Annotated in this window: 47 protein-coding genes, 1 tRNA gene and 1 pseudogene (2 of these 49 running past the window's edge); 13 read left to right on the top strand and 36 right to left on the bottom strand. The window is 72.4% G+C overall.

Features of this window, described 5'->3' with window-relative positions:
- Positions 1-199: the 3' portion of a tyrosine-type recombinase/integrase gene (locus HT134_RS33315; RefSeq protein WP_175604442.1), read on the top strand. Its footprint begins 1,181 nt before the window's first position; the window shows 199 of its 1,380 coding nt (coding positions 1,182-1,380); its start codon lies beyond the left edge, outside the window; its stop codon occupies positions 197-199.
- A 236-nt stretch (positions 200-435) separates the two neighbouring features.
- On the opposite strand, the gene HT134_RS33310 is transcribed toward HT134_RS33315, so the two are convergent.
- Positions 436-520 (bottom strand) — tRNA-Tyr (locus HT134_RS33310).
- A 271-nt stretch (positions 521-791) separates the two neighbouring features.
- Here HT134_RS33310 and HT134_RS33305 point away from each other — a divergent pair.
- Positions 792-1,283: a YajQ family cyclic di-GMP-binding protein gene (locus tag HT134_RS33305; protein ID WP_175604441.1), complete on the top strand. Its 492-nt coding sequence runs from the start codon at positions 792-794 to the stop codon at positions 1,281-1,283.
- Positions 1,284-1,457: 174 nt separating this feature from the next.
- Here HT134_RS33305 and HT134_RS33300 read toward each other — a convergent pair whose 3' ends face one another.
- Positions 1,458-1,931: a helix-turn-helix domain-containing protein gene (locus HT134_RS33300; RefSeq protein ID WP_175604440.1), complete on the bottom strand. Its 474-nt coding sequence runs from the start codon at positions 1,929-1,931 to the stop codon at positions 1,458-1,460.
- 105 nt (positions 1,932-2,036) lie between these two features.
- On the opposite strand from HT134_RS33300, the gene HT134_RS33295 reads away from it, so the two are divergent.
- The gene (locus HT134_RS33295) at positions 2,037-2,501 is read left to right on the top strand and encodes an NUDIX hydrolase (protein WP_175604545.1); all 465 of its coding nucleotides are present in this window, start codon (positions 2,037-2,039) and stop codon (positions 2,499-2,501) included.
- Here the strand turns inward: HT134_RS33295 and HT134_RS33290 are convergent.
- From HT134_RS33290 to HT134_RS46230, 15 genes and pseudogenes are all read right to left on the bottom strand, one after another.
- The gene (locus HT134_RS33290; protein ID WP_175604439.1) at positions 2,476-3,963 is read right to left on the bottom strand and encodes a bactofilin family protein; all 1,488 of its coding nucleotides are present in this window, start codon (positions 3,961-3,963) and stop codon (positions 2,476-2,478) included. The genes HT134_RS33295 and HT134_RS33290 overlap by 26 nt on opposite strands.
- A 37-nt stretch (positions 3,964-4,000) precedes the next feature.
- Positions 4,001-4,852 (bottom strand): zinc metalloprotease HtpX, encoded by an 852-nt coding sequence (gene htpX, locus HT134_RS33285; protein WP_175604438.1) that lies wholly within the window; start codon positions 4,850-4,852, stop codon positions 4,001-4,003.
- A 105-nt stretch (positions 4,853-4,957) separates the two neighbouring features.
- Positions 4,958-5,842, bottom strand: a complete 885-nt coding sequence (locus HT134_RS47250) for a two-component system sensor histidine kinase NtrB (RefSeq protein WP_217708651.1) — start codon at positions 5,840-5,842, stop codon at positions 4,958-4,960.
- Complete coding sequence (locus HT134_RS33275; protein WP_175604437.1) at positions 5,814-6,554, bottom strand: response regulator transcription factor; 741 nt, start codon at positions 6,552-6,554, stop codon at positions 5,814-5,816. Before HT134_RS33275 ends, HT134_RS47250 begins: the two co-directional genes overlap by 29 nt.
- Positions 6,555-6,652: 98 nt before the next feature.
- Positions 6,653-7,330, bottom strand: coding sequence for a 3-keto-alpha-glucoside-1,2-lyase-like domain-containing protein (locus tag HT134_RS33270; RefSeq protein WP_175604436.1), 678 nt, complete (start codon positions 7,328-7,330; stop codon positions 6,653-6,655).
- Positions 7,327-8,631 (bottom strand): glycosyltransferase family 2 protein, encoded by a 1,305-nt coding sequence (locus tag HT134_RS33265; protein WP_175604435.1) that lies wholly within the window; start codon positions 8,629-8,631, stop codon positions 7,327-7,329. Before HT134_RS33265 ends, HT134_RS33270 begins: the two co-directional genes overlap by 4 nt.
- A gap of 31 nt (positions 8,632-8,662) precedes the next feature.
- Complete coding sequence (locus tag HT134_RS33260; RefSeq protein ID WP_175604434.1) at positions 8,663-8,821, bottom strand: hypothetical protein; 159 nt, start codon at positions 8,819-8,821, stop codon at positions 8,663-8,665.
- Between the two features lie 60 nt (positions 8,822-8,881).
- On the bottom strand, positions 8,882-10,759 hold the full coding sequence (locus HT134_RS33255; protein ID WP_175604433.1) for a DUF2334 domain-containing protein: 1,878 nt from the start codon (positions 10,757-10,759) through the stop codon (positions 8,882-8,884).
- 32 nt (positions 10,760-10,791) lie between these two features.
- A complete protein-coding gene (wecB, locus tag HT134_RS33250; protein WP_217708650.1) occupies positions 10,792-12,030 on the bottom strand; it encodes a non-hydrolyzing UDP-N-acetylglucosamine 2-epimerase in 1,239 nt (412 codons plus the stop codon).
- 184 nt (positions 12,031-12,214) lie between these two features.
- The gene (locus HT134_RS33245) at positions 12,215-14,062 is read right to left on the bottom strand and encodes an NADH-quinone oxidoreductase subunit N (protein ID WP_175604432.1); all 1,848 of its coding nucleotides are present in this window, start codon (positions 14,060-14,062) and stop codon (positions 12,215-12,217) included.
- Positions 14,059-15,867 carry a complex I subunit 4 family protein gene (locus HT134_RS33240; RefSeq protein ID WP_312888642.1) on the bottom strand — a complete coding sequence of 603 codons (1,809 nt, stop codon included), beginning with the start codon at positions 15,865-15,867 and terminating at the stop codon, positions 14,059-14,061. Before HT134_RS33240 ends, HT134_RS33245 begins: the two co-directional genes overlap by 4 nt.
- Before the next feature lie 253 nt (positions 15,868-16,120).
- On the bottom strand, positions 16,121-17,884 hold the full coding sequence (locus HT134_RS33235) for an NADH-quinone oxidoreductase subunit 5 family protein (RefSeq protein WP_175604431.1): 1,764 nt from the start codon (positions 17,882-17,884) through the stop codon (positions 16,121-16,123).
- Between the two features lie 1,073 nt (positions 17,885-18,957).
- Positions 18,958-19,239: pseudogene (gene nuoK / locus HT134_RS33230) on the bottom strand (NADH-quinone oxidoreductase subunit NuoK); the annotation flags it as partial.
- Positions 19,239-19,934, bottom strand: a complete 696-nt coding sequence (locus HT134_RS33225; protein ID WP_312888641.1) for an NADH-quinone oxidoreductase subunit J family protein — start codon at positions 19,932-19,934, stop codon at positions 19,239-19,241. The pseudogene nuoK and the gene HT134_RS33225, both read right to left, overlap by 1 nt.
- Positions 19,934-21,568 carry a 4Fe-4S binding protein gene (locus HT134_RS46230; RefSeq protein WP_246366077.1) on the bottom strand — a complete coding sequence of 545 codons (1,635 nt, stop codon included), beginning with the start codon at positions 21,566-21,568 and terminating at the stop codon, positions 19,934-19,936. The genes HT134_RS33225 and HT134_RS46230 overlap by 1 nt, the downstream gene beginning before the upstream one ends.
- 313 nt (positions 21,569-21,881) lie before the next feature.
- On the opposite strand from HT134_RS46230, the gene HT134_RS33215 reads away from it, so the two are divergent.
- Entirely contained in the window at positions 21,882-23,351 is a 1,470-nt protein-coding gene (locus HT134_RS33215) for a serine/threonine-protein kinase (protein ID WP_175604430.1), read from the top strand.
- A gap of 699 nt (positions 23,352-24,050) precedes the next feature.
- On the opposite strand, the gene HT134_RS33210 is transcribed toward HT134_RS33215, so the two are convergent.
- The 5 genes from HT134_RS33210 to HT134_RS33190 all read right to left on the bottom strand — a co-directional run bounded on the left by HT134_RS33210 (position 24,051) and on the right by HT134_RS33190 (position 28,212).
- The gene (locus HT134_RS33210; protein ID WP_175604429.1) at positions 24,051-25,007 is read right to left on the bottom strand and encodes a GNAT family N-acetyltransferase; all 957 of its coding nucleotides are present in this window, start codon (positions 25,005-25,007) and stop codon (positions 24,051-24,053) included.
- 517 nt (positions 25,008-25,524) lie between these two features.
- On the bottom strand, positions 25,525-26,466 hold the full coding sequence (gene nuoH / locus HT134_RS33205; RefSeq protein ID WP_175604428.1) for an NADH-quinone oxidoreductase subunit NuoH: 942 nt from the start codon (positions 26,464-26,466) through the stop codon (positions 25,525-25,527).
- A gap of 160 nt (positions 26,467-26,626) precedes the next feature.
- A complete protein-coding gene (locus tag HT134_RS33200; protein ID WP_175604427.1) occupies positions 26,627-27,202 on the bottom strand; it encodes an NADH-quinone oxidoreductase subunit C in 576 nt (191 codons plus the stop codon).
- Entirely contained in the window at positions 27,199-27,783 is a 585-nt protein-coding gene (locus tag HT134_RS33195; RefSeq protein WP_446685767.1) for an NADH-quinone oxidoreductase subunit B, read from the bottom strand. Before HT134_RS33195 ends, HT134_RS33200 begins: the two co-directional genes overlap by 4 nt.
- 57 nt (positions 27,784-27,840) lie before the next feature.
- The gene (locus tag HT134_RS33190; protein ID WP_175604426.1) at positions 27,841-28,212 is read right to left on the bottom strand and encodes an NADH-quinone oxidoreductase subunit A; all 372 of its coding nucleotides are present in this window, start codon (positions 28,210-28,212) and stop codon (positions 27,841-27,843) included.
- 85 nt (positions 28,213-28,297) lie between these two features.
- Here HT134_RS33190 and HT134_RS33185 point away from each other — a divergent pair, with 85 nt between their 5' ends.
- From HT134_RS33185 to HT134_RS33170, 5 genes are all read left to right on the top strand, one after another.
- A complete protein-coding gene (locus HT134_RS33185) occupies positions 28,298-30,088 on the top strand; it encodes a polysaccharide deacetylase family protein (protein ID WP_175604425.1) in 1,791 nt (596 codons plus the stop codon).
- 38 nt (positions 30,089-30,126) lie between these two features.
- The gene (locus HT134_RS48195; RefSeq protein WP_355437855.1) at positions 30,127-30,201 is read left to right on the top strand and encodes a putative leader peptide; all 75 of its coding nucleotides are present in this window, start codon (positions 30,127-30,129) and stop codon (positions 30,199-30,201) included.
- Between the two features lie 144 nt (positions 30,202-30,345).
- A complete protein-coding gene (locus HT134_RS33180) occupies positions 30,346-32,190 on the top strand; it encodes a 2-oxoacid:acceptor oxidoreductase subunit alpha (protein ID WP_175604424.1) in 1,845 nt (614 codons plus the stop codon).
- Positions 32,183-33,229: a 2-oxoacid:ferredoxin oxidoreductase subunit beta gene (locus HT134_RS33175; RefSeq protein ID WP_175604423.1), complete on the top strand. Its 1,047-nt coding sequence runs from the start codon at positions 32,183-32,185 to the stop codon at positions 33,227-33,229. Before HT134_RS33180 ends, HT134_RS33175 begins: the two co-directional genes overlap by 8 nt.
- A 68-nt stretch (positions 33,230-33,297) precedes the next feature.
- Positions 33,298-34,194 (top strand): NAD-dependent epimerase/dehydratase family protein, encoded by an 897-nt coding sequence (locus HT134_RS33170; protein WP_175604422.1) that lies wholly within the window; start codon positions 33,298-33,300, stop codon positions 34,192-34,194.
- Here HT134_RS33170 and HT134_RS33165 read toward each other — a convergent pair.
- The 3 genes from HT134_RS33165 to HT134_RS33155 are packed head-to-tail and all read right to left on the bottom strand — an operon-like array spanning position 34,176 to position 38,332.
- On the bottom strand, positions 34,176-35,504 hold the full coding sequence (locus HT134_RS33165; RefSeq protein ID WP_175604421.1) for a hypothetical protein: 1,329 nt from the start codon (positions 35,502-35,504) through the stop codon (positions 34,176-34,178). The two genes, HT134_RS33170 and HT134_RS33165, sit on opposite strands and share 19 nt — an antisense overlap.
- On the bottom strand, positions 35,504-37,549 hold the full coding sequence (locus HT134_RS33160) for a glycosyltransferase (protein WP_175604420.1): 2,046 nt from the start codon (positions 37,547-37,549) through the stop codon (positions 35,504-35,506). The genes HT134_RS33165 and HT134_RS33160 overlap by 1 nt, the downstream gene beginning before the upstream one ends.
- A 30-nt stretch (positions 37,550-37,579) precedes the next feature.
- Positions 37,580-38,332: a WecB/TagA/CpsF family glycosyltransferase gene (locus tag HT134_RS33155; RefSeq protein WP_512698721.1), complete on the bottom strand. Its 753-nt coding sequence runs from the start codon at positions 38,330-38,332 to the stop codon at positions 37,580-37,582.
- 274 nt (positions 38,333-38,606) lie between these two features.
- On the opposite strand from HT134_RS33155, the gene HT134_RS33150 reads away from it, so the two are divergent.
- Positions 38,607-39,155 (top strand): dTDP-4-dehydrorhamnose 3,5-epimerase family protein, encoded by a 549-nt coding sequence (locus HT134_RS33150; RefSeq protein ID WP_175604418.1) that lies wholly within the window; start codon positions 38,607-38,609, stop codon positions 39,153-39,155.
- Here HT134_RS33150 and HT134_RS33145 read toward each other — a convergent pair.
- Positions 39,094-40,515, bottom strand: a complete 1,422-nt coding sequence (locus HT134_RS33145; protein ID WP_175604417.1) for an O-antigen ligase family protein — start codon at positions 40,513-40,515, stop codon at positions 39,094-39,096. The two genes, HT134_RS33150 and HT134_RS33145, sit on opposite strands and share 62 nt — an antisense overlap.
- On the bottom strand, positions 40,512-41,222 hold the full coding sequence (locus HT134_RS33140; protein ID WP_175604416.1) for a hypothetical protein: 711 nt from the start codon (positions 41,220-41,222) through the stop codon (positions 40,512-40,514). Before HT134_RS33140 ends, HT134_RS33145 begins: the two co-directional genes overlap by 4 nt.
- A 153-nt stretch (positions 41,223-41,375) precedes the next feature.
- Between HT134_RS33140 and HT134_RS33135 the strand changes: the two genes are divergently transcribed.
- Positions 41,376-42,179, top strand: a complete 804-nt coding sequence (locus tag HT134_RS33135; protein WP_175604415.1) for a 2OG-Fe(II) oxygenase — start codon at positions 41,376-41,378, stop codon at positions 42,177-42,179.
- Positions 42,180-42,207: 28 nt separating this feature from the next.
- Here the strand turns inward: HT134_RS33135 and HT134_RS33130 are convergent, their stop codons facing one another.
- Positions 42,208-42,960 (bottom strand): GumC domain-containing protein, encoded by a 753-nt coding sequence (locus HT134_RS33130; RefSeq protein ID WP_175604414.1) that lies wholly within the window; start codon positions 42,958-42,960, stop codon positions 42,208-42,210.
- Between the two features lie 172 nt (positions 42,961-43,132).
- Here HT134_RS33130 and HT134_RS33125 point away from each other — a divergent pair, with 172 nt between their 5' ends.
- Positions 43,133-44,290 (top strand): acyltransferase family protein, encoded by a 1,158-nt coding sequence (locus HT134_RS33125; protein ID WP_175604413.1) that lies wholly within the window; start codon positions 43,133-43,135, stop codon positions 44,288-44,290.
- On the opposite strand, the gene HT134_RS47860 is transcribed toward HT134_RS33125, so the two are convergent.
- The 6 genes from HT134_RS47860 to HT134_RS33095 form a co-directional block, all read right to left on the bottom strand.
- The gene (locus HT134_RS47860; protein WP_175604412.1) at positions 44,227-45,936 is read right to left on the bottom strand and encodes an amylo-alpha-1,6-glucosidase; all 1,710 of its coding nucleotides are present in this window, start codon (positions 45,934-45,936) and stop codon (positions 44,227-44,229) included. The genes HT134_RS33125 and HT134_RS47860 overlap by 64 nt on opposite strands.
- On the bottom strand, positions 45,933-47,864 hold the full coding sequence (locus HT134_RS33115) for a glycoside hydrolase family 127 protein (RefSeq protein WP_175604411.1): 1,932 nt from the start codon (positions 47,862-47,864) through the stop codon (positions 45,933-45,935). The genes HT134_RS47860 and HT134_RS33115 overlap by 4 nt, the downstream gene beginning before the upstream one ends.
- A gap of 7 nt (positions 47,865-47,871) precedes the next feature.
- Positions 47,872-48,678 (bottom strand): carbohydrate ABC transporter permease, encoded by an 807-nt coding sequence (locus HT134_RS33110; protein WP_312888638.1) that lies wholly within the window; start codon positions 48,676-48,678, stop codon positions 47,872-47,874.
- Positions 48,675-49,631 (bottom strand): carbohydrate ABC transporter permease, encoded by a 957-nt coding sequence (locus tag HT134_RS33105; protein ID WP_175604410.1) that lies wholly within the window; start codon positions 49,629-49,631, stop codon positions 48,675-48,677. Before HT134_RS33105 ends, HT134_RS33110 begins: the two co-directional genes overlap by 4 nt.
- 11 nt (positions 49,632-49,642) lie before the next feature.
- The gene (locus HT134_RS33100; protein ID WP_312888637.1) at positions 49,643-50,911 is read right to left on the bottom strand and encodes a sugar ABC transporter substrate-binding protein; all 1,269 of its coding nucleotides are present in this window, start codon (positions 50,909-50,911) and stop codon (positions 49,643-49,645) included.
- Positions 50,912-50,978: 67 nt separating this feature from the next.
- Positions 50,979-52,022: a LacI family DNA-binding transcriptional regulator gene (locus tag HT134_RS33095; protein WP_175604409.1), complete on the bottom strand. Its 1,044-nt coding sequence runs from the start codon at positions 52,020-52,022 to the stop codon at positions 50,979-50,981.
- A 456-nt stretch (positions 52,023-52,478) separates the two neighbouring features.
- Between HT134_RS33095 and HT134_RS33090 the strand changes: the two genes are divergently transcribed.
- Positions 52,479-56,105 (top strand): LamG-like jellyroll fold domain-containing protein, encoded by a 3,627-nt coding sequence (locus HT134_RS33090; protein ID WP_175604408.1) that lies wholly within the window; start codon positions 52,479-52,481, stop codon positions 56,103-56,105.
- Here HT134_RS33090 and HT134_RS33085 read toward each other — a convergent pair.
- Both HT134_RS33085 and HT134_RS33080 read right to left on the bottom strand, forming a co-directional pair.
- Complete coding sequence (locus tag HT134_RS33085) at positions 56,092-56,973, bottom strand: glycosyltransferase family 2 protein (protein WP_175604407.1); 882 nt, start codon at positions 56,971-56,973, stop codon at positions 56,092-56,094. The genes HT134_RS33090 and HT134_RS33085 overlap by 14 nt on opposite strands.
- Positions 56,974-57,671, bottom strand: partial view of an oligosaccharide flippase family protein gene (locus HT134_RS33080; RefSeq protein ID WP_175604406.1) — the 3' portion only. The gene runs 751 nt beyond the window's last position; the window shows 698 of its 1,449 coding nt (coding positions 752-1,449); its start codon lies off the right edge, out of view — the gene reads right to left on this strand; the stop codon is at positions 56,974-56,976.

Below are 57,671 nucleotides of genomic sequence, written 5' to 3'. Positions count from 1 at the left end.
CGCCTCACCGCTCGCCCGGCGACCGTATGACCTCCGGCACGCGGCCGTCTCCCTCTGGCTCAACGGCGGCGTTCCGGCTCCAGAAGTGGCGGCTCGTGCCGGCCACGGGGTGGATGTCCTGCTGCGCGTCTATGCCAAGTGCATCGACGGCCAGGAGGAGATCGTCAACCAGCGGATCGCGGACGTACTCACCGCATGAGATCACGAACGACGCTGCTCGAAGGGCTCCGGCTTCTCCCGGGGCCTTTCGGCGTTGCGGGGCTGCTTCATCCCGCACATACTCCGGATCACGGCCATCCACCTGGGGAAACACGCCCGGATCCATCCCGCGTATATCCCGTGACCACCGACAAACGGCCGCTCAGGGCTGCATCTGGCTGCACACCCCTGAAACGCAGAAGAGGCCCCGAAGGGCCTCTGACCTGCTGTTACTGCTGGTGGCAGGTGCAAGGTTCGAACTTGCGTAGGCTGAGCCGACGGTTTTACAGACCGCTCCCTTTGGCCACTCGGGCAACCTGCCGTGTCTTCCGCTCTCGCGGCGACAGACAGAAGAATAGCGGACTTCCGGGGTGCACGTGACACCGGTTTGTACCGCCCGGGGATCGCGGCCGTGCCGGCGTCGGATGGTGGCAGGGTGGAGGGGTACGGGCCTGGTGGACTGCACTAGGGGCCGATGCTGGCTAGGCTCGTGGGCTGGGTCCGTGTTCACGGGGGCGCGATGCGTGGTCGGCGAGCCCGGAGGCCGGGCCGGACACCGCAGACATGCGTTCGCAGCTGAGAGGATGTGCGTTTTGGCCGATTCGTCTTTCGACATCGTCAGCAAGATCGACCGCCAGGAGGTCGACAACGCGCTGAACCAGACCGTCAAGGAGATCGGGCACCGTTTCGACTTCAAGGGCACGGGGGCGAGCATCGCCTGGTCCGGGCAGGACAACATCGAGATCAAGGCGAACAGTGAAGAGCGGGCGAACGCCGCGCTCGACGTGTTCAAGGAGAAGGTGGTCAAGCGGAATCTGTCGCTGAAGATCCTGGACGCGGGCGAGCCCAAGCTGTCGGGCAAGGAGTACCGCATGCTGGTGAGCCTCAAGGAGGGCATCGACCAGGAGAACGCCAAGAAGATCTCCAAGCTGATCCGCGACGAGGGCCCCAAGGGCGTCAAGGCGCAGATCCAGGGCGAGGAGTTGCGGGTCAGCTCGAAGAAGAAGGACGACCTGCAGGACGTCATCTCCCTGCTCAAGGGCAAGGACCTCGACATCGCGCTGCAGTTCGTCAACTACCGGTAGAACTCACGGTAGTTCTACCGGTAGTTCTACCGGCGGTCCTGCTGGTGGTTCCGCCGGTAGGCGGAGGTCGAGCGCGGCGGGCCGGGGCGCACGCAGTTCTTGTGGTCGTTCCGCATCGCTGCCTGCGTCCCGGGCCGGCCGGTCCGGCAGGCTCACCGGCGGCCGAGGGTGTCCTCAGCCGAGTTGGGAGCGCAGGATCACCAGGTTCTCCCAGTCTCCTCGCGACAGCCCGTACACGCGGGCGAGAACGTCCAGCTCCTGCGTCGTGGGCAGGCTGAGGCCGCGTTCGAAGCCGGTGAGGTCCGGTGCGGCCACCCCCGCTCGCCGGCCGGCCTCCTCGACGGTGAAGCTCTTTCCCTCGCGGGCACGGCGCAGCGTGTCCGCCAGCGCGGCCCGGGGACCGGTCAGGGGCGGCGCGGTCCCGGGGCCGGCCGCCGCCGCCTGAGGCGGTTCGGGCGAAGGTGACGTGAGCGGGTCGTCCGGCGTGCCGAGCCCGCTCAGGAACGCCACGGCGACGACCACCACGATGATCGCGATCAGCCCGAGGCCGCCGCCCGTCGCGACCGCGCGGCGCACGTGCGGCCGGACCCACACCGATCTGCCGTCGCCGAGCCGCCGCCAGTGCCCCCTCACCTTCACCCTCACCATGGCTGGAACGTACGGACGGCCGGATCCCGGGTCCAGGTTCCGGCGGGAGAGGGTTCCGTACCAGGTGACTCGATCGGCGGGTCGGTAGGCTCGGGCGGCGTGACGATGATTCCCCTCCGGCGCTTCACCGCGCGGGTCCTCCCCGTCGACGATCAGGGCCGGGTTCTGCTGCTGTACGGGTTCGAGCCCGCGCGCCCCGACGAGCGCTTCTGGTTCACGATCGGCGGGGCGCTGGAGGAGGGCGAGACGCTGCAGGAGGCCGCCGCGCGCGAGCTGCGCGAGGAGGTCGGCATCAGCGCCGAGGTGAGCGAGTTCACCGGCCCGTACGGCACCAGCACCGTCGAGTTCTCCTTCGCCCAGTACGCCATCACCCAGGACCAGACGTTCTTCGCGGTACGGGTGGGCGCGGCCGAGGTCTCGTTCGACGACATGGAGGAGATCGAGAAGGCCACCACCGTGGAGCACCGGTGGTGGAGCGCCGAGGAGCTCGAGGCCACGGACGAGGTCGTCCACCCCCCTGAGCTGGCCGGTCTGTTGCGGCGGATCACTGGGGGCGGAGGACCCGCGTAGCGCCCGCGATCAGCGCCGTCGCCAGGATCCAGCCGGCGACGATCAGCCCGTACGCGAGCCCCTGCGTCCATCCGGCCGGGTCGAACATCTCCCGCTGCCCGAACGTGGGCAGCGGCAGCAGCAGGTCGAAGCTGTAGGCGAACGAGTCGAAGACCGGCGCCTCGTCCGGCTTGAGGGGGCGCGGCGGGTTGAGGCCGAAGGCGACGGTGCCGGCGAGCAGCAGCAGGGCGAACCAGACCCCCGCCAGCCAGGGACGGTACCCGTAGCCGACCGTGACGTCGAGCAGCCGCCCCCACGCCCGCTGGCCCGGCCCCTGGGTGCGGCGCCTGGCGCGGAGCTTGGCGAGCTGGGCGCGCCGGGCGAGCCCGTCGTTGCCGTCGCGCAGGTACCAGGCGGCGAGCTGCTCGTACGGCTGCGGCCGGAAGCCCTCCGGGTCGCGCGCGACCCACTCCACGCGCCGCTCCACGCCGCTGCCGCGCAGCCGGTCGTACGTCAGGCCGTTGAGCCGCAGCTTCTCGGGCCAGGTGGCGGGATCGTCCTGCAGGGTGCCGACGCGGGCGTAGGTGAGGTTGACGACGCCGTCGACGGGCGTGGACGGCTTGAGGTAGAGCTCGCGGATCTCCGCGTGGCTGGCGTGCAGCGCGTACGGGGTGTCGGGGCTGCTCAGCACGCCGTTGACGGAGAGCGTGCCGCTCACGCGCGCCCCGCGCAGCCGCACGCAGCCCGCCGCCGTGAAGCCGCGGGTGAGGTGGACGGCGCCCTCGACCACCATGTCGTCGGCCCTGATCGCGTGGCCGCCGGGGTTGCGGACGGTCGCGCCCTCGAAGTTGAGGTCGCCGTTCACGCGGCTGCCGGCCAGGCGGACGCCGCCGGTGATGTCGGCGTCCCGGAACGTCGCTCCGCTCTCCACGACCATCGAGCCGGCCGACAGGGCCCACACGTCGTCGGCGGTCAGGCGGACGCCGCCCAGCCACAGCCCGCTCTCGAACACGGCACGGGCCAGGCGGACGGTGCCGGTGATGTGCGAACCGGACAGGCTCAGGTGGCCCGCCACCCGCATGCCGCCGCCGCTGAAGCCGGGCAGCGCGCAGTCGATGAGGCGGACGGTGCGGGTCGTGGTGGCGGTGAGGAGGACGGGTTCGTCCAGATGGCAGCCGCCGAGCGCGAGTTCGTGCTCCACCCGGCCGCCGAGGATGGACAGGGAGCCGGTGATCCGCGCCCCGCGTAACCGCACGGCCGCCACCGAGCCGGGCGCGGCCTCGCGGGCGCCCAGCAGCAGGGACGCGATCACCTCGGCGCGGATCGTCCGGTCAGGGCCCCAGGTGTCGCCGTCCTTGGGGGCCTTCTGCCCCGCCGTGGTGCCGGGGCCGGTCGCCACCGGGGCGAGCTCCACGGTCTCCCCGGTGGGAAAGGCGTTCCACAGCTTGCGTTCGGCCTCGCTGAGCCGGGGGGATCGGGCCATGGGGACGATTATCACCTGCTGGTCCGTACGGGAGGCCTCAGCGGCGGTAGCCCGCCATGCGCTCCAGCCGGGCGACGCGCTCGGACGTGGGCGGATGCGTGGAGAACAGCCGGCCGAAGCCCGAGCCGCTGAACGGGTTGGCGATCATCATGTGGGACGCCGAGGTGAGGCGGCTGTTCTCGGGCAGCGGCAGGCGGCGCGCGCCCATCTCGATCTTGCGCAGGGCGGAGGCGAGCGCCAGCGGGTCGCCGGTGAGCCGGGCCCCGGACTCGTCCGCCTGGAACTCCCGCGTACGGGAGATCGCCGCCTGCACCATGCCCGCGGCCACCGGCCCCAGCACCATCATGAGCAGCGCGCCCACGAACCCCGGCCCCTCGTCGTCGTCCGAGCCGCCGAAGAAGACGGCCACGTAACTGAGCCAGGTGATCATCGTGGCCAGCGCCCCGGCCACCGACGAGAGCAGGATGTCGCGGTTGTACACGTGCGACAGCTCGTGCCCGATCACGCCGCGCAGCTCCCGTTCGTCCAGGAGCTGGGTCAGTCCGTACGTCACGCAGACGGCCGCCCTGCGCGGGCTCCGGCCGGTGGCGAAGGCGTTCGGCTGCACGGTGGGCGACACGTACAGGCGCGGCATCGGCTGGCGGGCCTGCGTGGACAGCTCGCGGACGACGCGGTACAGGCCGGGGTGCTCCACCTCGCTGACCGGCCGCGCCCGCATGGCGGACAGGGCGATGCGGTCGGAGAAGAACCAGGCGACGGCGTTGCTCACCACGGCCAGCACGAACGCGATCCGCAGGCCGGTACCGCCGCCCAGCCACGCACCCGCGGTGAGGATCAGCGCCGACATGCCGCCCAGCAGGACGGCGGTGCGCAGGCCGTTGTGGTGCAAGGTCCCTCCCTTCGTGGTGGGGGTTCACCTGCTCCAACGACTGTGGCGGGCTCCATCGTTCCCGGGCGCGCGCGGCCGGGCGCCGCCTCCCGCGGAGATCGCAGGTCAGCGCGCCGGGGGCAGGTGCATGTGGACGCTGGTGCCGCGGCCCGGCCGGGACGCCAGGCTGGTCCGGCCGCCGGCGTCCTCCACCGCGCCGCGCGCGCTGCACAGGCCGAGCCCGGTGCCCCGTTCCCTGGTGGTGAAGAACGGCTCGAAGGCGTGCTCCGCCACCTCGGCCGGCATGCCGTGGCCGGTGTCGTGGACGGTCAGCCGGACCCGCTCGTCGCCCTCCGCCGGGGCCGTCTCGATGGTCAGCCGTCCGCCGTCGGGCATCGCGGCCAGCGCGTTGACCATCACGTTGAGCAGCGCGTTCTCCAACGCGGCCCGGTCGATGCCGACGGCGGGCAGCCCCGGGGACAGCCGGGTGTCGAGCTCGACGCCGCCGCCGAGCGCGGGGCGCAGCATGGCGGCCGTCTCCTCGACGACCGCGTTCAGATCGGTCCGGTCGGTCCGGTCAGTACGGTCGGTCCGGTCGGTCCGGTCGGTGCCGTCGGTCGGGTCGGTCCGGTCGGTCGGGTCGGTCCGGTCGGTCCGCCCTGGGCCGTGCGCGCGGCCGGGGGCCAGGAGCCGCCGGGCCAGGGCTTCGCCGCGTTCGGCCGCCTGGCGGATCCGCTCGACGTCGGCGCGGCCGGGAGCGTCCTCGGGCAGCGCGTCGAGGGCCAGCTCGGCGTGGCCCAGGATCACCCCGAGGAGGTTGCCGAGGTCGTGGGCGAACCCGCCGACGTCCAGGCCGGCCTCGCGCAGCAGCCGCAGCGCGTCCCTTCGCGCCTCGCCGTCACCTCCCGCGCCCAGACGAAGCCGCGCCTCGCGGCCCTCACCCTCCCCGCACAGGCGAGACCGCGCCTCGCCGTCGTCGGCCCTACACAGCAGAACGTGAATCGGGACCATCGTGCATGTCCCCTCCGTCTCCGAACCTGTAGCCCACACCGTGCACCGTGCGCACCCAGCGACCGGACCGGGCGTCGTCGCCGAGCTTGCGCCGCAGGTTGGCGATGTGGACGTCTATCACGTGGGCGTTGCCCGGCCAGTCGGTGTGCCAGATCGCCCGGGTCAGCGTCTCGCGAGGCCATACCCGCCTCGGACTGGAGGCGAACAGCACCAGCAGGTCGAACTCGATGCGGGTCAGCGACACGGGCCGCCCCGCCAGGTGCACCTCGCGGCTCTCCTCGTCCACGACCAGGTCACCGAACTCGTGGACCCCCGCCCGTTTTCGGAAGGCGCTCTCCGAATCGCGGCGCGGCCGCCGGAACATCGCCGCGACGCGCGCCCGCAGCTCCCGCGGCGAGAACGGCTTGGTCAGGTAGTCGTCGGCGCCCACCTCCAGGCCGATGAGCCGGTCCTCCTCGTCCGCCCGGCCCGACACCATGATCACGTACGCGCTCGTCATGCCCCGCAGCCGCCGGCACACCTCGATGCCGTCCATGTCCGGCAGCATGAGGTCGAGCGTCACCAGGTCGGGCCGCCTCCGAGCGACCAGTTCCAGCCCCTCGGCTCCGGTGTTCGCCTCCGACACCTCGAATCCGGCCATCCGCAGGACCTCGCACAACAGCCACCGCACCTCCGCGGTGTCCTCGATGACCAGCGCCTCCGGCCGTTCCACGACGCATCACCTCTGTCAGCCACCGATCGCCAGCGAGCGCGGTGGCGGCGCGGTCGCACGACCGTGACCCTGGCGATCCCTCCCCCGTCAGGCGTCACTTACCGCCGCTGGGCGCCGTGAAACCGCTTCCCGGCAGATGCGACGCGCAGATCGGTGAAGCAGGTCGTCGCGTCCTCGTCGTAAAGCCCGATGTGGCCGCCCTGATAGGGCCGTTCGCGGTCGCGGAAGCGCACCAGCCGGCGGCCGTCGACCGCGGCCGTGATCGTGTCGCCCACCTGCTGGACCTCGATCGTGTGCCACACGCCGAGCGCGTACGACCGGGTGCCCGTGGCGAGGTACCGCTGGTTGCCCGGGTAGCCGGGGGTGACCTTGCCGAGCTCCCAGCCGTTCGGTTTGGGCACGAGGTAGTAGAAGTGGTCGTCGTCCGTGTAGTGCCACACGACCCAGGCGACCTCCCAGGCGTTGGGCGTGGGCCGCCGTAGCTGGTGCAGGGTCCTGGCCCGGACGCGGATCCGGACGTCCGCGTAGCGGCCGGTGGTCAGGGCCAGCGCGGCGTGCGTCTCGGCCGGGCTTCGCGCGGGCCGCGGCGAGAGCTGCCACACGCCTCGGCCGCCCGCCTGGTACGTGCACGCCCTGCCGTACCCGTCGTACGACAGCAGCAGCCCCGCCCGGACGGTCCCCTCCGGCCATGGGGCGCACGGGGCGGGCCCGGCGGGGACCGCCGGGTGGGCGAGCAGCGCGACGGCCGCCAGCGCGGGGACCGCGAGCGCTCTCACGCGTGCTCCCGCGACGGCTCCGGCTGCCGTGACGGCTCCGGTTCCCGTGACGGTGACGGTGACGGTGCCGCCCCCGGTGACGGCTCGGCCAGCCGTTCGGTCTTCATCCAGACCCGCCGGCCGCGCGCCGCCCGCCACAGCCCCCGCCAGGCCGCCACGAGCCAGATCAGGTTGTACACGATGAACAGGTGGCCGTGGACGAGCCCGCGCAGCCGCCCCATGTCGCCGGTGATGCGCGCGTACAGCGGCCCGAACAGGTAGGCCGCGCCGAACGTCAGCGCGTACCACGACGCGATCGGCACCGGCTGGACGAGCTGCTCGCGCGCCAGCGGCGAGAACGCCACGCCCACCAGGGACGCGACCAGCGAGAGCGTCATGAAGGCGCCCACGAAGATCAGCAACGGGCTGAGCAGCACGTTCAGCAGGTCGATCGCCTTACGGCCGGACGCCCGCTCGACCACCGAGGGCACGAGCCGCAGCGCCTGGAGATGTCCCTGGTACCAGCGTGAGCGCTGCCTCGCCAGGGCGCGCGTGCTGACGAGCCCCTGCTGGCTCACGGTCGCGTCCGGCACGCAGACGGTGCGCCAGCCGGCCAGCACCATCCGCACGCCCAGGTCCAGGTCCTCGGTCAGGCTGGGCGACCAGGGGTCGTCCCCCAGGTCCAGCAGGGCGCTCAGCCGCATGATCTGGCCGTTGCCGCCGAGCCCCGCCGAGCCGATGCCGGTGCGGGTGCGCTGGAACATCCAGGTGTAGACGACGAACTCCATGTCCTGCATCCGCGCCAGGAGGCTCTGCGCCCGGTTGCCGATCCGCACGCCCATCTGGACGGCGCCGACCCGCGGATCGGCGAAGTACGGCAGCGCCTTGTCCAGGCCGCCCGGGTCGAGCCGGCCGTCGGCGTCCATCAGGCAGACGAGGACGTGGTCGGCGTCGCCGTCGGGCAGGTCCTCCGCCAGGCGGCGCAGGGCGTGGTTGAGCGCGCGTCCCTTGCCCTGGCGGGCGTTCGGCGGCTCGCGCCGCAGCAGCCGGACCCGCGGGCCGGCGACCCGCCGGACCACCTCGGCCGTGCCGTCGTCGGAGCCGTCGTCCACGACCAGGACCGTTCCGCACGGCAGGCCGCGCAGCGTGCCGGCGATGACGCGCTCCTCGTTCAGGCAGGGCACCAGGAAGACGACGGAGAAGCCGTCGCCGTCGCCGGCGGGCCGCTCGACGGTGCCCGCCGTCTCCAGGTACATCCCGAGCGTGTACGTGAACACCAGCAGCACCGCCGACAGCGCGCACAGGATCAGCACGTTGATCATCGAAGCCTCCGCCGGGCGACCGTTACGGTGATCATCGGCGCCTCCGCTGGGCGGCCAGCGCGAGGGCGCCGAGGACGACGACGTACAGCGCGAACAGCAGCCCGGCGACCGCCAGGGCGAGCCGGGCCACCTGGAACGCCGTCGCCCCCACGTCCGCGGCCCGCGCGAGGAGCAAGGCGGCTTCTGTCATGCCGGTCACCTCTCTTCCCTCATGACTGACAGGTCCCTCATGACTGACAGGGCTTCTCCCTCACAGCCGGCAGGGCGCCACGAAGCGGTATCCCATCGACCGCATGCGGCCGACGATGCGCTCCAGCCGGTCGGTGCCGAGGAAGGGGTGGTAGAAGAAGCCCGCGACGTTGTCGCGCACCACAAGCTGCGCGCGGGCGTGCTCCAGGATGGTCGCGGGCGTGCCGTCGTCGTCCGCGGTCGGGCGCAGCTCCACCAGGCCCAGGCTCTCGGGGATGACGACGCTGCCGTAGACGTCGCGGGTCACGTACGGGGCGAACTGCTCGTCCATGTACGGCGACACCGGCGCGTGGCGCTGCCAGCCCGGGGTGAAGTAGGAGCCGCGGTCGTAGCGGGCGGCGAACCTGCGCGCGATGACGCGGTAGTCGGCCGGCGAGGCGGCGTAGTGAGGCACCTCGAAGACGCGCGGCTCCGGCAGGCCAGCCGCGCGCACCTCGGCCGTCGCCAGGTCGAGGCGGTGCTCCATCCAGGCGGACGAGTCGCCGTGGATCGTCCCGTCGTAGATGAGCCGCTGCTGGGCGTCGAAGTGCGTGCGGAAGAACTCGAAGTCCTGGCCGGTCTCCCCGTTGGTCGGGTTGGGCGGGCCGTCCGACTGGTGGGTGTAGCCGTGCAGGACCATCGTGCCGCCGTGATCCAGCAGGTAGACCAGGGACCGCACCAGCTCCGGGCGGTCGCGCAGGCGGATGGTGGCCCGCTTCGGGCCGTCCGGCAGCGGGCCGCGGTAGACCGGGATGACGCCGAAGCTGAACGGGACGCCCAGCCGGTACAGCGTCTCGCCCGCCGCGCGGACGGCCTCTGGATCGGCCTGCGGCCCGAGGTCCTCCAGGCGGACCAGCGCGCGGTGACGGACCGGCGTGCCCGGGGCGAGCAGGTCGAACAGCAGGTCGGACACGGCCAGGAAGCGGTCGTCGTCCTCGTCGACGTTCACCGCGGCCTCGGCGACGTAGGTGAGGTTGCCGGACCTGACGGCCCAGGGACGCGTCCGGCCGTCCGTGGTGACCGCCGTGGCCAGCACGCGCGCCCTGCGGGGGTCGAGTCCCGCGAACGTGCCGATCGGGCCCTGGTCGGGGTCGCGGCTCAGCAGCACTCCCTTGTACCGGACGCCGCTGACGCCCGCCAGGCCCTGCTCCGCGGCGCGTACCCGTCCGGACTGCGGGAGCGGCGGCCGGGCTTCGGGGCCCTGGCGCGGAACCCGGCGCGGCGCCAGGCCCGAGCCGCCCCACCGCCAGCCGTACCGCTGGGCGAAGCGATCCGAGGTGGTGAGCGTGCCGATGTTGCCGCCCAGCCAGAGGACGGGCCCCTGACCGGCGAGCACGTCGTGGCGCAGGGCCGACGGAAGCCGCTGGACGCTCGACATGCCCACGTACACCAGGGCGCGGTGCCTGCCCAGCATGCCGGCCCGGTAGGCGCTCGTCCGGATCACCCGTACCGGGCCGAAGTGGGAGACCAGGTTGGCGGCGCGAGTGGCGTACACCTGGAACGCGGCGGGGCCGTCGGCGTCGTCCACGGCGATCAGCGTCGCGGTCGCGTCTCTCCCGCCCTTGCCGGGTCGGTGTCCGGTGGTCTCCTCCGCGCGGGCGCGCGCGGCCGCTGCCGCCGGGCCCGTGTACTGCGCGCCGGGCGCGTCGGGGCCGCTCGTGCTGCACTTCGGCCACGTACGGGGTGCGGGCAGGGTCGCCGGCTCCTTGCCGGAGAAGATCCCCAGGCTGGCGCCGGACACGACGAGGCCGCTCAGGAGCAGCGCCGCCAGCCATCTGAGGCCGGTGTGCCGCCGCGGCCCGTCCGTACGCCCGCCGTGGCCGCCCATCGCCCGACCCTGCTCCACACGCTCGGGGCCGCTCTTCGAGCCACCACCGTTCGCACGCTCGGGGCCGCTCATCGAGCCACCACCCGTCGCACGCTCGGGACCGCTCATCGAGCCGCCACCCTTCGCGGGCGCCGGGCCGCCGCGGTCTCGGTCCGATCGTGCTGCTCGGGCAGCACGCCGAACGGGACGGGCCGCGGACCGAGGCCGAAGAGGTGGGCCAGCGCCGCCAGCACCCGCTCGGTGGCCCGCCCGTCGCCGTAGGGGTTGCGCGCCCGCGCCATGCGCCGGTACTCCTCGGGCGAGTGGAGCAGCATGCTGACACCGGCCACGATGCCGTCCTCCTCGGTCCCGACCAGCCGTGCGGCGCCGGTGCGGATCGCCTCGGGACGTTCCGTGGTGTCGCGCATCACGAGCACCGGCTTGTCGAGGCTCGGCGCCTCCTCCTGGATCCCGCCGCTGTCGGTGAGCACGAGGTACGAGCGGCGCAGCAGGCGGGCGAAGTCGCCGTAGTGCAGCGGCTCGGTGAGGGTGACGTTCGGATGCCGGCCGAGGCGCGGGAGCAGAGTGCGCCTCAGCTCCGGGTTCGGATGCAGGGGGAAGACGAGGCGCACGTCCCGCCTCCCGGCCGCCGCCAGCCGTGCCAGCGCCCGGGCGATGCCCTCCATCCGGTGTCCCCAGGACTCTCGGCGATGCGCGGTGACCACGATGACGCGCCGGCCGTCGTCATCGAGCCCGGCCAGCCTCGGTTCCCTGTATCCGTGCCCCGTGCGGGTGCTCCTCAGGAGCGCGTCGACCACCGTGTTCCCGGTGACGACGACCGACTCGGCGGGGACGCCCTCACGCAGGAGGTTGTCCGCGCTGTCGGACGTCGGCGCCAGGTGGAGGGTGGTGATCCGGCTCGTCAGGGTGCGATTCGCCTCCTCGGGGAACGGCGAGAACAGGTCGCCGCTGCGCAGCCCGGCCTCCAGGTGCACGACCGGCACCTGGTGGTAGAAGGCCGCGAGCGCTCCGGCCAGCGTGGTCGTGGTGTCCCCCTGCACGACGACCGCGTCGGGACGGCACGCGGCCACCAGACCGTCCAGCCCGGACACCGCCCGGCTCGTCAACTCGGCGAGGGTCTGTCCCTGCCGCATGATCCCGAGATCGACGTCCGGTTCGATGCCGAACGTCTCGTGGACCTGGTCGAGCATCTCGCGGTGCTGCCCTGTCACGACGACGACCGGCTCGAAGAGCTCTGTTTCGGCGAGTCCGATGACCAGGGGCGCCACCTTGATCGCCTCCGGCCGCGTGCCGTAGACGACCATGACGCGACGCACGCCCGGCGCCGCACGGCCGGTGCCCATGAGCCTTGTTGAGGAGCACATAGAACGACATCTCGCACCAGAACGTTCAGCAATCCTCAAGACGACCTCAGCGCTGCCTCAATTCACCAGGACAACACCCCAGGTCCGGGAGGCCGGCGGACCGGAGCGGACCCAAGGGAGGCGGCGAGACGTGGCCGGAGACGCGGAACCGTTCTGAAGCGGGCTACGAAGTCAGGTCGAACACCAGCTGGGGCGCCACCGAGAACACCACCGTGATCGCGACCGCCAACCCGACGGCCACCCAGGTGGCGGGGAACGCGCGCCGGCCGATCACCGACGGCGCCGGGGTCAGGACGCGGGCGGTCCAGGCCACGTAGTAGTAGAGGCCGATCACCGTGTTGACCGCCATGACCACCGCCAGCCAGCCCGCCCCGCCGTTGACGATCTCGCGGAAGACCACCACCTTGGCGAACAGCCCGGCCAGGCCGGGCGGCAGACCCGCCAGGCAGACGAGGCAGAACGCCAGCGACAGGCCCGCCACCGGGCTGCGGTAGGCGAGGCCGCGATAGTCGTCCAGTTCGTTGCGCGCGGACGTCCGGGACACGAGCATGACGACGGCGAACGCGCCGAGGTTCATGGCGGCGTAGATGACGAGGTAGGCCAGGGACGCCCCGACCGGCCCGCTCACCAGCACCTCACCCCCCGGCGCACCCACCGACGCCAGCACCTCGGCTCCCCGCCCACTCGCCGACGCGAACCCTCCGGCCCCCGGCACACCGGTCGCCGCCAACACCTCAGCCCCCGGCGTCGAACCGACCCCCTCGGCCCCTGGCACACCCGCCACCGCGGACACATGACCCGCCGCGCCCACCCAGGAACCCGAGTGGCCCCATGAACCTGACGAACCGGGCGAACCGGCCGCGGCGACTCTCTCGGCGGCCTGGGCGGCGACCGCGAGCGGGGTCAGGATGTACCCGGACTGGGCGACCGACGACCAGGCCAGCAGGCGTACGGCGGAGCGCTGGCGGAGGGCCAGCAGGTTGCCCACCGTCATGGTGAGCGCGGCGATGACGGCGACGACGGGCGTCCACGTCACGGACTGTCCGGAGAGCGCGGTGGTGAGCAGCAGGATCAGCCCCGCGAACCCCGCCGCCTTCGAGATCACGGACAGCAGCGCGGCGACCGGCACCGGAGCGCCCTGGTAGACGTCGGGCGCCCAGGCGTGGAAGGGCACCGCGGCGACCTTGAACGCGAACCCGGCCAGCACCAGCACGACGCCCACCGTGATGACGCCGGACGCCGGGGACGCCGCCAGCGCCTCCGCGGAGGACGCCCCCGCCGCACCCGGCGCGGGCACCGCACCGCTGAAGATCTCCGCCAGCCGCGAGAGGTGGACCGTGCCGCCGATGCCGTACAACAGCGACACACCGAACAGCATGATCGCCGTCGACACGACCGAGACGACGAACAGCTTGACCGCGGCCTCCGAGGCCCGCCCGTCGTACCGTTTCAGCGCCGTCAACGCGAAGACGGGGAGCGACACCAGCTCCAGCGCGACCACCAGCATGATCAGGTCGCGCGACGCGGGGAGCGTCACGGCGCCGGCGATGGCGCAGAGCAGGAGGAAGTACCACTCACCGGCTGGTATGCCTCCAGCCGCCAGCTCCGACATCGACATCAGCACGACGACCAACGCCGCGACCAGCACCAACCCGGCGAAGACCAGCGTGAACCGGTCGGCCACGAACGAGCACAGAGCCGCGGCCTGCTGCGACGCCTCACCGGACTGCCACGCGCCGACGGGGCCTGCCCCTCCGGCGGCCTGGGTCAGGTTGCCGGGTACGCAGAACGTGGCCGGGCCGCGGCCGTCCTGCCCCGCCTGCCCGAGCCGTACGGACTGGGCCACGACGAAGCCGAGGGCCACGACCACGCCCCCGATCGCCGTCAGGCCCAGCCCCGTCCTGACCCTCGGACCGGCGGGCAGGAAGGCGTCGAGGAGCAGCACGAGCCCGGCCACGAGCGCCAGCACGAGCGGTGGCGCGATGACGAAGTAGTCGATCTGCTGGGTCATGACAGGGCTCCCAGGAGCGTCTGCACGGCCGGCGTCGTGAGCGACAGCAGCAACCCGGGCCAGAGCCCGAAGAGCAGGATCAGGACGATCAGCGGCACCCAGGCGACCATCTCGTACGGCTGGATGTCGCGCGGCGGCCCACCGCCCGCACCGGGCTCATGACCACCGGGCTCATGACCACCGGACCCGGCAGTCCCCTCGGCCCGCGGGTCGTCGCCCATCGCGGCGATCTCCCCACCGGCTCTCTCCTCGGGCCCGCCCGCACCTCCCGCCGGCCCGCCCGCATCTCCCGCCGGCCCGCGCGTGCTCTCCCCCGGACCACCCACCGACCCGCCCGTGCTCTCCCCAGGACCACCCACCGACCCGCCTGTGCTCTCCCCAGGACCACCGGCGGCCCCCACCGTCGCTCCCGCGCCCACCAGGGCCGGACCTGGTCGGGAGGGCCGGCCGTGGGTGACACGCGAGAGCATGACGAGGAAGTACGCCGCCGTCAGCACCGCGCCCAGCCCGCCGATCACCATGTACGTCAGGAACAGCCCCCTCGGCAGCCCGTCCCCCGGCCGGAACGCCCCCAGCAGGGCCAGCATCTCGCCCCAGAACCCGGCCAGCCCCGGCAGGCCCAGCGACGCGATCGACGCGAACGTCAGCACCGCCCCCAGGTGCGGAAGCGTCGCCAGCATCCCGCCGCCCAGGGACGGCATGTCGGCTGTGCCGTACCGGTCCTTGATCGACCCCGCGAGGAAGAACAGCAGGCCGGTGATCAGCCCGTGGGCGACGTTGGCGAACAGGGCCCCGTTGACGCCCACCGTCGTCAGCGTCGCGAAGCCCAGCAGCACGAACCCCATGTGGCCCACCGACGAGTAGGCGATCATGCGCTTGAGGTCGCGCTGGGCGAGGCAGGCCAGGGCGCCGTACACGACGCCGACCACGGCCAGCGCCCCCAGCCAGGGAGCCGCGGCCACCGCGCCCTCCGGCAGGATCGGGATGGCGATCCGGGCGAAGCCGTACGTGCCCATCTTCAGCAGCACGCCGGCCAGCAGGACGGAGCCGGCCGTCGGCGCCTCGGTGTGGGCGTCGGGGAGCCAGGTGTGCAGCGGCCACATCGGCGTCTTGACCGCGAGGCCGAGCCCCACCGCCGCGAACGCGACGATCTGCGCGCCGCGCGACATGCCCGCGCCGTGCGCGCGGGCGAGGGCGACGATGTCCAGCGTGTCGGTCTGCGACCAGATGAACAGCAGACCGACCAGCATCACCACGGAGCCGAGCAGGGTGTAGAGGATGAACTTGGTCGCCGCCCCGCGACGGCCCTTGCCTCCCCACACCGCGATCAGGAAGTACATGGGGATGAGCACGATCTCGAAGAACACGAAGAACAGCAGCAGGTCGAGCGCCAGGAACGTGCCGACCATGCCGACTTCGAGCACCAGAAGCGTGAACACCAGCGCTCTCGGCCGCGTCCCCATGAGCCGTCCGGGCCCCCGCCCCCGGCCCCAGCCGAGGTACAGGAAGCAGAGGAACGTCAGCAGCGCCGTCAGCGCGACCAGCGGCAACGAGATCCCGTCGACGCCGAGATGGAAGCGCAGGCCGAGCCCGGGGATCCACGGCAGGTCGACGGTGTACTGCGGTGCCGCCGACCGCCCGTAGTCGAACACCGCCACCATCACCACGGCCAACGCCAGCGCGAGCCCCGAGACCGCCTGCCCGTAGAGCGGCAGGGCGGGGCGGAGCGCGGCGGGGGCGACGAGCAGGAGCAGCGCGCCGAGCAGCGGCACCGCGAGCAACGTGACCGGAAGCCAGCCCATCATGCGAACACCACCGCCGCAACGCCCGAGCCCGCCACACCAGGTCCGACCTGCAGCCCGCCCATCATGCGAACACCACCGCCGCCACAACGGAGTCCGCCACACCCGATGTGACCTGCAGCCCGGCCATCATGCGACCACCACCGCCGCAACGCCCGAGCCCGCGACACGGGCCGACCTGGAGCGCGCCCAACATGCGAACACCACCGCCGCAACACCGGAGCCAGCGACACCAGGTCCGACCTGAAGCCGCCGGTCATGTGAACACCACCGCCCCCACCGCGATCAGCAGCAGTCCGGCGAGCAGCCCGGTCACGTAGAGCTGGACGTTGCCGTTCTGGGCGAGGCGGAGCACCCCCGACAGTCCGCGCGCCGCCTGGCCGGAGCCGCGTACGGCGCCGTCGACGACCACGTCGTCGGTCCTGACGACCAGCCGGGCCATGGCCAGGACGGGCCGCGCGAACACGGCGGCGTACAGGGCGTCCACGTAGAACGCGCGCTCGCACGGCACACGCAGCGGCCCCAGCAGCCGGGCCGGGTCGGCGAGCGGCGCCGAGCGCCAGACCGCGTACACCACCCCGGCGCCGAGCACGGCCAGCACCACCCCGACCACCGCCACCCCGAGGTCGACGTGGACGCCGCCGGCGAACCCGAGCAGCAACGCCGGGACCGCCAGCAGCGCGACCGGCACGAGCATCGTCGGCGGTCCCTCCCGCACGTCGATGACGTGGGCCGTGCCCGGTTCGGGCTCGGGCAGGGCGACGACGGTCCTGCTCTCGCCGAAGAACGTGCGCAGCCACGCCCTGGTGGCGTACGCGCCGGTGACGGCGACGGTCGCGAGCGCGCAGCCGTACAGGAGCAGGGCGGCGGCGTCGGTGAGGCCGCCGCCGGCGAGCGCGCCCTCCATGGCCGCCAGCACGGCGTCCTTGCTGAAGAAGCCGCTGGCCGGCGGCAGGCCCATCAGCGCGGCGAATCCCACGGTCATCGCCGCGAACGTCACCGGCAGCGAGCGTCGCAGGCCGCCCATCCGGCTCATCAGGTTGGCGCCGACGTGGTGGATGACGACACCCGCGCACAGGAACAACAGCGCCTTGAACGCGCCGTGGGTGAGCAGATGGAAGATCGCGGCCTTCGCCGAGCCGGCCGCCAGACCGCCCGCCATGTAGGCGAGCTGGCTGATCGTGGAGTAGGCGAGCACGCGTTTGAGGTCGTCCTGGGCGAGTGCCGCCAGGGCGGCGCCGAGCATGCCGAGGGCCGCGATGACGGCCAGCACGTCGAGTGTGGGCCGGGCCGCGGCGAACGCCGGGAAGAGCCGGGCCACGATGAAGATGCCGGCGGCGACCATGGTGGCGGCGTGGATCAGCGCGCTGATCGGCGTGGGACCCGCCATGGCGTCGGGCAGCCAGGTGTGCAGCGGCACCTGGGCGCTCTTGCCCGCCACCCCGGCGAGCAGCAGCAGGGTGGCGGTCACGAGCGTGGCCACGGACATCTCGGGCACCTTGGACAGCACGTCGGAGATGCGGAAACTGCCCGCGGCGAGGCCGAGCGTGAACAGCCCGAACAGGAACCCGACGTCGCCGAGCCTGGTGACCAGGAACGCCTTGACCGCCGCCCGGGAGTTGGCGCGGTCCTCCCACCAGTGGCCGATGAGCAGGTACGAGCAGAGCCCCATGATCTCCCAGCCCACGTAGAGGACGAGGAGGTCGCCGGCGTAGACGACGAGCAGCATCGCGCTGGTGAACAGGCTGACGAACGCGCTGTAGGAGGGGTAGCGCGGGTCGTCGTGGAGGTAGCCCACGGAGTAGACCTGTACGGCCAGCGCGACCAGCGTGACGAGGACGCCCAGCACGGCGGAGAGGTCGTCGGCCTGGAGTGTCAGGGAGATGGGGATGCCGCCGGTGACGATCGTGCCGTAGGTGTGGCCCACGGGTCGCCCGGGAGCGGCGTCCGCAAGATAGGCGAAGCCGGGCGTCCAGGCCAGCGCGATGGCCAGGACGGCGGAGACGGCGGTCGGCAGCACGGCGAACCAGGCCGCCCGCCGATGCGCCCTCGGATCACCTTCCGTTCCGGCCGGGCCATCGCCTGGCGCGGGGCCTCCAGAGCCGACCGCACCACCCGACGCCCGCCCTCCAAAGCCAGCCGCGCCACCCGACGTCGGCCCCCCAGAATCGGCCGCACCACCCGACGCCCGCCCTCCAGAGCCGGCCGCACCACCCGACGTCGGCCCTCCAGACGGGGCGGCCGTGGTCGTACGGCTCTGACCGTACGTACCCGCCGGGCGGCGGGCGCGGGACAGGAGAAGGCCTGCCGCAGCGGCGACGAACGGCAGGAGCACGGCAAGAAGCGGGAAGGTCGTCACCGGTTGCCTCCTCGCTCGGCGTCGCGTTCGTGTTGGGCGGCTGGGTCGGCGTTTCGTGGCGGGGCGGACTCGTCGGTGGTCCGTGTGGCCCCGTCACCGCCTCCGGCCTCGGCATCCTGGTCGCCTGAGGGTGAAGTTCGGTCGCCTGAGGGTGAGGTTTGGTCGCCTGGCCGCGTGGTTTGGTCGGCTGACGGCGTGGCTTGGTCGCCATCGCTCAGCCGATTTGCCTGGTCACGCCCGTTGCCGATGGTGTCGCGTCGCGCGGCGGACTGCTGGGCGAGCTCCTCATCGATCGGCCCCGCGGCGTTGGCACCTTGTGGGGCCTCAGGGGAGGCGCTTTCGGGGCCTCTTGGAGGCGTGGTGCCTGACGCTGTCGATGGAGACTGGGAGTGGGACTCGGACCTGGACCCGGACCTGGACTCGGACCGGGGCTCGGACCGGGACCGCGCGCTCCCTGCGGCCAGGGGGGATGATGCGCTTTGCCCTGCCGATGCGGACTCGACGCTCTCTGCAGCCAGCGCGGAGGAGGCGCTGAGCTCTGCCGATGGGGATTGGGGGCTAGCTGCGGCCAGCGGGGCTGGGGCGCTTCGAGCTGGGGATGAGGCGCTTGGAGCTGCCGAAGAGGACTCGGCGCCCTCTACGGCTTCCCGGGATGGGGCGATCGATGGGGGCTGCGGGGAGTCGGCGGACGGGGGCGGGGCGTATGTCGGCGGCTCGGACAGCTCACGGAGGCGATCGATGTCGACGGTCCTGCGGTTGCGGTAGAGGGCCAGGATGATGGCCAGGCCAAGACCCACCTCCGCCGCCGCGATGACGATGACGAACAGCGTGAGCACCTGACCGCTGTGCAGCCGGTCGCGCAGCCACACATCGAACGCGACGAGGTTGAGGTTGACGGCGTTGAGCATCAGCTCGACGGACATCAGCACGAGGATCGTGTTGCGGCGGGCGAGCACGCCGTACACACCGATGGAGAACAGGAGCGCCGACACGACGGCCGGGTAGACGATGTGCATCAACGCCCCCCGGTGCGGTGCGTCGGCGGCTCAGGGCTGCTGGACGATCGGCCTGTCCCGTGGGACTCGTCTCCGGGCTCTTGAGGGTGGACAGGAGGAGAGCCGGGCGGCGGGATCGGCGGCGCGGAGATGTCCGAGGTGTTCGCCGAGGACGGGGAGTCGCCGCCCGGGATGTCCGTGCGGGACAGGACGATGGCGCCGATCAGGGCGGCCAGCAGCAGCACCGACAGCGCCTCGAATGGCAGCACCCACGTGCTGAACACACTGGCCCCGAGCTCCTTGGCCGCGCCCTGTCCCGGCCTGAGGGGTGCGTAGGCCGTGCGGAAACCGTCGACCACCACCGTCACCAGGACGGCGGCCGTGGCCGCGGCGACCAGCGCGGCGACGAGCCGGTTGCCGCTGTCGAGGTCGGCGGAGCGGCCAATCGGGGCCCGGGTGAGCATGATGCCGAACAGCATGAGCACCACCACGGCGCCCACGTAGATGAGGACCTGCACCCAGGCGACGAACTCCGCCGTCAGCACGAGGTAGCACCCGGCGAGCGCGCCGAAGCAGACCACGAGCCACAGGGCCGCGTGGACGAGCTGGCGGGTCGTGACGACGAGCAGCGCCGATCCGACCGCCACCGCACCCAGCAGCAAGAACACGATTTCTTGCCCGGTGGGCGACAGATAGGAGGGCACCGCCTCGGTCACTACTCCTCCTCAGGCTCCCTTGGGTCGTCAGGGTCGAGACGCCCGGGCGGGCGGATGGAGCGAGGATCGGCCATCCGGCGCCTGCGCGGCCTCGGGCCAGAAGTCTGCTCTTCTGGACCGGGGTTCGGCTGCGGCTCGCCCGAGGCTGTGGACAACTCTTCGCCGGATGAAGGGGCTGTGGATGACGGTTCCAGGGCCCCGCCTTCCCCTTGGGCGCCTTGGGCGGTTCCCGCGGATAGGCCCTCTTCGGGCCGTTCGGGCTGTTCAGGATTTCGGGAGGCAGGAGCGCCGCTGCCCGGCTCCGGCTGCTGCGGCTCGGGGGCGGTCGCGGCGGAAGTGTCGCCCTTGGACGGCCCTGAAGGGCGGTCTTCCGGGATGGGTGACGTGGCCGGCTTGTCGGCAGGCGAAGGCGGCGCGGGGAGGGCGCCGGGCGGGCGGATGCCACGGACGTTCGCCATGCGTGTTCTGCCCGTGGTCCGGGCCGGCCTCTCCGGGGCGCCCGACGCGCGGCCCGGCTTGTCGGCTCCTGCTCCTTGTCCTGGCTCCTCGATCTGAGAGGAGTGTCCCGGAGTCCCCGGGAGGGGGCCGGTCGTACGGGGTCCGGGCGCCGCGCCGGATGATGCGCCGGCTTCCTGGGTCGGTTCGGCCACGCGAGACTCCGCCGTCGGCGCACCCTTCGCGGCACCGGCAGAGCCCGACTCGGGCCTCGGCGCGTCTTGCGCGGTACCCGTGGAGCCCGACTCGGGCCTCGGCGCCTCCCGCGCGGTACCCATGGAGCGCGGCTCGGGCGCCGACGTGTCCTGCGCGGTACCGGTGGAGCGTGACTCGGGCGTGGGCGTGGCATCCGCGGGGTCCGTGGAGTGCGGCTCAGGCGTGGGCGAGGCCGGTGAAGGTCTGGGAGCCTGCGCTTCGGTAGTGCGGGCATCCTCCCTGGAGACACCCTCCCTGGAGGCATGCTCTCTGGGAACGTCCTCGCTGGCAGGAGTCGCGCGTGGTTCCACCGTACGGGGCGAGCCTTCCGGTGCGCCGGAGTCCTCGGCCGCAGCCGGGCGTCGGGCCGGCTCTCGTGCGGGGCCGCCCGGCGCGTCTCCTGTGCGGGATCCGGAAGACGTACCCGTCGCCCGGGATTCAGCGGACGTATCTGTCGCGCCGGGTTCGGAGGGCGTACTCGTGGCGGGGGCGGACGCCGTACCCCTTGAGCGCGCGGGGCTGGGCGCATCCCCCGTGCGAGGTGCGGCGGGAGTGCCCGCCGTCCGACCGCCGGCGGGTGTGCCTGTCGCCCGGGGACCTGCGGCGGGGCGGCGTGGGGCGGCGGCGAGTTCCTTGGGGGGCTCCGCGCCGGGGTCGTGGGCCGGAGGAGGGGGCACCGTGGGCACCCAGGCGGCGAGGCGGTCCTTCTCGTGCAGCAGGTTGCGGATGTCGCCCTCTGCGTATTCGAACTCGGGAGACCAGAACAGCGCGTCGAACGGGCACACCTCGATGCAGATCCCGCAGTACATGCACAGGGAGAAGTCGATGGCGAAGCGGTCGAGGACGTTGCGCTGACGGGGGCGGCCGCCCTCAGGCGCCGGAAGGGTCTCCTTGTGCGAGTCGATGTAGATGCACCAGTCGGGACATTCGCGGGCGCAGAGCATGCAGGAGGTGCAGTTCTCCTCGACCAGGGCGATGACGCCGCGGCTGCGCGGAGGGAGATCCGGCTTGACCTCGGGATATTGCTGGGTGACGGATTTGCGCAGCATGTGCCGGAGGGTGACGGAGAGTCCCTTCGCCAACCCAACACCCGGTATCCGCGCCATGGTCATCATCATTGCGCACTTGGCCGCGCACGTGAATGCGCCGGTCGCGTTGTCCCCAGTTTTTCCACAGCTATCCACAGGTTATCGGGAGGTTATCCACAAGATGGCTCCACAGCCGATATGAACCAGAGTGGGGCGATAGCCTTCCGGCATGTTGAACAGCCGGAGGCGCGATCCCAGTGGCCTGGCGTGGGCCGCCGCGGTGCTGTGGGCCGCCCTGCCGCTGTTGACGTGCGGGATGCTGACGCCGTTCACGATCGCGTTCGCGGCGTTCTGGCTGCGCAGCGTGTGGCAGGTCATCGCCGCCGCGTTCTACACCGTGTGCGTGGGCTCGTTCCTCATCGTCATCTTCGCGTACGACACGTTCGAGGACATCCCGGAGCCGATGTCCTCTCTCGTCTCGCTCGCCCTGGTCGTGACCTGGCTGGGCGGCGTCATCCACTCCGCCATCCTCGTGCCGCGCTTGGTCAGGGCCCGGCATCTGAGCCAGCCGGCGTCCATGGGCGAAGCGAGCCGCCAGAGCCCCCCTCCGTACATTCCTCCGCCCGACCTCCGCCGAAGTCCCGACCCGCGCTTTTCCCGGCCCGACGTCGACCCACGCTTTTCCCGGCCCGACGTCCGCCGGGACTCGGCCCCGCACACTCCCGCGCCCGACATCCGGCAGCGCCCGGCCCGGCACACCCCCGCGCCGAACCCCGCCGCGCATCACACTCCCACGCCCGACATCCACCGGAGTCCGTCCTCGCATCAGATCCCCGGACCGGGCGTCCATCAGGGCCCGGGCCGGCATGCTCCCGCGCCCGACATCCACCAGCGCACCACCTCGCCGACCTACGACCAGCGGAGTCCCGGGGAGCCGGAGTGGATCGGGCCTTACCGAGTGCTGCGATCGCTCGGCCGGGGCGGGCAGGGCGCCGTCTACCTGGCGCAGGCGCCCAGCGGCGCGCGCGTGGCGGTGAAGGTGCTGCACGACCTGGTCGACGAGACGGCTCGCGCCCGCTTCGCCCGCGAGGTGGAGGCGGCGCAGCGGGTGGCGACGTTCTCCACGGCCCGGGTGCTGGACGTGAACATCAGCGGGCAGCACGCGTACATCGTCAGCGAGTACGTGGAGGGGCCGTCACTGGAGCAACTCGTGCGCAACCACGGTCCGCGCGACGAGGACGGCCTCACGCGGCTGGCGTTATCCACAGCCGGGGCGCTCGCCGCCATCCACAAGGCCGGGGTCGTGCATCGTGACTTCAAGCCGAGCAACGTGCTGATCGGGAACGACGGGCCGCGGGTGATCGACTTCGGCATCGCGCGGGCGCTCGACCAGGTGACGGTGACGTCGGGGAAGATGGTCGGCACCCCGCCGTACATGTCGCCCGAGCAGTTGACGGGGGCGGCGGTGGGGCCGTCGTCGGACGTGTTCAGCTGGGGGGTGACGATGATGTTCGCGGCCACGGGACGGCCGGCGTTCGGCGAGGACACGGTGCCGGCGGTTTTCCACAGGGTGCTGACGTTCCACCCGGACCTGTCGCCGCTGCCGCCCGGCTTACGGAAGATCGTGGGATCGTGCCTCCAGAAGGCTCCGGAGGACCGTCCGGCGGCTGCGGATGTGATGCTGGCGATCATCCATTGATCGTGTGATCCGCATCAATGGGTGATCCGCATCCCGCTCGTCCACTTTCCGGCTGGCCCACTTTCCGGCTCGCCCACGGTCCCGCTCATCCAGGGTCCGGCTCACCCACGGTCCGGCCCGCCCACGATCGGGCTCATTTCGCGTCCTCCCCTTCCTGCGGTCCTCCGCTTCCTGCGGTCCTCCGCTTTGTGCGGGTCCGTCCCGGCGGCGGTCCGCTGTGCACCCTGCGGCTCGCCCACAGTCCGGCTCGCCCACGGTCCGGCTCGCCCGCGATCCGGCTCATCCGCGATCGGGCCCGCCCAGGATCGGGGTCATTTCGTCCTCTTCCTGCGGTCCTCCGCTTTGTGCGGGTCCGTCCCGGCGGCGGTCCGCTGTGCACCCTGCGGCTCACCTGCCGTACGGCTCACCCGCCGTGCAGATGGGGCTGCCTGGTTGCTGGTGGGCGGTGAAGGGCAGCCCTGGCGGCATCGGGCTTCCTGATGAGGTTTGTCGGTGCCTGCCCACGTGCAGCTCTGCTGGCATGGGAAGAGGCGCCTCAATCCAGGAACATCCGGTCCGATCCACGCAGTGACCGACCGAGGCCATCGCATATGGCCGATCAAGGCACTTGAGGCCCGCCGGGCCGTACGGGGCGCGGGCGGGCCTGCGTGGCGAGGGCGATCCTTCTCACCTGGCCGGCCAGGCCCGTGGAACCCACGGTCAGATGGGCAGGCGCCAGGTGTTCCATTCGTCCAGCAGCTTGAAGCCCATCGCCTCGTTGATCGCGAGCATGTGGGCGTTGGACGTGGCGTTCCACGTGATGACCCGCTCAAGCTGCGGTTCGTGCTCTCGTAAGCGGAGCAGGTTCGTCAGTTTGAGGAGGAGACCGAGACGGTGGCCGCGATGCGGACCGAGCACGGCGGTGTCGGCCTGGAGGCCCCAGCCGTCCTGCCGGTCGGCGTCGAGCCAGATACGGGTGAATCCGGCCGGGGCCCCATCGGCGACTCGCCGCGCCATCGCGGTGTAGCAGTCGAGCCCGCCAGGCACCATCCGCTCCTCATGCGCGCGGACGCGTTCGGCGTCGAAGTGGGCGTGCTGCATGCTCGCGTCCGCCGGGGCGTCGTTCATGCCGGCCATCACCGTGCCCAGGTCGGCCAGCCGTTCCGGTGCGGTGGGGCCGGTCCAGAGCTCGACCTCGTACCCCTCGGTTCGAGGCAGCATCTGCCGGAACCCCGCCCAGTCGGCTGTCCGCAGGTCGAGGGTGCGGCGGGCCTCCGCCACCGAGACCGTGAAACCGTGCGCCTGGGCGAAGCGTGCGCCGATTCCCTCCGTGGGGGTCTCCACGAACAGCAGACTGCGGCCGTTGGCGCGCGCCCGTCCGGCCGCCTCGTCCAGCAGTCGCGTGCCGAGGCCGCGTCCGCGCCGGTCCGGCCGTACGAACAGCGGGTCCAGCCACGCGATGTGCGTGTTGTCGTGCTCAGGCATCCGCAGCCGGTAGCCGGCCACCGGCTCGCCGCCCTCCTCGATCACGCGGACCTCCTGTCGCTGATCGGGCACGCCTTCGGTGAACAGCCACTGGAAGCGCCGCCGGCTGAAGAGAGGGCCGGGCAGGTCGGCGAACGCCTGGAGGTAGGCGTCGTGGAGGCGGGTCATGGTCAGGTCGTCGAGGATCGTCATGCGGGCAGGTGTCCCATCGTCGGCATGCGGAACATGTAACCGGACCATGTCTGGCGGAGGCGACGCATTTATCGGCGGGTTCCGGATTCGCCGCCAGGGTTGGGTGATGGCCTGGCTCCCCAAGTCCCCGCGCCAGGTCCCCGGGCCAGGTCCCCGGGCCAGGTCCCCGGGCCAGGTCTCTGAGCCAGGTCTTCGTCAGAGGCCATCCCTACAAGCGAAGGGGCCGCGTCTTTGGGGGTGTCGCCGGGGTGCACGGCTGGGCAGACGCTCGTGACACCTCTGGGAAAGGTTTCGGATGTCTGGACGGACATCGCGAAGGGTGCGCTGTGACTGGGGGTAGGGGGATGCGGCTGCGGGGCCATGGGGGGCGGAGGAGCGTACGTGGAGGCGGGTAGCGGCGTGTCCAGGCGCGTGGCCAGCCGGTCCAGGCACGCATGTCCGGGACGCGTCCAGGCACGCACGTCCAAGGGGAACGACGCCTCCCCCGGGTGAACGACCACGCCTCCAGCGCACGTCGTCAGGTCAGGACCTTCACCACGCCCGTCAGCGCGAGCTGCACCAGGGCCAGCGGCACCAGCCCCACCCATGCCAGCTTCTGGAGCTGGTCCTCGCGCAGCCGCGGGAAGCTCACCCTCAGCCAGATCACCACGAACGCCAGCGCGAACACCTTGACGAGCGTCCACAGCCAGCCCGGCAGCAGCGGGCCGTGCCAGCCGCCCAGGAAGAGCACCGTGGTCAGGAACGACAGCACCACGATCCCGACGTACTCCGACAGCATGAACAGGGCGAAGCGCATGCCGGTGTACTCGGTCATCGGGCCCATGATGATCTCGGACTCGGCGATCGGCATGTCGAACGGCGGCCTCCGCAGCTCGGCGAGCCCGGCCAGGAAGAAGACCACGCCGCCGATGGCCTGCCACGGCAGCCACCACCACTGCCACGCCTCGACGATCCCGGGGAGGGACAGCGTGCCCGCGGCCATCGCGACGGACGAGGCGGCCAGCACCAGTGGCAGCTCGTACGACATGAGCTGCGCGGCGGCGCGCATGCCGCCGAGCACGGAGTACTTGTTGGCCGAGGCCCATCCGGCCATGATCGAGCCGAGCACGCCGATGCCCATCACCGCGAGCACGAAGAACAGCCCGAGGTCCAGGTTCACCGCGACGCGGCCCTGGTCGATCGGGATGACGATCATCACGACGAGGTACGGCACCAGCGCCACCCCGGGGGCGATCATGAAGATGCGCCGGTCGGCGGCGGCCGGGATGACGTCCTCCTTCTGGGCGAACTTCACCCCGTCGGCGATCAGCTGCGCCCACCCGTGGAAGCCCCCCGCGTACATCGGTCCGAGGCGCGACTGCATGTGAGCCATGACCTTGTGCTCGGTCTGCCCCACGATCAGCGGCAGCACCAGGAACACGGCGAGGATCACGACGAAGCTGATCACCACGTCAAGCATCGGGCGCGGCCTCCTAGTCGGACGGGTCAGGCATCAACGTCGGGCAACCGATGTCCCCACTCGGTCTGGGTCAGGCATGGGGCGTCGTGCGCCGCCTGCATCACGCTTCAGGCGTCGCGCGTCGCGCTGCCCACGGGTCAGGTGTCGTGCGCCGGCCTGCTCACGCATCGGGGGCCGTTCCCCAGTCGGCGGGCACCCCGGGCGGGAGCGTCCTGCGGCGGCTCGGTGCGCCGTGGCCCGACTCTCCCGGCTCCTTCGCCCCCGGCCACGCCTTGGCGACCCGGGCGGCGAGGATGAAGTCCTTGCGCAGCGGATGGCCCTCGAACCCGTCGGGCAGGAGGAGCGGCACCAGATTCGGGTGGCCGTCGAAGACGACGCCGAACATCTCGTACGTCTCCCGCTCGTGCCAGTCGGCCCCCCGGAACACGCCCACGGCCGACGGCAGGCGCGGCTCGGCGCGCGGCACGCTCGTGCGCACGAGGACGCGACGGCGGGCGGCCGGGTCGTACAGGTGAGCGACGATCACGAAGGTCTCGGGCGGCTCGTCCACGCCGGTCAGCCAGTCGAAGAACGCGTAGCCGGAGTCCCTGAGCGCGGTCAGGACCTCGATCCAGTCGCCGGGGTCGGCGACGTCGAGGGTGGTCTCGCCGTAGGACTCGGTGGCCTGGACGCGGTCGTCGCCGAAGCGCTCAGCCGTCTGTTCGGCGGTCTGCTCGGCCGCCCTGCCGGCGCTCACGCCCGCCCCTCCGGTTCACCTGAAGGCGCACCTGAAGGCGCGTCCGGGGCCTCCGGTCCCGCGCCGTGGGCGCGGGACCACAGGTAGCGGTCGCCGAGCTTCTCCCCCGCGATCTTCTCCTGCAGCTTCATGATCCCGTACAGCAGCGCCTCCGGCCGCGGCGGGCACCCCGGCACGTAGACGTCGACGGGGATGATCTGGTCCACGCCGTTGGTGACGCAGTAGGAGTCCCAGTACGGGCCGCCGCTGTTGGAGCAGGCGCCGAACGAGATCACGTACTTGGGGTCGGGCATCTGCTCGTACAGGCGCTTGACGGCCGGCGCCATCTTGTCGGTCACGGTGCCCGAGACGATCATGAGGTCGGCCTGCCGGGGGCCGTTGGCGAACGGGATGACCCCGAACCGGATGAAGTCGTGCCGGCTCATCGACGTGGCGATGAACTCGATGGCGCAGCACGCCAGCCCGAAGTTGAACACCCACAGCGAATAGCGCCGCCCCCAGTTGAGGACGAAGCGCATCGGCTTGGGCGCCAGCCGGGAGACCGGCCCCACGGTGGGCATCGGGAGATCCGTCGCTGCCATGTCTCCATTGTCCCGCCTGATCGGCCTCAGGTGTAGATCCGGCCCGCGAGTACGGGGTCAGGTCCAGGTGAGGACGCGTTTGCGCCAGGCGTACAGGATGCCGAGCGCGATGAAGCCGAGGAAGACGAACATCTCCACGAGCGTGGTCAGGCCGAACCCGGGCGCGTCGAACACCGTCGCCCACGGGAACAGGAACACCGCGTCCACGGCGAACACGACGTACAGGTACGTGAAGACGTAGTAGCGGACCTGCGACTGCGCCCAGCCCTCGCCCACGGGATCGACGCCGCACTCGTACGAGGTCAGCTTCTCGGGGGTCGGCCGGGTGGGCCGCAGCAGCCGGTTGGCCATGAGGGCACCGGCCACGATGGCCACGCCGATCGCGAACAGCGCGGCGACCAGCGCGTAGGACCCGAAGTAGCCGTCCACATCCCGATCGTAACCCAGTCAAACCTCCGGACCTATCCTCCCAAATCGGGGTAAAAGGTATGATCGCCCCCATAACCTGGCAGCTATGCACAAATTGCGCCTCCTTGGTGGATTCGCGCTGCTCGCTCTCGCGACGGGCGGCTGCGGCCTGAGCTCGGGCTCCCATGAGCGCAACATCGTCGTGCCCGCGGACCCCACCCTCCTCGACTACGTCAACCCCGCGACCGTGACCGGGCTCACCTCGGGGTCGCTGAGCGAGGGCGAGAGCGCGCGCCGGTATGTGCACATCACCTATCCGCAGATCAAGGGCGCGCCGGCGCTCGGCGCCGCGCTGCACGAGGAGGCCGAACGGCAGCTCCAGGCCTTCCGCGCCGTCGTGTCGGCCGCCTCGTCCGACGCCCTCCGCCCCCGTGACCCCGGCACCGGCTACCAGCACCAGAACCAGGACAAGAACCAGAAACAGAAACAGAACCAGAACTCCGGCGCCGGCTACAGAACGGGCTCGAAGGGCCGCGGCACCGGCTACAAGGCGAGCAGACCGCCCGCCAGGGGCGGAGCCCGCGCCCTCCCCCTCCGCGAGCACCTCAGCGAGAGCGCCTTCACCAGCACCTCCCTGCGCCGTCCCGAGCTGAACGTGCAGTGGCAGCTCACCGCGGCCTCCCCCGACGTGGTGGGCGTGCGGCTGCGCAGCGGCGAGTACGTCGGCGCCGGCTGGACCCGCTCCACCAAGACCTTCTGGTACGACCGGCGCCACGACCAGGTCGTCGGCTCGACCGGGCTGCTCGCGGGCAAGCCGGCGCTCCGGGAGGCGGCCCGGCTGGTCCGGGAGGGCCTGGAGTCGCGCGGCGCGGCCGTGGACCGCTCCGCCGTGACGCCCACCCAGGACCGGCTCGACTCGATGGCGTTCAACCGGATGGGCGACCTGGTCGTGGAGTTCGACGACTGCGAGATCGGGTCCTGCTCGCTGGGGCGCGTCGCGGTGGCCGTCCCGGCGTGGCAGGTCCAGCCCCTGCTGTCGGGGACCGGCCGGCTCGCCCAGGCCGCCGCCGTCACGGCGCCCGCGAAGACCGCCCTGCCCCCGATCGCCCCCGAGGAGGGACCGGCCCAGCTTCCGCCGGCCATGGGCACCGCCCGCCCGGACGACAAGCCGCCGCTCGGCGCCGGGACGCGGGCCGGCTCCGGTGTCCAGGCCGCCGCCCCCGCCGGCCCGATCCACCGGCACGTGGACTGCGCCAAGGCCAAGTGCGTCGCCCTGACCTTCGACGACGGGCCCGGCCCCCAGACGCCGCGCGTGCTCGACGCGCTGCGCGACGGCGGCGCGCGGGCGACGTTCTTCGCCGTGGGCGCCAACGCCGAGGCCAACCCGTCCGTGCTGCGCCGCATGCGCGACGAGGGCCACGTGATCGGCAACCACGCGTGGGCGCACCGCGACCTGACCAAGCTGCCGCTGAACCGGATCATCGACGGGCTCAGCCGCACCCAGGACGTGATCACGCAAGGCTCGGGGCGGATGCCCGCGCTGGCCCGCCCGCCGTACGGCGTGGCGAGCCCGGACGTGCTGGAGGCGGCGCGCCGCGTGGGCGTGGCGCTGGTCGGCTGGGACGTGGACACGCGCGACACGCCCGAGGACCCCGAGGGCCGCGGTGAGGACGCCGCGACGATCACCCAGCGCGCCGTCAGCGGCGCCCGGGCCAACGCGATCATCCTGCTGCACGACACCAACGACGCGACCGCGGACGCGGTTCCGGACATCCTCAAAAAGCTGGGCAAGAAGGGTTACACGTTCGTCACCGTTCCGGAGCTGTACGGCTCACCAGGCATGGAGCCGGGACACTTCTACCGCTCCGCGACGGCGACCATGGTGTACGGCCCCTGAGGCGGCGCACCCCCGGGGGCCACGTATAGTTGGCCCTCGTGACCCGAACAGTCCTCTTCGCCCGCCTGCACGTCGACCTCGGCAGGCTCGCGTCGGCGCTGTGTCACCCCTAGCGGTTCAACGGCCTCCCCCTGAATCCCATCGCGTTTACCCGCGTTATGCGCTGAGGAAACGTGTTGAACCTCGCGAGGATCTAGCATGGAACTGAGAACGCGCCCCAAGCGACCGCGCATTGGCGCGTCGAGGAGGACTGAGCTGTGACGAAGCAGGTCCAGCAACTCGACCGCGTGATCATCCGCTTCGCCGGCGACTCCGGCGACGGCATGCAGCTCACCGGTGACCGCTTCACCGCCGGCACGGCGGAGTTCGGCAACGACCTGTCCACGCTGCCCAACTTCCCGGCCGAGATCCGCGCGCCCGCCGGCACCCTGCCCGGCGTCTCCAGCTTCCAGCTGCACTTCGCCGATCACGACATCCTCACGCCCGGCGACGCGCCGAACGTGCTCGTCGCGATGAACCCGGCGGCGCTGAAGGCCAACCTGGGCGACCTGCCCCGGGGCGCGGACATCATCGTCAACACCGACGAGTTCACCAAGCGCAACCTGCAGAAGGTGGGCTACGAGACCAACCCGCTGGAGGACGACAGCCTCGCGGAGTGGCGGGTCCACGCGGTCCCGCTGACGTCGCTGACGGTCAAGGCCCTGGAGGGCTTCGACCTGTCGAAGAAGGACGCCGAGCGCTCGAAGAACATGTTCGCCCTCGGCCTGCTGTCGTGGCTCTACCACCGGCCGATCGAGCACACGATCACGTTCCTGCAGCAGAAGTTCGCCAAGAAGCCCGAGATCGCCAAGGCCAACATCGCGGCCTTCCAGGCGGGCTGGAACTACGGCGAGACGACCGAGTCGTTCTCGGTGTCGTACGAGGTCAAGCCGGCCAGGCTGGCCCCGGGCGTCTACCGCAACATCTCCGGCAACCAGGCGCTGGCCTACGGCCTGATCGCCGCCTCGGTGCAGGCGAAGCTGCCGCTGTTCCTCGGCTCGTACCCGATCACGCCGGCCAGCGACATCCTGCACGAGCTGTCGAAGCACAAGCGGTTCGGCGTGCGCACCTTCCAGGCCGAGGACGAGATCGCGGGCGTCGGCGCGGCGCTGGGCGCGGCGTTCGGCGGCGCGCTGGGCGTGACGACGACCTCGGGCCCGGGCGTGGCGCTCAAGGCGGAGACCGTGGGGCTCGGGGTCACCACCGAGCTGCCGCTGATCATCGTGGACGTGCAGCGGGCCGGTCCGAGCACCGGCATGCCGACCAAGACGGAGCAGACCGACCTGCTGATGGCGATGTACGGCCGCAACGGCGAGTCGCCGGTGCCGGTCGTGGCGCCGATGTCGCCGAGCGACTGCTTCGACGCGGCGATCGAGGCGGCCCGGATCGCGGTGAAGTACCGCACGCCGGTCATGCTGCTGTCCGACGGCTACCTCGCCAACGGCTCCGAGCCGTGGCGGCTGCCGGAGATCTCCGAGCTGCCCGACATCTCGCAGGCGTTCACCACCGAGCCCAACGGCGAGGACGGCGCCTTCCTGCCGTTCAAGCGCGACGACGAGACGCTGGCGCGTCCGTGGGCGATCCCCGGCACGCCCGGCCTCGAACACCGCATCGGCGGCATCGAGAAGGCCGACGGCACGGGCAACATCTCCTACGACCCGAACAACCACGACCTGATGGTCCGGCTGCGCGCGGCCAAGATCGCCGGGATCGACGTGCCCGACCTGGAGGTGGACGACCCCGACGGCGACGCCCGGGTGCTCGTGCTCGGCTGGGGCTCGACGTACGGGCCGATCGCGGCGGCGGTGCGGCGGATCAGGAAGTCCGGCGGCAAGGTCGCGCAGGCCCACCTGCGCCACCTCAACCCGCTGCCGGGCAACACCGGCGAGGTCCTCAAGGGCTACGACAAGGTGCTGCTGCCCGAGATCAACCTCGGCCAGCTCGCGCTGCTGCTGCGGGCCCGCTTCCTCGTCGACATCATCAGCTACAACCGGGTGCGCGGCCTGCCGTTCAAGGCCGAGGAGCTGGCCGGGGTGATCCAGGACGTGATCGACAGTGACTGAGCTGCTCAACGGGAAGGGCCTGTCCCTCGTCCCCAAGACCGACGCCAAGCAGACCCTGAAGGACTTCAAGTCCGACCAGGAGGTTCGCTGGTGCCCCGGCTGCGGTGACTACGCGATCCTGGCCGCCGTGCAGAGCTTCCTGCCGGAGCTGGGGCTGCGGCGCGAGAACATCGTGTTCGTCTCGGGCATCGGCTGCTCCTCGCGCTTCCCGTACTACCTCGACACCTACGGCTTCCACTCGATCCACGGCCGCGCGCCGGCGATCGCGACGGGCCTGGCCGCGAGCCGGCCGGACCTCAGCGTGTGGGTGATCACGGGAGACGGCGACGCGCTGTCGATCGGCGGCAACCACCTGATCCACGCGCTGCGCCGCAACGTCAACCTCAACATCCTGCTGTTCAACAACAGGATCTACGGCCTGACGAAGGGGCAGTACTCCCCGACCTCCGAGGTCGGCAAGATCACGAAGTCGACGCCGATGGGGTCGCTGGACAAGCCGTTCAACCCGATCTCGCTGGCCCTCGGCGCCGAGGCGTCGTTCGTGGCCCGCACCATCGACTCCGACCGCAAGCACCTGCAGTCGGTGCTGCGCGAGGCGACCGCCCACCGCGGCACGTCGCTGGTCGAGATCTACCAGAACTGCAACATCTTCAACGACAACGCCTTCGAGCCGCTGAAGGACCCCGAGGTCCGCGACGACATCACGCTGCGGCTGGAGCACGGGCAGCCGATCGTGTCGGCGTCCAAGGCGGTCGTGCGGGGCGACGACGGCCGCATCTCGGTAGTGCCGCGGGCCGACGTCGCGGCCGAGCGGATCCTCGTCCACGACGCGCACTCGCCCGACCCGTCGGTGGCGTTCGCGCTGTCGCGGCTGGACGAGCCGGCGTTCGAGCACGTGCCGATCGGCATCTTCCGCCAGGTGGACCGGCCGGCGTACGACGTGCTCATGGCCGAGCAGCTCGAGGAGGCCGTGGCGCAGCAGGGGCCGGGCGATCTGTCCGAGCTGCTGATGGGCGGCGACACCTGGCGCATCGGTTAGGAGCGACGGCAGGGGGCGGCGGCGAGCCGCCCCCTTCGTCATGTCCGGACAACCTATCGGGGGATGTCATGTCGGGCTCGCTGGTGACGGGCGCCACCGGCTTCATCGGCTCCCGCCTGCTGCGGGGGCTCGGGGCCGCGGGCGAGGCGCACGGGGTGAGCCGTTCGCCGCGGCCGCGGGCGCCGGGCGTGGTGTGGCACCAGGTGGATCTGCGCGACGCGGCGGCGGTGGAGAAGCTGTTCGCCGCGGTGCGGCCCGAGGTGGTCCACCACCTGGCGGGCGAGGTGGACGGCGCCCGCGAGCTGGACGTGGTGCTGCCGACGCTGACCGGCAACCTGACGAGCACGGTCAACGTGCTGGCGGCGGCGGCCCGGTCGGGGAGCCGGGTGGTGCTGGCGGGGTCGAGCGAGGAGCCGCGGCCGGGCAACGGGCACGCGGCGCCGCCGTCGCCGTACGCGATGGCCAAGGCGGCGGCCTCCGGGTACGCGGACCTGTTCCACCGGCTGTGGGGGGTGCCGTGCACGATCGTGCGGCCGACGATGGTGTACGGGCCGGGCCAGCGTGACGGGACGAAGCTGGTGCCGTACGTGACGCTGTCGCTGCTGCGGGGCGAGGAGCCGCGGCTGACCAGCGGCGCGAAGGTGGCCGACTGGGTGTACGTGGACGACGTGGTGGAGGCGTTCGCCGCGGCGGGCGCGGGCGGGCGGGCCGTCGGGCACGCGCTCGACGTGGGCACGGGGGTGCGGACGCCGGTCCGTGAGGTGGTGGAGCTGCTCTACCGGATCGTCGGGGCGGGCGGCGAGCCGCGCTTCGGGACGGTGGCCGACCGGCCGCTGGACGTGCCGCAGTCGGCCGAGACCGGGCCGGCGCGGGAGCTGCTCGGCTGGGAGGCGCGAGTCGGGCTGGAGGAGGGCCTGCGGCGGACGGTCGCCTGGTACGCCGCCCGTCAGGGCGTGATCTTGTAGATGTGGTAGGCGCTCTCCTCGGCGAAGGAGTCGGTGAAGGCGCCGCCGGTGACGGGGATCCGCCGGTTCTCGAAGAGCGCCTCGACCTGCCCGGCCGGGACGCCGGGGGGCAGCGTGAACGTGTGCGGCCCGGGTCCGCCGTCGACGCCCGGCATGGCGAACAGGTAGTAGGCGCCGTCGTGCCGCTTGAGCATGGTGTCGACGCCCTTGCCGAAGTCGTACTGGAGCGACTGGGTGTTGAGGACGGGGGCGAGCTGCCTGATCTGGCCGTTGACCTCGGCGACGGCGGGTCTGGTGGCCGCGCCGCAGGCGTCGCGCAGGACGTGCTGGCTCTGACACCGGCCGCCGAAGCTGTGGTTGAAGTAGACGACGCCGCGGGCGCCGTGGATGAGTGAGCTCATGACGGCGCCCTTGAGCTGGGCGGGGCCGATCGCCTGCCGGTCCTCGGGCGCGGGCTGCCCGACCTCGACGAAGGCGTAGATGGGCTGCCGCTTGCCGTCGAGGGCGTCGAGCTTGCGCTGGCGGTCGATGAGCAGCCCGTAGTTGGCGGCCCTGGCGCACTGGTCGGCGCGGAACTTCAGCGAGTTCTGGGCGTCCAGGCAGGCGTAGTAGCTGGTGTACCAGTAGACGTCGAGGGAGACGAGGTCGGTGTAGTCGTTGACGAACCGGCCGGCCTGCCGGTCGTTCTGCCAGATCATGACGCCCTTGCCGAAGTTGGCGTAGTGGGGGCGGCCGTCGTTCTTGGGCAGGCGGTCCTTGAGGGTCTTCATCACGGTGTAGCCGCAGCGCTCCTTGTGCGGGTCGTCGGGGACGCACAGGGCGCCCTGGCCGGGGAAGTTGCCGGTCCAGCCGTCGTCGCCGGGTCCGGCCCACATGTCGGCCTCGTCGGTGATGAGCCAGGCGACGGTCTCGGGGCCGTACCCGGCGATCGGCTCGCCGGTGATGGCGAACATGCCGTTCTTCCTGATGAGCGCCATGTCGCTGGTCTCGGTCAGCTCGACGTAGGTGTTGATGCCGGCCGCGCGGTCCTTGTCCACGTCGTCCTGGGTGATGACGGACTCGTACCAGACGCCGACGGGGAAGAACGACGGGTCGGTCCAGCCGGCGGCGGCGGTGGCGGGGAAGCGGGCGTAGTAGGCGGGGCCGCCCTCCCAGGCGACGGGGGCGAGGGCGGGGGCGGACGCGGCCGGGCCGGGGGGCGTGGTCTCCCGGGGGCCGGACCCGACGCTGCGCAGGTCGAGCACGACCCACACCAGGGCCGCCGCGGTGAGCAGGATCAGCGCCGCGAGCAGCGGGCGCGGGACCCGCATCAGCGCTCGCCCTCGGCCAGCGCCATGAGCTCGCGGGCGCGCGCGGACCAGGAGGCGTCCCGCACGGACGCGCGCAGCTCCTCGGGTGTCGCCGGGCCGCCCGTGTCGAGCGTGAGCCTGACGGCCTCGACGAACGCGGCGTGCGTGGCGGCGCTCCTGACCAGGCCGGTGTACGCGGCCAGCTCGGCGAACTCCGTGCTGACGACGGGCAGGCCGAGCGCGAGGTACTCCTTGAGCTTGATCGGGTTGGCGTGGCGGATCCAGGCGTTGTCCCGCCACGGCATGATCGCCACGTCGAAGCCCGACCCGTACGCGGGGATCCGCTCGTAGGGGCGGAAGCCGAGCCAGTGGACGTTGGGGTACTTCGTCAGCCGCTCCATGGGCGCGGTGGAGTCGCCGACGAGCACCAGCGACGCCTCCGGCAGCTCGACGGCGAGGCGTTCGAGCAGCTCGAAGTCCACGACGAAGTCGTCCAGGGCGCCGAAGAAGCCGATCCTGGGACCCGCGATGGCGGCCAGGTCGGGCGGGAGGTCGGCGGTCCGGGTGAAGTGGCGCAGGTCCACGCCGTGGTCGAGGAAGTGCGCCCGGTCGCCGGTCAGGGGGCGTTCCTCGGCCATGAGGGCGCGGCTGACGTAGACGACGCGGTCGGAGCGGGTGAGCAGGGCGCGTTCCATCGCGCCGATGGTGGCGGCGTCGGCCTCGGGGAACGCCGAGTGCCGGTCGGAGCGGTTGAACACCAGCGACCGCCTGGCCATGGGGCGCACCACGTCCCAGGCCGTGGGGATGGTGACGACGACGGCGGGGCGGCGCATGCCGAGCGAACGGCACACGGCCCGCACCTGGGCCCGGACGAGCGCCGCGTTCAGGGCGCGCAGCGGCGGCGAGCCGTAGAACGGCAGCGGCAGCGGCGACATGACGTGGAAGCCGGGCAGCGGCTCGCGCACGAGCTTGGCGACGCTGCGCAGCTTGCGCGCGATCCGGCGGGCCACCTGGGTGGACTTCCCGGGGGCGGGCATGCGCATGCCGATGCTGTTGACCACGAGCACCTCGCGGTGCGCGGCGATCGAGCGCATGAGCTGGAAGTCGGAGTGGGCCTGGTTGTGGTACCACCAGTCCTGGGCGGAGAAGCAGACGTAGCCGGGCGCCGGCTGCGCGGTCTCCCGAGGCCAGCGCGGCAGCGGCCACAGGGCGCGCAGGGCGGCCCGGTGGCGCTCCCCCCCGGGCCGGCCGCGGGTGGCGGCGCGCAGCGCCTCGTTGAGCGTGACGGCCAGGCGCATGAGCAGGGCGCGGGGACGGCCGTGGAGCTGGCGGTGGAGCCTGACCCGGTTGGCCGCGGACAGGGCCCACAGGCGGCTGGAGGTGGACTGCTCACCGCCCAGGTGGACGGCGAGGGCGGCCGGCACGTAGCGGACCGCGAAGCCGCGCTCGCCGGCGCGCAGCATGTACTCGGTCTCCTCCGAGTACAGGAAGTAGCGCTCGTCCAGCGGCCCGGTGGCGTCGAGGCACCGGCGGGAGACCAGCCAGGCGGCGCCGGTCGCCCAGTCGTGCGTGCCGGGCCGCCGGTACGCCTCGTCGGCGACGACGAGCTCGCCCAGGGCCGGGACGCGTCCGGCGCGGTGGCCGCCGAGCAGCGCCTCGCCGAGCGCCCGCAGCACGGTGGGGCGGCGCCGCAGCGACAGGTGCCGGTGGCCGGAGTCGTCGGTGAGGCGCGGGACCGTGATGCCGGTGCCGGGCTCGGCCAGCGCCTCGCGCAGCGCCGTGACGGCGCCGGGGGCGAGCCGGATGTCGGGGTTGAGCACGAGCACGTCGCAGCCGGGCGCGGCGGCGATCCCGGCGTTCACGGCGGCGGCGAAGCCGGCGTTGCGGCCCGTGGAGACGGTCTCGACGGCGGGCAGCGCCTCGCGGGCGCGTTCGAGGGTCGCGTCGGCCGAGTCGTTGTCCACCACGATCACCCGGGCGTCGCCCGCTCCGGCGGCGGCCAGCGAGCGCAGGCAGTCGCCCACGACCCGCTCACTGAAGTAGGTGACGATCACTATCGCGAGCATGCGGGCACGGCCTCTCGGGAGCGTCGGGACTCAGGAGTGTCGGAACCGGCTGAGCAGGGCGCCGGCGAGCAGCGCGAGGGCGAAGGGGGCGTCGTCCCGCAGATAGCGGCGGGCCAGGCGGCGCGGCTCCAGCGCGAGGCGGTGCAGCCATTCGCCGCCCGCCCGCTGCAGGGCGCGCGGGGCCCGGCTGAACTGGCCGGCGGCCATGGGGATGCCCGCGCCGCAGCCGAGGAACCAGGCGGCGGGCAGATCCGGGCGCAGGTCGCGGATGAGCCGTTCCTGCCTGGGGAAGCCGAGCCCGACGAGCACGAGGCCGGGGCGGGCGGCGGCCACCTGCCTGATCACGTCGCGGTACGCCTCGGGGTCGGCGTCGAAGCCGTACGGCGGGGAGAGGGCCCCCGCGATCCGCAGCCCCGGGCTGCGCGCCGCGAGCGCCTTGGCGGCGGTCTCGGGGACGCCGGGGTCGCCGCCCAGCAGGTAGACGGAACGGCCCTCGCGCGCGGCCCGCGCGGACAGGGTGTGGACGAGCGAGGCGCCGGTCACCCGCTCGGGGACGGCGGTCCCGGCCAGGCGGCCCGCCCACACCACGGGCATGCCGTCGGCGACCACGAGCTCGGAGCCGGCGACCAGCTCGGCGAGGGAGGGGTCGCGGGTGGCGGCTCGGACGATGTCCACGTTCGCGGTGACGATCGCGCCGCCCCGGCCGGCCGCCCAGGCGCGGGCGACGTGCTCGGCGACGGCGGCCTCGGTGAGGGCCATGACGTGGACCGCTCCGACGCGCACCCGCGCCGGGGGGTCGGTCGTGAGGAAGGGATCCGCCGGAATGGTGTCGCTCCTTCGCGCCGCCGACCTAACATCACGACCTTTCACGAAATAATCGGCATAGGAGATAAACCCGTTACCCGGGGTCCGGCGGAGGCCCCGCGCGCCCGCCCCGGGCCGGGCGCGCGGCAGCGCGCGGCGGTCGCCTGAGGGTTTCCGGCGCGCCGGTCGAGGATCGCTTGACCAGAGCGGGCCAGGGCTTCCGGCGGGGCGGGCGGGCGGCGATCATGGGCGCATGAGAGTGGAGCGAGGCGCGTTCGACGGGGTCCTGATCTTCGTCCCGACCCCCCACCACGACGACAGGGGCTTCTTCACCCGCACGTTCGACACGGCCCTGGCCGCCGCGCACGGGCTCGACCCGGCGGCGTTCGTCCAGGACAGCCAGTCCCGATCGCGGCTCGGCACCCTGCGCGGCATGCACTGCCGGCTCGGGCGGGGCGAGGCCAAGCTGGTCAGGTGCGCCCGCGGCGCGATCCACGACGTGCTGGTGGACGCCAGGCCCGGCTCGCCGACGTTCGGCGAGAGCTGGAGCGTGGTGCTCGACGACAAGGAGTTCGCCCACCTGTACGTCCCGCCGGGACTCTTCCACGGCTACCAGGCGCTCACCGAGCAGGCCGACGTGTGCTACCGGATCGACCGGGAGCACGACCCGGCCGAGGACCTGACCGTGCGCTACGACGACCCGGACCTCGGCATCGGCTGGCCGCTGCCGGTCACCGCGATCAGCGCCCGGGACCTGGCGGCGGGGTCGTGGAAGGAGGCGCGGGAGCGCCTGCTCGGCTGAGCCCGTCCTCCCCGGCAGCCGGAGCGGCTCGGGCGGCGCGGGCCTCGCGCAGGAGGGCGCCGGCCGCGCCCACCAGCAGGAACGACAGGCCGGTGATCACCGCGTACGCGCGCAGGTCGAAGGTCGCGGCGCCGATCAGCGGCACCACCAGGCAGGCCGCCAGCGTGAGCCCGAGGTCGCGGGAGGCCGGGTCGGCCAGCAGCCGCCGGGCGCGCAGCGCCGACCAGATGCCCGCCGCGAACAGCCCCGCGAAGGCCAGCACGCCGATGATCCCGGTCTCGACGGTCGTCAGGATGTACTGGTTGTCGAAGACGAGGTACTTCGGGGCGTACCAGGTGCCGAGCCCCCGCCCCAGCCAGGGGTGGCGGCCGATCTCGGTGGTGGCGGCGGCGTAGTCCATGGTCCGCCAGCGCAGGCTGGAGTCGTTCGAGATGTTGGTGAACAGCGCGACGATGGCTCCCAGCACGCCCGGCACCACGAGCTTCACGGCCCCGAGGAAGACCAGCACGGCCCCGGCCGCGAGCAGCCGCCGCACCTTCGGCCAGCCCGCGAGCAGCACCACGGCGGCGCCGGCCAGCCCGACGAAGGCCGAGCGCGACACCGAGAACACCATCCCGGCCCCGATCAGCCCCGCGCACACCCACCAGCGCAGCGCGGGCCCGCCCCGCTCCCGCGCCTGGAACGCGAAGTGCAGCGCGATCGGCAGGATCATCGCGCACATGACCGCGAACTCGATGGGGTGCCCGGTGGTCGCCGCCACCCGGCTCAGCCCGTTGCGCTCCAGGATGAACAGCTCCTCCTGGGTGTAGCGCAGGCCGGGCAGCACCATGTACTTCGTCGGGTCGAACCTGAACAGGAACTGCACCGCGCCGACCACCCCGAGCACCGCGCCCATCACCGCGACCGTCTTCAGCACCAGGTCGAGCCGGTCCCGGCCGCGCACGCCGTCCACGACGAGCAGCACGACGCCGATCATGGCGAACGCGGTGACGAGCATGTGGTCGGCCAGCTCCACCTCGTCCCTGGGCAGCGGGCCGGCCGTCGCGTAGGCGTACGTGGCCAGCAGCGAGGCGGCGTGGACGAACACGGCCGAGCGGACGAGCGTGCGGCCCTTGGCGGCGCCGAGCGTGCTGGTGAAGTGCGCGCACAGCCACCACACCAGCGCGAACAGGCCGATGGACTCGGCCGGGGTGATCGCGAACGACAGCCCCCGGTACACCAGCCGGGCCGGGACGATCATGAGGACGACCGCGAACACGACGCCGACCGTGGCCCCGTCGGCGCGGTGCGGACGCGGCAGCGCGGACGCCTCCAGCAGCGCCCGGGTCCTGGCGGCCGCCCTGGAATCCGTCACGGTCATGCCGGGCGCCGCCTCAGCCGCAGGACCGGCCGCCGCCCGCCCGGCCGCCCGCCCAGCCTCCGTCGCACCGCGGGGGCGACGCTCTCCGCCGCGAACCCGGCCGTCAGGGCGGCGAACAGGCCGAGCGCCAGCACCGCCGCCGCCGAGCGGCTCTTGCCGCCGCGCTGCTCCAGCGGCGCGGTGGGCGCGACCATCTCGGTGAGCTTGATGTACGTGCTCGGCGGCGCCTGGAGCACCTGCTGGCGGGCGGCCATCTCCAGCTTGGCCCGCGCCACGAGCCTGACGACGAGCTCGTGCGCGGCCCGGGCCGACGGGCTCTTGGCCTCGATGATGACGAAGGGGCCGTTGGCCAGCAGCTCGGGGTTGGAGCTGCCGTTGTGGACCACGTACGAGGTGTCGCCGCCCGGAGGAGCGCCGAGCGTGGCCGCGGTCTCGGGCGCGCTGAGCGCCTGGAGCAGGATCGAGGCGGAGACGTTGAGCGCGCCGTCGTAGTTGAGCAGCGGGTTGACCCGGGGGTTCGGGTAGTCGGGGTTGGCTGGAACGCTCCCGCCCGTGACCGGGACGGTCAGGACCAGCACCGCGCTCGACTGGTAGACGGCCGGGATCGTCCGGTAGACCGCAAAGGCGACCGCGAGGGAGAGCAGGAACGCGGGGAGCGTGACGTACCACCTGCGGAACACGACCAGGACCGTCCCCCAGAAGTCCAAGACGCTTTCCTTCCCGTATCAGAAAACGGGTGTCTCCCCACAGATCATCGTTTTTACCGGTATCCGGCGTTACCAACTATTTGTAACGAGCCAACGGTGCACCGCGATGTCACTGCCGGGCCATTTCGCCGACATTCAGGGTGGGGAGCACCGATGCAGCAAGCGCTGAGCTTTACCTTCCACCGCGACGAACTCCTTCCGCTCGCCGACAGTCACCGCGAAGGCTTCCTCAAGGCCACGCCGTTCCGGCACGTCGTCATCGACGACTTCCTCCCCGCCGAGGTCCTGGAGCCGGTCCTGGCCGAGTTCCCCGAGCCCCGCGACATCGAGTGGCAGCGCTTCGACAACGCCCGCGAGGTCAAGCTCGCGCTCGCCGACACCGAGCGGATGGGGCCGGCCACCCGCCACCTGCTGGCCGAGTTCAACGGCCAGGTGTTCATCGACTTCCTGGAGCGGCTCACCGGCATCGAGCACCTGGTGTCCGACCCGCACTACGACGGGGGCGGCCTGCACCAGATCCGGCCCGGCGGGTTCCTGAAGGTGCACGTCGACTTCAACCGGCACCGCCGGCTCGACCTCGACCGGCGGCTGAACGGGCTGCTCTATCTCAACAAGGACTGGGAGGAGTCGTACGGCGGCCACCTCCAGCTCTGGAACAAGGACATGACCGCCTGCGAGCACCGCATCCTGCCGGTGTTCAACAGGTTCGTCCTGTTCGCCACCACCGACGACGCCAACCACGGCCACCCGGAGCCGCTGACCTGCCCCGACGACCGGGCCCGCCGGTCGATGGCGCTGTACTACTACACCAACGGCCGCCCGGAGGAAGAGGTGCTGGACGAGCACGACACCAAGTTCAAGCAGCGGCCGGGCGAGGAGTGGAAGAGCTCCTTCCGGCAGACGGCCAGGCGCTGGGTGCCGCCCGCGCTGGCGGACCTGGCGACGCGCCGCAAGTAGCGAGCGACGAGTAACGCGGTCAGCGCGGTCAGCGGCCGTTGAGCCGCGCCACGTCGATGGGGCCGGTCTCGTCCAGATCCTCGGACGGGCCCGGCCCCTCCGGATCGGGGGCGGGGACGGGCCCGGGGTCGGGGGCGCGGAGGAACAGCCCGCGGCGCACGACCGCGTACGCCGCCCCGAGCCCGGCCACGAGGCCGAGCAGCAGCCCGCCGACGGCGCCCTGGAGCTTGGCCGACCCGTCGGCCTCCGGAGCGAGCCGCACCACGTCCTCTGCCTGGACGAACGTGATCGGGTGCGCCTTCAGCTCGTTCTGCCGGTCCTCCAGCTCCTGGCGCAGCCGCTCCTGGGTGGCGGCCAGGACCTTGGCGGCCGTGCCCGGTGAGTCGCTCTCGACCTGGACGTAGATGAACGGGCCCGTGGTGCCGACGCCGAGCAGCGTCGGGTTGCTGCGGCCGTCGTCGATGGTCAGGTCGGTCGGCCCGTCCTCGGTGACGCCGACGGAGGCGAACACGTCGGAGGTGTTCATGGCCAGGATGAGGATGCTGGCCGTGGTGCGCAGGTCGTCGGTGAACTGCAGCAGCGGGTTGGTCTGCGCGACGGGCTTGGTGCCGTCGATCGAGCCGCCGCCCGAGGGGGTGACGAGGACCATGGACGCGCTCGTCACGTACCGCTCGGGCATCAGGAGGTATCCGGTGGACGCCAGGGCGACGGTGAGGACGGCGACCGGGACGGCGATCAGCTTCTGCCGGGCAAGGCCAAGAATGGTCTTCCAGAATTCCATATATCCCCTGCCCGATACGCACAGCAACGGGGCGCGATAATCCCCCCGAAAAACCGTTCCAAAAGGGGCATCGCGCTTTCCCATCAGCCCGTTACATCCGCTTTGTTACGCGGGCCCTTTCTGAACCGATGAACCTCACGGTGGCCGGGAACCGGCCGGTGCGGGGGTGGGGATGGAACCGGGGGCCGCTGCTCCGCCTGAACGGCCGGCGCGGCCGGCCCCTGAACGGTCCGCGCGGCTGGGCGGACTCGACGGCATCCGCGGCCTGGCCGCGCTGTTCGTGGTGCTGCACCACTGCCGGCTGCTGTCCTTCCCCGGATTCCCCGCCGACACGGGCCCGGCCTGGGCGAGCTGGCTGCTGTACGGGCACTTCGCCGTCGTCGTCTTCATCGCGCTGTCCGGGTTCTCGCTGGCCGTCAAGCCGGCCCGGTCCGGATGGCGGCTCGGCGGCCTGCGCCGCTTCGCCCGCCGCCGGGCCTGGCGGATCCTGCCGCCGTACTGGGCGGCGCTGGTGTTCAGCCTCGCGGTCGCCTGGACGCTGGTGCCGCAGCCGGGCCAGGGGCCGCCCACGGCGAAGAGCGTGCTCTTCCACGGCCTGCTGGTGCAGGACCTGTTCGGCTCGCCCAGCCCCAACGGGGCGTTCTGGTCGATCGCCGTCGAGGCGCAGCTCTACTTCGTCCTCCCCCTGCTGCTGCTGGTGGTGCGGCGGCTGGGCGCGGCGGTGATGGTGGCGGCCGTCACCGTGGTCGTGCTCGCGGTGGGCCTGCTGGCCGGCGGGGTGCCCGTGGTGGCGCTGCTGATGCGGCTGACCCCGCAGTTCGCGGTGCTGTTCGCGGTGGGCGTGCTGGCGGCCGGGGTGCTGCGCGCGCCGGTGCGGGCTCCCCTGCACTGGATGGCGCTCGCCGCGTTCGTCCCCGTGGTCGTCCTGGTCGCCGTGCGCGGGCCGGTCTGGACGGCCGCGCACTTCTTCTGGGTGGACCTGGCCCTCGCCCCGGCCGCCGGGCTGTTCCTGGCGGCCGTGGCGGGCGGACGGCCGCGGCCGCTGGTGCGCGTGCTCGACAGCCGGCCGCTCCGCTCGCTCGGCTCGTTCTCCTACAGCCTCTACCTGGTCCACGCGCCGATCGTGGTCGCGCTGCACCACTTCGTGGTCGCCCCGCTCCTCGGGCCGGGCGTGGCCGGGTTCCTGGCGCTGCTCGCCCTGGCCGTGCCCGCCTCGGTGCTGTTCGCGTGGGCGTTCGCCGCCGTGTTCGAGCTGCCGTTCCAGCGTTACCGCGGGACGGCGGAGCTGCGCGCGGCGACGCGCTCGTGGGCGCCGGCCAGCAGGAGATAGGCGCCGGCCGTCCAGGTGTAGGCACGGTCGCGCAGCCCCGCCCCGGTGCGGGCGTCGAAGTTCTCGGCGAACCCCGACTTCTCGCACAGGGCCCGGAAGCGCGCGCTGATCTCGTCGGCCAGGCCGGGGTGCCCGGCGCGGCGCAGGCCGTCCTCGATCAGCACGGTCGAGGGCGCCCAGATCGGGCCGCGCCAGTAGCCGTCGTCGCGGTAGTGCTCCGACGCAGGCGGCTCGGTGGCGAGCCCGTACTCCGTCAGGTGCGTCCCGATCCGGGCGGCCAGCGCCGCGCTCACCTGCTCCGGCAGCTCCTCCCCCAGCACGATCGGCATGAGGTCGAGCAGGCTGGAGCTCGACCAGGTACGCCCCGAGCGCACCCCCCGGGCGACGAACCGGTCGCCGCGCCACAGCTCGGCGAGCATCGCCTCGCGCATCCGATCGGCCGCCGCCGTCCACCGGGCCGCCGCGGGCCGGTCGCCGAGCTCCCCGGCCAGGCGGGCCAGCTCGCGCATCTGCAGCACGAGGAAGGCGGCCAGGTCGGCGGTCTCGACGACCCGCTCGGGGTCGAAGGTGGTGGCGTTGTCCCAGCCGCTGTCGTTGCCGTGCTGGTAGTGCGCCAGCTCGCGGCCGGGGGCGCGCCGGGCGGTCAGCCAGAAGGTCGTCCAGCGCTCCAGCAGCCGGTACGTCCCGGCCGGATCGCCGCCCGCCGCCGGGCCGAGGCGGCGCAGCGCCCAGCCGTGGATGGGCGGCTTGACGAAGTTGTGCAGGACCTCGGAGTGCGCGACCGAGTCGGGCAGCGCGCCGGCGGGGTCCTGGTGGTCGAAGGGCAGCCGGAACTGGTCCCAGGCCAGCTCGGGCAGGCCGTCGGCGAGCGCGAGGGCGTTGAAGCAGTGGTCCCAGCTCCACACCTTGTCCATCCAGTGCTTGGACATCAGCACGGCCTGGCGGGTGACGAACCCGGCCGGGCGGACCGTGGCCGACCACAGCACGTAGGCCGCGAGCTCGGCCGCCGGGGTGCGCTCGCCGCGCCAGGGCGCCACCGCGCCGGCGAAGGCCGCGAACCGGTCACGCGCCGCCTCGGCCACCTCGGAGAAGGCCGCCCGGCCCGGGTAGGGGGCGCGGGCGGTCTCGTACTCCTCAACGGCGATCTCCCACGCGTCGTCCGGCAGGACCACCCCGCGCTCGGCGGTGCCGAGCGCCTGGTCGCCGAGCGGCTCGGCGCGCCCGCCGAGCACCGTGATCCGGTAGCGGCGGCCGGTCTGGTAGACGGTGAAGACCGACGATCCGTCGGTCGGGTCCTGGTAGAAGTACGGGCCGCTGAACGGGGTGAGCACGGGGTCGGCGGCGAGCACCCGCAGCCCGAGGCCGCGGCCGCGCACCCGGACGGTGTCCGGGGTCTCGTAGACCAGCTCGATCCGGCCGCCGCCATGGGCCCAGGTGAGCAGGTGCGGCGTCGCGGTGACGGCGGTCTCGGCCCGCTCCCGGCCGGAGGTGGGCACGAGCCGCAGGACGGGGTGCATGCCGGTCTGGTGCGACACCAGGTGCACGTCGTCGGCCCAGACGCCCTCGGCCACGACGGGCGACAAGCAGAACCAGGAGCCGGAGGAGCTGAACGGGATCTCCCGCGGGGAGAACACGGCCACGGTCACGAGGTCCCTTCCACGGGCAGCCACACGCGCATGCTCGTCGGCCCCCTGTGGGCCCACGAGTGGTAGGGCCGGAGCGGCACGTCGAAGCGTTCCCCGTCTTCGGCGGGAGGAGCCGGACGGGCGGGCGCGTAGGCCCAGCCGCGACCGAGGTGGGCGGGAATCCGGCCGCGCACCCGCGCGCCCCCGCCGTCCGGCTCCGGTCCTGATCCGGCGTCGATCACCAGGGCGTCGAGCCCGCCGGGATCGGGCAGGTCGCGCGACTCGGCGCACAGCACCTCCGGGCCGCGCTCGACGGCCACGCAGCCGCGCACGGCGTCGATGCGCGGGTCGGGCCAGGTGAAGCGGGGCCGCATCGGCAGGTCGAGGAGCACGACGTCGCCGGCCTGGAAGGCCCGCCGGACGGCGAGCACGCCGGGCTCCGCCGACCGCGTCCGCCCGTCCTCGGTCACGGTCGCGCCGGCCGCCCACGCGGGCACCCGCAGCGACAGCGTCCACGGCGAGGACGCGCCGGCCGCGACCCGGACCCGGACCGCGCCGCTGGCGGGGTAGTCCGTCTCGACGTCCACGGCCACCGGCCGCCCGTCCGGCAGCTCGGCGCGGATGGCGCACGGGGCGTACTGGTGGATCTGCAGGCCGTCGTCGTCGGTCGTGGCGAGGTAGCCGGCCAGGCCGGCCAGCGTCCGGGCGACGTTGGTGGGGCAGCAGGAGACCTCGAACCACGCGGCCCGGGTGCCGCCCTCGGCGCGCGGGCTCACCTCGTCCGGGTCCGCCGGGCGGCCGGGGCTGCGCTGGTGCAGGGGGTTGGCGTAGAAGAAGGCCCGGCCGTCGGGGCTCGGGGAGGCGGCGACGACGTTGTAGAGCGTCCGCTCGATCAGGTCGGTGTAACGGACGTCGCCCGTGGCGAGGTGCAGCCGCCACGACACCATGATCGACGCGATGCCCGCGCACGTCTCGCAGTAGGCCCGGTCCGGCGGCAGCTCCCAGTCCTCGCCGAAGCCCTCGTCCTGGTGGCGCGAGCCCATCCCGCCGGTGATGTAGGTCCGGCGCTCGACCGAGCGCTCCCACTGCCGTTCCACCGCGCGCAGCAGCTCGTCGTCGCCGCGTTCGACGGCGACGTCCACCGCCGCGGCCGTCAGGTAGAGCGCCCGCACGGCGTGGCCGCGCCAGACCTCGGCCCGCCGGATCGGCACGTCGTCCTGGAAGTAGGCGCGGCCCAGCGGGATGTCGCGGAGCGTTCCATGGCCGCGGCGCTCCAGGAACAGCCGCGCCTGCTCGACGTAGCGGTCCTCGCCGGTCGCCCGGCCGAACTCGGCCAGGCCCACCTCGATCTCGGGGTGCCCGCAGATCCCGGACAGGCCGTCCGCGCCGAAGGTCCGGCACACGTGGTCGGCCGCCCGCCGCGCGACGCCCACCAGGTCGTCCTCGCCGGCCGTGCGCAGCCGCGCCACCGCCGCCTGGAGCAGGTGCCCCGTGTTGTACAGCTCGTGCCCCATCTCCAGGTCGCTGTAGCGCGGCTGCTGCCGGTCGTGCCCGAAGCACGTGTTGAGGTAGCCGTCGGGGTCCTGCGCCCGGGCCACGCGCGCGGTCAGCCGCTTGATCGCGGCCTCCGCCCCCTGGTCACCGGTACGACCCTCCTCCCAGGCCAGGGCCTCCAGCAGCTTGTAGACCTCGGAGTCGGAGAACGACCAGCCGGGACGGTCGGGCGAGGTCGTGCCGTCGGCGACGCGGTCGAAGTTGGCGAGCCAGCCGAGGCGCTCCATCCACGACTCGCAGTGGGCCAGCGTGGCCGCGGCGTTCACGCTCTGCCTGCCGCCCCAGAACCCGCCGGTCAGGGTGACCTGGCCGAGCCCGAGCGGGCGGACCGGCCCTCTGCTGGGCAGCACGGGGACGGCGCGGGCGGCGGCCGGCGCCTGTGGTGTGATCGTCACTGGGTGTTCAGTCCTTTACTGCGCCGGCGGTGACCCCGGCGGCGATGTAGCGCTGCGCGAGAACGAGGAGGAAGGCGGCGGGAACGGACGCGATCACCGCGGTCGCCATGATCGAGTTCCACTGGGTGGTGTTGTTGCCGATGTAGCGGAAGATGCCGAGGGTGACCGGGATCGTGTCGCTGCTGCGGTTGAGGGTCGAGGCGAAGATGAAGTCCGACCAGGCCCACAGGAACGCGAACAGCGACACCGTGATCACCGAGTTGCGGCTCAGCGGCAGGACGACGGACCGGAACGTGCGCCAGGTGCCCGCCCCGTCGATCTGCGCCGCGGCCATGATCTCCCGGGGGATGCCCGCCATGAACGCCCGGAACAGCAGCACCGCGAACGGCACGGCCAGCGTCGAGTCGGCGACGATCAGCCCCGCGACGGTGTTCAGCATCCCGAGCCTGATGTAGATCGCGTAGAAGCCCATGGCCATGACGACGGCCGGGATCATCTGCGCGACGAGCAGCAGGAAGTCGATCGCGCCGGTGCCGCGCGGCAGCAGCTTGGCCAGCGCGTACCCGGCGGGCAGGGCCACGATCAGGGTGACGGCGACCGTTCCGAGGCCGATGAACAGGCTGGTGGCCAGGGCCGGGAGCTGCTGGCCGAGCGCCGCCGCGTAGCCCTCGAACGTGGGGTTCCAGGGGAACCAGTGGGGCGGGTCCGCCCGCATGTCGCCGGTCCTGGTGAGGGAGACGTTGACCATCCAGTAGACGGGGAACAGCATCACCCCGGTCAGGACGATCCCCACTCCCGTCCGCCAGTTCTTCACGAGGATCCCTCCTTCCGCTGCAGCCGTACGTGCAGGAGCCCCGCGGCGAAGGCGATGAGGATGAGCAGGTTGCCGACGGCCGCCGCCGGGGAGAAGTCGGGCTGGCCGGTGCCGAACGCCTCGCGGTAGGACCAGATGGCCAGCGTCGCCGACGCGTCCGCCGGCCCTCCCCTCGTCATGATCCAGATGATGTCGACGACCTTGAGCGTGTAGATGAGGCCGAGCAGCAGCGTGATCGCCGACACCGGGCGCAGCAGGGGGAAGGTGATGCGCCAGAACCGCTGCCAGGCGTTCGCCCCGTCCAGGCCGGCGGCCTCGTACAGGGAGGCCGGGATGTTCTGCAGCCCGGCGTACAGGATCACCAGGTTGAACGGGATCCCGAGCCAGATGTTGGCGACCGTGACCGACAGCAGCGCGGTGCCCGGCGAGGTGAGCCAGTTGATCTGGCCGATCCCGAACGCCCGCAGGAAGGCGTTGACGATGCCGTTGTCGCTGTTGAGCATCCACGACCAGGTCGAGGCCGAGACGATCAGCGGCAGCAGCCACGGCACCAGGAACATCGCCCGCAGCACCGCCGACAGGCGGAAGCCGCGCTGGAAGAAGACGGCGAGCGCCAGGCCGAGCGCGTACTGCAGGGCGATGGACACCAGCGTGAACACGGCCGTGTTGCGCAGCGCCGCGAGGAAGGCGTCGTCGGACAGGACGGCGCGGTAGTTGTCCAGGCCGGTGAACTCGGGGTCGCCCTGGACGAACGCGCGCGGCGTGTAGTCGTGCACGCTGAGCTCGATGTTGCGGTACAGCGGATAGGCGTAGAAGACGAGCAGGTAGACGACGAGCGGCGCGAGGAAGGCGAGGGCCGTCCACCGTCCGGAGCGCCGGCGGCCGGGAGCGGGGCTCACCTTCGCCGCCGGCCTGCCGGTGGTCGCCACCGCGTCGGTGCGGGTGAATGCCATGGAAGGTCCGCTCAGCCGCCGACGGCCTGCGCGGCCTTGGCCTGCGCGTCCTTCAGCGCGTCGGCGGGGGCGGCCGAGCCGCTCAGCGCCTTCTGCACCGCCGTCCACAGGGCCTCGGAGATCTTGGGGTACTTGGTGCCGAGGTTGTCGCTGGTACGGCCCTTGGCCGACCGGACGGCCTCGACCCACGGCTTCAGGCTCGGCTCCTTGGCCAGGATCGCCTGCTGCCCCTCGGCGGTGGACGGGATGTAGTAGGCGAATGTCGTGCCCGTCTCGACCAGGCCCTCGGGCGTGGTCATGCACTCGACGATCTTCTTGGTGGCGGTGTAGCGCTTGGCGTCCTTCTGCACCGGGACCGTGATGAACTCGCCGCCCGTGGGGGTGGGGGCGACGCCGCCGTCCTTGGCCGGGATCTGCACGATGCCCGTCGGGAAGCCCGCCTTCGCGGCGCTGTTGATCTGCCAGGTGCCGTTCTCGGCGAAGCCGAACTCGCCGGTGAGGAACTCCTCCCAGGTGGTGTTCTGCGAGTTGCTCAGCACCGAGTTGGGGGCCAGGCCGTCCTTGAGCCAGGAGTTCCAGAGGCCCAGCGCCTCGGCGGCCTGCGGCGAGTCCAGCTCGGTGAGCTTTCCGCCGGCGCCCCAGAACCACGGCAGGAACTGGAAGGAGCCCTCCTCCGTGCCGATGGCGGCGAAGGTGATCGGCTTCTTGCCCGCGGCCTTGACCTTCTTCAGCGCCGCGCCGAGCGAGGCCCAGTCCTTGATCGAGGCCGGGTCGACGCCGGCGGCGTCGAGGATCTTCTTGTTGTAGTAGAGGGCGAGCGTGTTCGCGCCGATGGGGATGCCGTAGGTCTTGCCGTCCAGCTCGCCCGCGGCGATGAGGTTCTTGTCGAACCTGGCGGTGTCCAGGCCGAACTCGTCCATCGTGGCCAGCATCCCCGCGTCCGCGAGGGTGGAGACGGCGGGGTTGTCGAGCAGGATCACGTCGGGGGCGTTGCCCTCCTGGCCGGCGAGCAGGGCCTGGTTGGTCAGCGCCGTGGTGTCGTAGGCGGTGCGCTTGATGGTGACGCCGGCCTGCTGGCCGCAGGTGTCCACCCGCTTGGCCCAGGCGGAGGAGGCGTCGTGCTGCGGGTACGGGTCCCACCACGTGTAGGTGTTCGCGTCGGCGGCGGGGGCGGCGGAAGCGCCGGGGGCGGGCGCGGACGCGCACGCGGTCAGGGCGGCCAGGCTCAGCAGGGCGGTTCCGAAGGCCGCCGCTCGGGCGGAGAACGATGGACGAGTCACCCGAATCCTCCAGGTGTTAGCGCTAACAAATAGCGCCGGCGAATGGTTCTGTGGGGTGCGCCCGGCTCTAGCGGGCGGGCGTACGCGGGTGGGGCTCCCGCGGCGGCGTGGTGCTGCCGCGGGAGACGAGCTCGGGGGAGATGAAGCGCACGACGAAGGGCTCGCGGCGGGCCGCCGCCGACTCCACGCGGCGCACGAGCTGGCGCACCGCCATGGAGCCGAGGCGGTCGGGCGCGCTCTCGACGAACGAGTAGGGCAGGGAGAAGGCCGCGGCGAACTCCGCGGAGTAGCGCCCGATGACCGACAGGTCCTCGGGCACCCGCAGCCCTCGCTCGTGGGCGACGGAGGGCAGCGCCGCGGCGGCCGCCTCGTTGTTGATCAGCAGGCCGGTGGCCGACGGGTAGGTGTCCAGCAGCGTGTGGAGCAGGCGCCCGACGGCCGGCTGCCGGGACTCGCCGTACACGGTGTGCAGGGTGACGCCGCACTGGCGCGCCCGCTCCAGGGCGGCGTCCCTGAGGCGCCACACGTACGCGCCGCCCCGCTCGACCACGTGCTCGGGTTGCGAGATCAGGATCAGCTCGCGGTGGCCGAGCCCGTGGAGGTGGTCCACCATGGCCCGGCCGGCCTCCTCGAAGTCGAGGTCGAACACGTCGATCCCCGAGCAGTCGCCCGGCAGGCCGACCGTGGCGCCCGGTTGGGCCGCGGCCCGCAGGATCGGCAGCCTCGGGTCGTCCTGCGCGATGTTCATCAGGACGACGCCGTCCACCATGCGGGAGTCGGTGATGCGCCGCAGCGCCCGCGCGCCGTCCTCGTCGGTGACCAGCAGCGTGTCGTAGCCCAGGTCGCGCGCGGTGTCGGTGACGCCCTGGATGTACTGCATCATCGCGGGCGCGAACTCGTCCGTGTAGAAGCGGGCGAGCAGACCGAGGACCTTGGTCCTGGACGTGGCCAGCGCCCGCGCGCCGGCGTTCGGCGTGTAGGCGAGCGCCTCGGCCGCCGCGAGCACGCGCCGGCGCACCTCCTCCGAGATGGGCCGCTTGCCCGACAGCGCGTACGACGCCGTGCTGCGGCTGACGCCGGCCTCCCGGGCCACGTCCCCGATCGTCGCCATTCTCACCTCCTTGATCGTCGAACCGGTTCGACGCTGAAGACCGCCTGATTCCCGCATCGCTCACCGGACGCCTGGCGAAGGTGCCGTTGTCGTCGGCGTTTGCAGGCCACAGCGAGCCGGGGCGCGGCACCGTCCCGGACGGGGGCCGCCTGCGAACCTTCGGAACAGGCGAACCGGTTCAACGATGTGCTCGACTGTCGCCCAGGCTCGGATCCGCGTCAAGGGCCGATACCCGCCGAAATCGAATCGTGACATGGCGGGTGAAAGCGCGGCGCGCCGCCGGGCCGATCGGCCGCGGCCGGAGCATTGACGCGTCGCGGCCGCGCCGCGTAACCTGCGCGAAACCCACGTGGCGCTGCCGATCGCTCCCGAGATCAGTCTGTTAACGCTCACACTCACATGGTGGACAGGGACGGCACTCCCTCCCGCAGGACGATCACCTAAGGGAAGTCGTTGATGACACCGACGAGCATCACCAAGGCCGCGCGAGCCGGGCTCCTCCCGGCCGTCCTCATCCTCGCGTTATCCACAGGAGTCCCGGACGCCATGGCCGCCGCCGACCCGCCCGCCCCCGCCCTCGTGTACGACTTCGACTCCGACGACCTCCCCACCGGCACCATCGCCGACAGATCCGGCAACGGCCTGGACGGCACGCTGGTCAACGGCTCCACGGCGGCCCTGGTGGCCGGCGCCGGCGGGGGCCGGGCCCTGAGCCTGCCCGGCGGGGCCGCCGACTCCGGCGGCGCCTACGTGAAGCTGCCCCTGGCCGTGCTGAAGGACCGGACCGACCTGACCGTGTCGGCCCGGGTGAAGTGGGACGGCACCACCGCCCCCTGGCAGTGGATCTACGCGCTCGGCAAGGACACCGGCCGCTACCTGTTCACCACCCCCTCCAACGGCGACGGGCTCCTGCGCACCGCGGTCACCACCTCGGGCGGCGGCGGCGAGGCCCAGGTCACGGGCTCGGCCCGGCTGCCCGCCGACGCCTGGAAGACGCTGACCGTCACCCTCGACACCGGCGCGAGACGCGTCACCACCTACCTCGACGGCGCCGCCGTCTCCTCCGCGAGCACCACCGTGACCGCCGCGCAGCTCGTCGACGCCGCCACGACCTCCGCGGGCTTCATCGGCCGTTCGTTCTACCCGGACCCGCTGTTCGACGGCGCGATCGACGACTTCCGCGTCTACCCGGCCGCGCTGACCGCCGAGCAGGTGGCCGCCGTCGCCGGCGGCCGGACGCCGACGCCGACGGGCCTGGCCCAGGACGCCTTCACGGTGCGGACGACCATCGGCAGGGCCCCGGCCCTGCCGGCGGCGGTCCGCGCCGCCTTCTCCGACGGCTACGACCGCGACCTGCCCGTCACGTGGGCGGCCGTGGACCCCGCGAAGTACGCCGCCGCGGGCTCGTTCACCGTGACGGGCACGGCCGGCGGGCGCGCCGTCACCGCCGAGGTCACGGTGGTCCGCGAGGGCCGGCTCGTCATCGACCTCGCCAAGGACACCGGCGCCTTCCACGGCGGCGCGTCCGGCACCCTCTACGGCCTCTACGGGCCCGGCGTGCCGACGAACAACCTGATCGAGGGCATGCGGCTGCGCACCGTCTCGACCAAGGCGCAGGACGGCGCCCAGCACCCCGGGGCCGACGCGCTGGAGGTGGTCAAGCCGCTGGCCGACAGCACCGACGGCGACGTGTACATCTACATGACCGACGTCCACCGGGGCTTCCCGTACGAGTGGCCCGGCGCGACGCCCCAGGAGAAGCTCGACCTGTACAAGGAGAAGATCGCCAAGCAGGTCGACCAGGTCCTCAAGCTCGACCCGAAATATCAGGACAACATCGTCTTCGTGCCGTTCAACGAGCCCGAGGGCAACATGTTCGGCACCGGCAAGTGGAGCTACAACGGGGTGAGCTGGCTCAGCGACCCCCGTGACTACTTCCGGGCCTGGGACGAGGTCTACGCCATCATCAAGGGCAGGATGCCCGCCGCCCGGATCGCCGGCCCCAACACCAGCGTGCTGTACGGCCAGGTCAAGGGCTACCTGGAGCACGTCGTCGCGGCGGGCACCGTGCCCGACGTGGTGACCTGGCACGAGCTCAGCCACCCCGAGCAGGTCCGCGCGAGCGTCAGGCGCTACCGCGAGATGGAGGCCGGCGTCTTCGCCGGCACGAAGTACGCGGGCCGGAAACTGCCGATCAACGTCAACGAGTACGCCTTCAACTACCACACCTCCGTGCCCGGCCAGATGATCCAGTGGGTGTCGGCCATCGAGGAGTCGAAGATCGACGCCGACATCGCGTACTGGAACATCGACGGCAACCTGTCCGACTCCGCCGTGCAGGCCAACCGGGGCAACGGCCAGTGGTGGCTCTACAACGCCTACGGCGGCATGACCGGGCACACCGTGGCGGTCACGCCGCCGTACCCGGGCCAGAACTACACCCTCCAGGGCGTCGCGACGCTCGACCCGGCCAAGAGGCAGGCCCGCGCGATCATCGGCGGCGCCGACGGCGCCGGGCACATCCGCTTCGAGAACGTCCCCGCCGGGCTGTTCGGCGGCAAGGTCCACGCCTGGGTGCGGGAGATCCCGTGGACCGGCCAGGTCGGCGACTCGCCGCAGCCCAAGCTGCTCGCCGAGCGCGACGTCGCCGTCCAGGACGGGGCCGCCGTCCTCGACTTCGGCGCCGACCTGCCCCGGCTCAAGGAGTCGTCGGCGTACGAGATCGTCCTCACCCCGGCCGGCAAGGGCACGGCGACCTCACCCGTGACCGAGCTGTGGGAGGGCTCGTACGAGGCGGAGGACGCCAAGTACACCGGCACCGGCTACAGCCGCAACGGGCCCGAGGGCTCCCCCTCGGACGTGTCGAAGTTCTACACCTCCGGCCGCTACGACGTCGGCGGGCTGCGCACCGGCTCCGACGGCGTGCTCGACTTCACCGTGGAGGTCCCGAAGGCCGGCCGCTACGACCTGAGCGTCTTCGCCAACTCCCTCAACACCTTCGACAAGGTGCGCGAGCAGGGGCCGGCCAACGTCTTCCTGCGCGTGGACGGCGGCTCCGAGCAGGAGCTGTTCCTGCCGCTCGGCTACAAGTGGGTGGTGTGGGACCACGCGGACACCGCCGTGGAGCTCTCCGCCGGCAAGCACGTCATCTCGCTGGCGGCCCGCAGCCTCGACGGCGCCCGGACCACCAAGGGTGACGCGATCATCGACCGGGTCCGGCTCTCGCTGCCGAACCCGGCGGCGGCCACCGCCACCTACCCGGCCGAGCTGGCCGACCTGCGCGGGGCCCGCCTGTCCTACGACAGCCGGGAGAGCACGGGCTCCGGCGTGGCCGAGGTCCGCAAGGGCCAGTCGGTCACCTTCTGGGTCTACTCCGCCCGGGACGCCGCGGCCGTCCTCGACCTCAGGCTGCTCGGCCCCGGCAAGGCGCTGGTGGCCGTCAACGGCCAGGAGGTGACGGAGGCCCGGCGCGGCGCCTCCACCGTGGCGGTGTCGCTGTCCGGCGGCGTCAACAAGGTCACGGTCACCGGCAGGACCGGCACGTCGCTGGTCGACCGCCTCGACGTGCGGCCGGCCCCCGACGCGCTGCCCGCCACCGTCTACCAGGCGGAGGCCGCCGCGCTCGCCGGGACGGCCAAGGCCGCGCCGCTCTCCCTGGCCGACGGCAAGGCCGCGGTGACCGGGATCGGCGGCCCGCCCGGGAACGCCAGCACGCTCACGTTCACCGTCCGGGCCGACCGGGACGGCACGTACGCCATGCGCGTCCGCTACTCCAACCCGGAGCAGTCGGCCGCGACGCACTACAACCCCGACCCGCTCGCCAGGCACGCGGACGTCTCGGTGAACGGGGCCGCGCCGCAGCGCGTGCTGTTCCCCCACACCTTCCACGAGAACGACTTCTGGGAGCTCACCGTGCCGGTGACGCTGAAGAAAGGGGACAACGCGGTGCGGTTCGGCGCGGAGGAGCTGCCGAACTTCGACGGCACGACGTACGCGTCGCAGACGTTCCCCGGCGTGCTGCTCCGCTCGCAGTACGCCCCGCTGATCGACCGGATCACGGTGGCGCCCTTCAGCGGGAGGTGACCAGGCCGGCCAGCTTGCGGCCGCGCCGGGCCGCGACCGTGCCGTGCCTGCGCACGTACATCCGCGCCACCAGCGCGCGGCCCCGGCGGCGCTGGGCGGGGGTCAGCTCGACCTCGCCCAGCGCCCGCAGCAGCTCCCTGCACTGGATCAGCGTGGAGACCCGCACGTGCCAGGCCGGCGCGCCCAGCTTGCGGGCGATGTCGGTCAGGCGCTGCGGCTCCCAGTCACGGCCGGCCAGCACCTCGGGCACGTGCCCCCACGGCCCGGCCAGCGCCATCCGGGCGGCGAAGATCTCGTCCTCGCGCAGCAGGGCGGGCCCCCGGTTGACGGCCATGACCCGGGTGCGGCGCATCAGCGCGTAGAGCGGGTCCATGGCGAACGGGTCCTCGTTGAGCATGCGCAGCGACTCGGCGAAGCGGTCCACGGGGTCGTCGGACAGGTAGCCGGTCCCCGTGTACGGCGCCGTGCGCGTCGCGCCGTCGGGCCCGGTGTACGCCTGCTGGGTGGTCACCAGGAGCAGCCGCTCGTCCCGGGCGAAGACCTCCAGGCAGCGCGAGACGTAGTCGGGCGCCAGCCAGTTGTCGTCGCCGGCCCACCGGTAGAACACGCCCCGCGAGCGGCGGATGGCGTCGCTGAAGTTGGGGAGCTGCCCGATGTTCTCCGGCTGGCGGTGGTAGACGATGCGCGGGTCGGTGGCGGCCCAGTCGCGGCAGACCTCCTCGGTGCGGTCGGTGGAGGCGTTGTCGCAGATGACCAGCTCGATGTGGCGGTGGTCCTGGGCCAGGACCGAGGTGATCGTCTTCTCCACCCGGTCGGCGCCGTTGTAGACGGGCAGCCCCACCGAGACCAGCGTGTCGTCGAATGTCATTCAGGCGCTCCTTCTCACCAGCTTGTGCATCGCGGTGCCCGGCACCGCGACCAGGACGAACAGCAGCAGCCCGGCGCCCCCGGCGACGGCCAGCCGCACGAGCGCCGGACCGCCGCCCGTCAGCCCGTCGAGGACGAGCATCAGCGCCCCCGCGGCCAGCGCCGCCACGGCGGGCCGGACCAGCGCGGGCAGCGCGGGCGCCACGCGGACGCCCACCCGGTGCAGGAGGAACAGCGCGAAGGGGACCGCGACCAGCGCGGCGACCAGCGCGTGGGCGACGGCGGCGCCCCTGATGCCGCCGAGGTGCGCCCCGGCCACCAGCGCGGGCAGCAGCGCCGCGGCCCACACGAGGTTCAGCCACACCGTGGTCCTGGTGGCGCCCAGCCCGGTCAGGATGTCCACGGCCAGGAACGAGATGAGCATCCGCACCACCATGAGCACGGCCAGCCAGCGCAGCACGCCCGCCGAGAAGTCCCACCGCGCGCCGTACAGGAAGGAGATGAGCGGATGGGCGAGGACGGCCATGACCAGCGCGGGCGGCAGCACGAAGGTCACCATCACCGGCACGGACCTGCGCACGCCCTCCGACAGCGCCGCCGGGTCCTCGGCGAGGCGGGAGAAGCTGGGTAAGGAGACGTAGCGCAGCGCCGTGCCGATGATCCCCGGCACCCAGCTCGACACGTTGAACGCCAGCAGGT

The organism is Nonomuraea rhodomycinica, assembly GCF_013363995.1.
GTDB classification, from domain to species: domain Bacteria; phylum Actinomycetota; class Actinomycetes; order Streptosporangiales; family Streptosporangiaceae; genus Nonomuraea; species Nonomuraea rhodomycinica.
Note: the sequence above shows the minus strand (reverse complement) of the source record. Positions and strands in the feature narration are given on the sequence as shown.

Excerpts from the sequence above, each read along its gene's own strand:
- HT134_RS33300 (WP_175604440.1), bottom strand. The coding sequence starts at position 1,931 with ATGGTGAGGGTGAAGGTGAGGGGGCACTGGCGGCGGCTCGGCGACGGC.
- HT134_RS33295 (WP_175604545.1), top strand. The coding sequence starts at position 2,037 with ATGATTCCCCTCCGGCGCTTCACCGCGCGGGTCCTCCCCGTCGACGAT.
- HT134_RS33290 (WP_175604439.1), bottom strand. The coding sequence starts at position 3,963 with ATGGCCCGATCCCCCCGGCTCAGCGAGGCCGAACGCAAGCTGTGGAAC.
- HT134_RS47250 (WP_217708651.1), bottom strand. The coding sequence starts at position 5,842 with ATGGTCCCGATTCACGTTCTGCTGTGTAGGGCCGACGACGGCGAGGCG.
- HT134_RS33265 (WP_175604435.1), bottom strand. The coding sequence starts at position 8,631 with ATGATCAACGTGCTGATCCTGTGCGCGCTGTCGGCGGTGCTGCTGGTG.
- HT134_RS33260 (WP_175604434.1), bottom strand. The coding sequence starts at position 8,821 with ATGACAGAAGCCGCCTTGCTCCTCGCGCGGGCCGCGGACGTGGGGGCG.
- HT134_RS33255 (WP_175604433.1), bottom strand. The coding sequence starts at position 10,759 with ATGAGCGGCCCCGAGCGTGCGAACGGTGGTGGCTCGAAGAGCGGCCCC.
- wecB (WP_217708650.1), bottom strand. The coding sequence starts at position 12,030 with ATGGGCACCGGCCGTGCGGCGCCGGGCGTGCGTCGCGTCATGGTCGTC.
- HT134_RS33245 (WP_175604432.1), bottom strand. The coding sequence starts at position 14,062 with ATGACCCAGCAGATCGACTACTTCGTCATCGCGCCACCGCTCGTGCTG.
- HT134_RS33240 (WP_312888642.1), bottom strand. The coding sequence starts at position 15,867 with ATGATGGGCTGGCTTCCGGTCACGTTGCTCGCGGTGCCGCTGCTCGGC.
- HT134_RS46230 (WP_246366077.1), bottom strand. The coding sequence starts at position 21,568 with ATGCTCTGCGCCCGCGAATGTCCCGACTGGTGCATCTACATCGACTCG.
- HT134_RS33215 (WP_175604430.1), top strand. The coding sequence starts at position 21,882 with ATGTTGAACAGCCGGAGGCGCGATCCCAGTGGCCTGGCGTGGGCCGCC.
- HT134_RS33210 (WP_175604429.1), bottom strand. The coding sequence starts at position 25,007 with ATGACGATCCTCGACGACCTGACCATGACCCGCCTCCACGACGCCTAC.
- nuoH (WP_175604428.1), bottom strand. The coding sequence starts at position 26,466 with ATGCTTGACGTGGTGATCAGCTTCGTCGTGATCCTCGCCGTGTTCCTG.
- HT134_RS33195 (WP_446685767.1), bottom strand. The coding sequence starts at position 27,783 with ATGGCAGCGACGGATCTCCCGATGCCCACCGTGGGGCCGGTCTCCCGG.
- HT134_RS33185 (WP_175604425.1), top strand. The coding sequence starts at position 28,298 with ATGCACAAATTGCGCCTCCTTGGTGGATTCGCGCTGCTCGCTCTCGCG.
- HT134_RS33170 (WP_175604422.1), top strand. The coding sequence starts at position 33,298 with ATGTCGGGCTCGCTGGTGACGGGCGCCACCGGCTTCATCGGCTCCCGC.
- HT134_RS33165 (WP_175604421.1), bottom strand. The coding sequence starts at position 35,504 with ATGCGGGTCCCGCGCCCGCTGCTCGCGGCGCTGATCCTGCTCACCGCG.
- HT134_RS33160 (WP_175604420.1), bottom strand. The coding sequence starts at position 37,549 with ATGCTCGCGATAGTGATCGTCACCTACTTCAGTGAGCGGGTCGTGGGC.
- HT134_RS33150 (WP_175604418.1), top strand. The coding sequence starts at position 38,607 with ATGAGAGTGGAGCGAGGCGCGTTCGACGGGGTCCTGATCTTCGTCCCG.
- HT134_RS33145 (WP_175604417.1), bottom strand. The coding sequence starts at position 40,515 with ATGACCGTGACGGATTCCAGGGCGGCCGCCAGGACCCGGGCGCTGCTG.
- HT134_RS33135 (WP_175604415.1), top strand. The coding sequence starts at position 41,376 with ATGCAGCAAGCGCTGAGCTTTACCTTCCACCGCGACGAACTCCTTCCG.
- HT134_RS33130 (WP_175604414.1), bottom strand. The coding sequence starts at position 42,960 with ATGGAATTCTGGAAGACCATTCTTGGCCTTGCCCGGCAGAAGCTGATC.
- HT134_RS33125 (WP_175604413.1), top strand. The coding sequence starts at position 43,133 with ATGGAACCGGGGGCCGCTGCTCCGCCTGAACGGCCGGCGCGGCCGGCC.
- HT134_RS33105 (WP_175604410.1), bottom strand. The coding sequence starts at position 49,631 with ATGGCATTCACCCGCACCGACGCGGTGGCGACCACCGGCAGGCCGGCG.
- HT134_RS33095 (WP_175604409.1), bottom strand. The coding sequence starts at position 52,022 with ATGGCGACGATCGGGGACGTGGCCCGGGAGGCCGGCGTCAGCCGCAGC.
- HT134_RS33090 (WP_175604408.1), top strand. The coding sequence starts at position 52,479 with ATGACACCGACGAGCATCACCAAGGCCGCGCGAGCCGGGCTCCTCCCG.
- HT134_RS33085 (WP_175604407.1), bottom strand. The coding sequence starts at position 56,973 with ATGACATTCGACGACACGCTGGTCTCGGTGGGGCTGCCCGTCTACAAC.